This is a genomic window from Kitasatospora sp. NPDC057904, from assembly GCF_042887925.1.
In the GTDB taxonomy this organism is placed as follows: Bacteria; Actinomycetota; Actinomycetes; order Streptomycetales; family Streptomycetaceae; genus Kitasatospora.
Genome location: NZ_JBHVOL010000005.1, coordinates 56,982 through 108,171, shown reverse-complemented (window position 1 = coordinate 108,171; position 51,190 = coordinate 56,982). Strand labels below are relative to the sequence as shown.

Annotated in this window: 49 protein-coding genes and 4 tRNA genes; 26 read left to right on the top strand and 27 right to left on the bottom strand. The window is 73.8% G+C overall.

Going from position 1 to position 51,190, the window contains the following annotated elements; translation table 11 throughout:
* Positions 1–84 precede the first annotated feature (84 nt).
* The 3 genes from ACFVSN_RS14935 to ACFVSN_RS14925 form a co-directional block, all read right to left on the bottom strand.
* Positions 85–1,905 (bottom strand): NHL domain-containing thioredoxin family protein, encoded by a 1,821-nt coding sequence (locus ACFVSN_RS14935; RefSeq protein WP_387955357.1) that lies wholly within the window; start codon positions 1,903–1,905, stop codon positions 85–87.
* Between the two features lie 68 nt (positions 1,906–1,973).
* Positions 1,974–2,486 carry a GNAT family N-acetyltransferase gene (locus ACFVSN_RS14930; RefSeq protein WP_387955355.1) on the bottom strand — a complete coding sequence of 171 codons (513 nt, stop codon included), beginning with the start codon at positions 2,484–2,486 and terminating at the stop codon, positions 1,974–1,976.
* 18 nt (positions 2,487–2,504) lie between these two features.
* The gene (locus tag ACFVSN_RS14925) at positions 2,505–2,852 is read right to left on the bottom strand and encodes a winged helix-turn-helix transcriptional regulator (RefSeq protein WP_387955353.1); all 348 of its coding nucleotides are present in this window, start codon (positions 2,850–2,852) and stop codon (positions 2,505–2,507) included.
* 152 nt (positions 2,853–3,004) lie between these two features.
* Between ACFVSN_RS14925 and ACFVSN_RS14920 the strand changes: the two genes are divergently transcribed.
* Positions 3,005–3,835 carry an NAD(P)-binding domain-containing protein gene (locus ACFVSN_RS14920; RefSeq protein ID WP_387955592.1) on the top strand — a complete coding sequence of 277 codons (831 nt, stop codon included), beginning with the start codon at positions 3,005–3,007 and terminating at the stop codon, positions 3,833–3,835.
* Positions 3,836–3,858: 23 nt separating this feature from the next.
* Positions 3,859–4,431 (top strand): GNAT family N-acetyltransferase, encoded by a 573-nt coding sequence (locus tag ACFVSN_RS14915; protein ID WP_387955351.1) that lies wholly within the window; start codon positions 3,859–3,861, stop codon positions 4,429–4,431.
* A gap of 45 nt (positions 4,432–4,476) precedes the next feature.
* Here ACFVSN_RS14915 and ACFVSN_RS14910 read toward each other — a convergent pair whose 3' ends face one another.
* Entirely contained in the window at positions 4,477–5,532 is a 1,056-nt protein-coding gene (locus tag ACFVSN_RS14910; protein ID WP_380440706.1) for an aldo/keto reductase, read from the bottom strand.
* Positions 5,533–5,710: 178 nt separating this feature from the next.
* On the opposite strand from ACFVSN_RS14910, the gene ACFVSN_RS14905 reads away from it, so the two are divergent.
* From ACFVSN_RS14905 to cutA, 3 genes are all read left to right on the top strand, one after another.
* Positions 5,711–6,655: a hypothetical protein gene (locus ACFVSN_RS14905; protein WP_380440704.1), complete on the top strand. Its 945-nt coding sequence runs from the start codon at positions 5,711–5,713 to the stop codon at positions 6,653–6,655.
* A gap of 215 nt (positions 6,656–6,870) precedes the next feature.
* The gene (locus ACFVSN_RS14900) at positions 6,871–7,770 is read left to right on the top strand and encodes a class I SAM-dependent methyltransferase (protein WP_387955349.1); all 900 of its coding nucleotides are present in this window, start codon (positions 6,871–6,873) and stop codon (positions 7,768–7,770) included.
* An 82-nt stretch (positions 7,771–7,852) separates the two neighbouring features.
* Entirely contained in the window at positions 7,853–8,257 is a 405-nt protein-coding gene (gene cutA / locus ACFVSN_RS14895) for a divalent-cation tolerance protein CutA (RefSeq protein ID WP_380440700.1), read from the top strand.
* Between the two features lie 35 nt (positions 8,258–8,292).
* Here cutA and metG read toward each other — a convergent pair whose 3' ends face one another.
* The 3 genes from metG to ACFVSN_RS14880 all read right to left on the bottom strand — a co-directional run bounded on the left by metG (position 8,293) and on the right by ACFVSN_RS14880 (position 11,224).
* On the bottom strand, positions 8,293–10,020 hold the full coding sequence (gene metG / locus ACFVSN_RS14890) for a methionine--tRNA ligase (protein ID WP_380440698.1): 1,728 nt from the start codon (positions 10,018–10,020) through the stop codon (positions 8,293–8,295).
* Between the two features lie 134 nt (positions 10,021–10,154).
* The gene (locus ACFVSN_RS14885) at positions 10,155–10,373 is read right to left on the bottom strand and encodes a DUF397 domain-containing protein (RefSeq protein ID WP_380440696.1); all 219 of its coding nucleotides are present in this window, start codon (positions 10,371–10,373) and stop codon (positions 10,155–10,157) included.
* A complete protein-coding gene (locus tag ACFVSN_RS14880; protein WP_380440694.1) occupies positions 10,370–11,224 on the bottom strand; it encodes a helix-turn-helix domain-containing protein in 855 nt (284 codons plus the stop codon). Before ACFVSN_RS14880 ends, ACFVSN_RS14885 begins: the two co-directional genes overlap by 4 nt.
* Positions 11,225–11,532: 308 nt before the next feature.
* Here ACFVSN_RS14880 and ACFVSN_RS14875 point away from each other — a divergent pair, with 308 nt between their 5' ends.
* Complete coding sequence (locus tag ACFVSN_RS14875) at positions 11,533–11,688, top strand: hypothetical protein (RefSeq protein WP_380440693.1); 156 nt, start codon at positions 11,533–11,535, stop codon at positions 11,686–11,688.
* A 61-nt stretch (positions 11,689–11,749) separates the two neighbouring features.
* On the opposite strand, the gene ACFVSN_RS14870 is transcribed toward ACFVSN_RS14875, so the two are convergent.
* The 3 genes from ACFVSN_RS14870 to ACFVSN_RS14860 form a co-directional block, all read right to left on the bottom strand.
* Entirely contained in the window at positions 11,750–11,944 is a 195-nt protein-coding gene (locus tag ACFVSN_RS14870) for a DUF397 domain-containing protein (RefSeq protein WP_380440691.1), read from the bottom strand.
* 93 nt (positions 11,945–12,037) lie between these two features.
* The gene (locus ACFVSN_RS14865) at positions 12,038–12,640 is read right to left on the bottom strand and encodes a GNAT family N-acetyltransferase (RefSeq protein WP_387955348.1); all 603 of its coding nucleotides are present in this window, start codon (positions 12,638–12,640) and stop codon (positions 12,038–12,040) included.
* A gap of 143 nt (positions 12,641–12,783) precedes the next feature.
* Positions 12,784–14,067, bottom strand: coding sequence for an adenylosuccinate synthase (locus ACFVSN_RS14860; protein WP_380440687.1), 1,284 nt, complete (start codon positions 14,065–14,067; stop codon positions 12,784–12,786).
* 126 nt (positions 14,068–14,193) lie between these two features.
* Here ACFVSN_RS14860 and ACFVSN_RS14855 point away from each other — a divergent pair, with 126 nt between their 5' ends.
* From ACFVSN_RS14855 to purM, 3 genes are all read left to right on the top strand, one after another.
* Complete coding sequence (locus ACFVSN_RS14855) at positions 14,194–15,039, top strand: diacylglycerol kinase (RefSeq protein WP_387955347.1); 846 nt, start codon at positions 14,194–14,196, stop codon at positions 15,037–15,039.
* Positions 15,040–15,294: 255 nt separating this feature from the next.
* A complete protein-coding gene (gene purF, locus ACFVSN_RS14850) occupies positions 15,295–16,875 on the top strand; it encodes an amidophosphoribosyltransferase (RefSeq protein WP_380440683.1) in 1,581 nt (526 codons plus the stop codon).
* 147 nt (positions 16,876–17,022) lie between these two features.
* Positions 17,023–18,108 (top strand): phosphoribosylformylglycinamidine cyclo-ligase, encoded by a 1,086-nt coding sequence (purM, locus tag ACFVSN_RS14845; RefSeq protein ID WP_380440681.1) that lies wholly within the window; start codon positions 17,023–17,025, stop codon positions 18,106–18,108.
* A gap of 180 nt (positions 18,109–18,288) precedes the next feature.
* Here purM and ACFVSN_RS14840 read toward each other — a convergent pair whose 3' ends face one another.
* Positions 18,289–18,546: a DUF3073 domain-containing protein gene (locus ACFVSN_RS14840; RefSeq protein WP_280674041.1), complete on the bottom strand. Its 258-nt coding sequence runs from the start codon at positions 18,544–18,546 to the stop codon at positions 18,289–18,291.
* 395 nt (positions 18,547–18,941) lie between these two features.
* The gene (locus tag ACFVSN_RS14835) at positions 18,942–20,099 is read right to left on the bottom strand and encodes a Glu/Leu/Phe/Val dehydrogenase dimerization domain-containing protein (protein ID WP_387955346.1); all 1,158 of its coding nucleotides are present in this window, start codon (positions 20,097–20,099) and stop codon (positions 18,942–18,944) included.
* A 198-nt stretch (positions 20,100–20,297) separates the two neighbouring features.
* Here ACFVSN_RS14835 and ACFVSN_RS14830 point away from each other — a divergent pair, with 198 nt between their 5' ends.
* Positions 20,298–21,206: a hypothetical protein gene (locus ACFVSN_RS14830; RefSeq protein ID WP_380440677.1), complete on the top strand. Its 909-nt coding sequence runs from the start codon at positions 20,298–20,300 to the stop codon at positions 21,204–21,206.
* A gap of 497 nt (positions 21,207–21,703) precedes the next feature.
* Positions 21,704–21,910 (top strand): developmental transcriptional regulator BldC, encoded by a 207-nt coding sequence (gene bldC / locus ACFVSN_RS14825; RefSeq protein ID WP_014137253.1) that lies wholly within the window; start codon positions 21,704–21,706, stop codon positions 21,908–21,910.
* A gap of 349 nt (positions 21,911–22,259) precedes the next feature.
* Here bldC and ACFVSN_RS14820 read toward each other — a convergent pair.
* Together ACFVSN_RS14820 and hrpA are read right to left on the bottom strand one after the other, a co-directional pair.
* Positions 22,260–22,333 (bottom strand) — tRNA-Asp (locus tag ACFVSN_RS14820).
* 120 nt (positions 22,334–22,453) lie between these two features.
* On the bottom strand, positions 22,454–26,437 hold the full coding sequence (hrpA, locus tag ACFVSN_RS14815) for an ATP-dependent RNA helicase HrpA (protein ID WP_380440675.1): 3,984 nt from the start codon (positions 26,435–26,437) through the stop codon (positions 22,454–22,456).
* A gap of 199 nt (positions 26,438–26,636) precedes the next feature.
* On the opposite strand from hrpA, the gene ACFVSN_RS14810 reads away from it, so the two are divergent.
* The 3 genes from ACFVSN_RS14810 to ACFVSN_RS14800 all read left to right on the top strand — a co-directional run bounded on the left by ACFVSN_RS14810 (position 26,637) and on the right by ACFVSN_RS14800 (position 29,391).
* Positions 26,637–27,158, top strand: coding sequence for a SigE family RNA polymerase sigma factor (locus tag ACFVSN_RS14810; protein WP_380440673.1), 522 nt, complete (start codon positions 26,637–26,639; stop codon positions 27,156–27,158).
* On the top strand, positions 27,155–28,090 hold the full coding sequence (locus ACFVSN_RS14805; protein WP_387955343.1) for a hypothetical protein: 936 nt from the start codon (positions 27,155–27,157) through the stop codon (positions 28,088–28,090). The genes ACFVSN_RS14810 and ACFVSN_RS14805 overlap by 4 nt, the downstream gene beginning before the upstream one ends.
* A gap of 113 nt (positions 28,091–28,203) precedes the next feature.
* Positions 28,204–29,391, top strand: coding sequence for a serine hydrolase domain-containing protein (locus ACFVSN_RS14800; RefSeq protein WP_387955341.1), 1,188 nt, complete (start codon positions 28,204–28,206; stop codon positions 29,389–29,391).
* 15 nt (positions 29,392–29,406) lie between these two features.
* Here ACFVSN_RS14800 and ACFVSN_RS14795 read toward each other — a convergent pair whose 3' ends face one another.
* A complete protein-coding gene (locus tag ACFVSN_RS14795) occupies positions 29,407–30,384 on the bottom strand; it encodes a LysR family transcriptional regulator (protein ID WP_387955339.1) in 978 nt (325 codons plus the stop codon).
* Positions 30,385–30,548: 164 nt separating this feature from the next.
* Here ACFVSN_RS14795 and ACFVSN_RS14790 point away from each other — a divergent pair, with 164 nt between their 5' ends.
* Positions 30,549–31,469 (top strand): zinc-binding dehydrogenase, encoded by a 921-nt coding sequence (locus ACFVSN_RS14790; RefSeq protein WP_380440666.1) that lies wholly within the window; start codon positions 30,549–30,551, stop codon positions 31,467–31,469.
* A gap of 23 nt (positions 31,470–31,492) precedes the next feature.
* A complete protein-coding gene (locus ACFVSN_RS14785) occupies positions 31,493–32,557 on the top strand; it encodes an alpha/beta hydrolase family protein (protein ID WP_387955337.1) in 1,065 nt (354 codons plus the stop codon).
* A gap of 24 nt (positions 32,558–32,581) precedes the next feature.
* On the opposite strand, the gene mpaP is transcribed toward ACFVSN_RS14785, so the two are convergent.
* The 7 genes from mpaP to ACFVSN_RS14750 form a co-directional block, all read right to left on the bottom strand.
* Positions 32,582–34,219 carry a daptide biosynthesis intramembrane metalloprotease gene (gene mpaP, locus ACFVSN_RS14780; protein ID WP_387955336.1) on the bottom strand — a complete coding sequence of 546 codons (1,638 nt, stop codon included), beginning with the start codon at positions 34,217–34,219 and terminating at the stop codon, positions 32,582–32,584.
* A gap of 1 nt (position 34,220) precedes the next feature.
* On the bottom strand, positions 34,221–34,973 hold the full coding sequence (locus ACFVSN_RS14775) for an ABC transporter permease (RefSeq protein ID WP_387955334.1): 753 nt from the start codon (positions 34,971–34,973) through the stop codon (positions 34,221–34,223).
* Positions 34,970–35,701, bottom strand: coding sequence for an ABC transporter ATP-binding protein (locus tag ACFVSN_RS14770; protein ID WP_387955333.1), 732 nt, complete (start codon positions 35,699–35,701; stop codon positions 34,970–34,972). The genes ACFVSN_RS14775 and ACFVSN_RS14770 overlap by 4 nt, the downstream gene beginning before the upstream one ends.
* A gap of 28 nt (positions 35,702–35,729) precedes the next feature.
* Entirely contained in the window at positions 35,730–35,888 is a 159-nt protein-coding gene (locus tag ACFVSN_RS14765) for a hypothetical protein (protein ID WP_380440656.1), read from the bottom strand.
* 149 nt (positions 35,889–36,037) lie between these two features.
* Complete coding sequence (locus ACFVSN_RS14760) at positions 36,038–36,196, bottom strand: hypothetical protein (RefSeq protein WP_380440654.1); 159 nt, start codon at positions 36,194–36,196, stop codon at positions 36,038–36,040.
* Between the two features lie 67 nt (positions 36,197–36,263).
* On the bottom strand, positions 36,264–36,431 hold the full coding sequence (locus ACFVSN_RS14755; protein ID WP_380440652.1) for a hypothetical protein: 168 nt from the start codon (positions 36,429–36,431) through the stop codon (positions 36,264–36,266).
* 82 nt (positions 36,432–36,513) lie between these two features.
* Positions 36,514–36,663: a hypothetical protein gene (locus ACFVSN_RS14750; RefSeq protein WP_380440650.1), complete on the bottom strand. Its 150-nt coding sequence runs from the start codon at positions 36,661–36,663 to the stop codon at positions 36,514–36,516.
* Positions 36,664–36,920: 257 nt separating this feature from the next.
* On the opposite strand from ACFVSN_RS14750, the gene mpaB reads away from it, so the two are divergent.
* The 5 genes from mpaB to ACFVSN_RS14725 are packed head-to-tail and all read left to right on the top strand — an operon-like array spanning position 36,921 to position 42,487.
* Positions 36,921–37,961, top strand: a complete 1,041-nt coding sequence (mpaB, locus tag ACFVSN_RS14745; protein ID WP_387955332.1) for a daptide biosynthesis RiPP recognition protein — start codon at positions 36,921–36,923, stop codon at positions 37,959–37,961.
* Positions 37,958–38,761 carry a daptide-type RiPP biosynthesis methyltransferase gene (gene mpaM / locus ACFVSN_RS14740; RefSeq protein ID WP_387955331.1) on the top strand — a complete coding sequence of 268 codons (804 nt, stop codon included), beginning with the start codon at positions 37,958–37,960 and terminating at the stop codon, positions 38,759–38,761. The genes mpaB and mpaM overlap by 4 nt, the downstream gene beginning before the upstream one ends.
* The gene (gene mpaD / locus ACFVSN_RS14735) at positions 38,758–40,026 is read left to right on the top strand and encodes a daptide-type RiPP biosynthesis aminotransferase (protein ID WP_380440644.1); all 1,269 of its coding nucleotides are present in this window, start codon (positions 38,758–38,760) and stop codon (positions 40,024–40,026) included. Before mpaM ends, mpaD begins: the two co-directional genes overlap by 4 nt.
* Positions 40,023–41,189 carry an iron-containing alcohol dehydrogenase gene (locus ACFVSN_RS14730; protein ID WP_387589764.1) on the top strand — a complete coding sequence of 389 codons (1,167 nt, stop codon included), beginning with the start codon at positions 40,023–40,025 and terminating at the stop codon, positions 41,187–41,189. The genes mpaD and ACFVSN_RS14730 overlap by 4 nt, the downstream gene beginning before the upstream one ends.
* Positions 41,186–42,487: a YcaO-like family protein gene (locus ACFVSN_RS14725; protein WP_380440640.1), complete on the top strand. Its 1,302-nt coding sequence runs from the start codon at positions 41,186–41,188 to the stop codon at positions 42,485–42,487. Before ACFVSN_RS14730 ends, ACFVSN_RS14725 begins: the two co-directional genes overlap by 4 nt.
* Positions 42,488–42,526: 39 nt before the next feature.
* On the opposite strand, the gene ACFVSN_RS14720 is transcribed toward ACFVSN_RS14725, so the two are convergent.
* The 5 genes from ACFVSN_RS14720 to ACFVSN_RS14700 form a co-directional block, all read right to left on the bottom strand.
* Positions 42,527–45,334 carry a helix-turn-helix transcriptional regulator gene (locus tag ACFVSN_RS14720; RefSeq protein WP_387589767.1) on the bottom strand — a complete coding sequence of 936 codons (2,808 nt, stop codon included), beginning with the start codon at positions 45,332–45,334 and terminating at the stop codon, positions 42,527–42,529.
* A 704-nt stretch (positions 45,335–46,038) separates the two neighbouring features.
* Positions 46,039–46,112, bottom strand: a tRNA-Phe gene (locus ACFVSN_RS14715).
* 27 nt (positions 46,113–46,139) lie between these two features.
* Positions 46,140–46,213: transfer RNA gene (locus ACFVSN_RS14710), tRNA-Asp, on the bottom strand.
* A 66-nt stretch (positions 46,214–46,279) separates the two neighbouring features.
* Positions 46,280–46,352 (bottom strand) — tRNA-Glu (locus ACFVSN_RS14705).
* Positions 46,353–46,490: 138 nt separating this feature from the next.
* On the bottom strand, positions 46,491–46,832 hold the full coding sequence (locus tag ACFVSN_RS14700) for a metallopeptidase family protein (RefSeq protein ID WP_380440755.1): 342 nt from the start codon (positions 46,830–46,832) through the stop codon (positions 46,491–46,493).
* Positions 46,833–46,902: 70 nt separating this feature from the next.
* Here ACFVSN_RS14700 and crcB (ACFVSN_RS14695) point away from each other — a divergent pair, with 70 nt between their 5' ends.
* The 5 genes from crcB (ACFVSN_RS14695) to ACFVSN_RS14675 all read left to right on the top strand — a co-directional run.
* Complete coding sequence (gene crcB, locus ACFVSN_RS14695) at positions 46,903–47,403, top strand: fluoride efflux transporter CrcB (protein WP_380504227.1); 501 nt, start codon at positions 46,903–46,905, stop codon at positions 47,401–47,403.
* 83 nt (positions 47,404–47,486) lie between these two features.
* Positions 47,487–47,891, top strand: a complete 405-nt coding sequence (locus ACFVSN_RS14690) for a DUF190 domain-containing protein (RefSeq protein WP_387589769.1) — start codon at positions 47,487–47,489, stop codon at positions 47,889–47,891.
* Positions 47,888–48,262 carry a fluoride efflux transporter CrcB gene (gene crcB / locus ACFVSN_RS14685; RefSeq protein ID WP_387589772.1) on the top strand — a complete coding sequence of 125 codons (375 nt, stop codon included), beginning with the start codon at positions 47,888–47,890 and terminating at the stop codon, positions 48,260–48,262. The genes ACFVSN_RS14690 and crcB (ACFVSN_RS14685) overlap by 4 nt, the downstream gene beginning before the upstream one ends.
* Before the next feature lie 283 nt (positions 48,263–48,545).
* Positions 48,546–49,253, top strand: a complete 708-nt coding sequence (locus ACFVSN_RS14680; RefSeq protein WP_380440630.1) for a hypothetical protein — start codon at positions 48,546–48,548, stop codon at positions 49,251–49,253.
* A 195-nt stretch (positions 49,254–49,448) separates the two neighbouring features.
* A partial coding sequence (locus ACFVSN_RS14675) for a DEAD/DEAH box helicase (RefSeq protein ID WP_387955330.1) occupies positions 49,449–51,190 on the top strand: 1,742 nt, incomplete at its 3' end.

Genomic DNA, 51,190 nt, shown 5'->3' with positions numbered 1-51,190 from the left:
CGCGCGCGCGCCCCGCCCGGCCCTGCCGCGGCCTTCGGCCCCCCCGGTCCCCCCCCGCCGGCCCCCCCCCCCACGTCCTGCGGGCTACTCCATGCCCGCGAGCACCAGCGGCAGGCGGCGGGCGCCGTCGGCGACCAGCTTCACCGGCACGCCCCAGTCCTGCTGGTGCACGTGGCAGGCCGGGTACTCGATCTCCGGGTCGTCGTCGCAGGAGGCGGCCATCGCCGACACGTGCAGCACGCCCTCGGCGACCTCGCCGGAGAGGACCAGCTCGCGCGAGAGGTCGGAGTCCGCGCCCGCGCCCGAGACCAGCAGCTCCGGCGGCGTGGAGCTGACCAGCAGCCGGGTGGACGGGCCGTAGCGCTCGTCCAGCTTCTGGCCGCTCGGCGCGGAGAAGACCACGTCCACCCGGAACGGGCCCGGCGCGACCTCGGTGGCCGCGCGCTGGGTGCGGTGCGCGACCGACTCGACCCGCACCGCCTCCTCGGGCAGCCGCAGCCTGGTCAGCCGGTGCCGGGCCGACTCGACCACGACGATGTCCTCGTCCACCAGGACGGCCCCGGACGGCTCGCGCAGGTCGGTGGCCAGCGTGCTCACCTCGCCGGTCGCCGGGTCGAAGCGGCGCAGCGCGTGGTTGTAGGTGTCGGCGACGGCCACCGAGCCGTCCGGCAGGACGGTGACGCCCAGCGGGTGCTGGAACAGGGCCTGGTCGGCGGCGCCGTCGCGGTGGCCGAAGTCGAACAGGCCGGTGCCGACGGCCGTCTCGACCGTCTTGGTTTCACGTGAAACCCAGCGGAGCGCCGAGGTCTCGGAGTCGGCGACCCAGAGCTTCTCGCCGTCCGCGGAGACCGCGAGGCCGGACGGCTGGGCGAACCAGGCCTCGTCGGCGGGCCCGTCCACCAGGCCCTCGTTGGTCGTGCCGGCCGCGACGGCGACCGTCCCGGCCGCCGGGTCGTAGGCCCACAGCTGGTGCACGCCGGCCATGGCGATCCACACCCGGCCGTCGAACCAGGCGACGTCCCACGGCGAGGAGAGGTCCACCTCGCGGGCCGGGCCCTCGGTGGCCGAGCCCTGCCACCACTGGCGGCCGGTGCCGGCCAGCGTGGTGACGTGGCCGTCGGCCAGCCGGACGCCGCGCAGGGCGTGGTTGACGGTGTCGGCGACGATCACGTCGTAGTCGTACGGGTGGCCCTCGGGCAGCAGCACGAGGCCCTGCGGCTCGCTGAACCGCGGGTCGGTGCCGTCCACCAGGCCGCGCTGCCCGTCGCCGATCCGGCGCACCACCGTCTCGCCGTCCTCGGCCAGCTCGACCAGCGAGTGGTGGCCGGAGTCGGCTACCAGGAAGTGGCCGTCGCCCAGGCGGACCGCCTTGCCCGGGAACTTGAGGTCCCCGGCGGTCGGCTCCGGCGCCACGTACGGGCCGTCGCCGCGGCGGAGCGTGCCCTTGGCGGCGTGCTCCTCCTCCAGCTCCTCCACCAGCCGCGCGATCGCGTGCGCGTGGCCCTCGCCGGCGTGCTGGGCGACGACGTACCCCTCGGGGTCGATCACCACGAGCGTCGGCCAGGCGCGCACCGCGTACTGCTTCCAGGTGACGAGCGCCGGGTCGTCCAGGACCGGGTGGTGCACCTCGTACCGGGCGACGGCGTCGACGACGGCCTGGTGGTCGGCCTCGTGCACGAATTTGGGCGAGTGCACGCCGACGATCACGACGGTGTCGCGGTGCTTCTCCTCCAGCTCGCGCAGTTCGTCGAGGACGTGGAGGCAGTTGATGCAGCAGAAGGTCCAGAAGTCCAGGACGGTGATCTTGCCCCGGAAGTCGGCGAGGGTGAGCTCCTTGCCGCCGGTGTTCAGCCAACCGCCTGCGCCGACCAGCTCGGGGGCGCGTACTCGTGCACGTGATGCCATGGCTGTATCCAACCCCATCGGGTGGGGGTGGCATTCCGGGGAGGGTGGGGCAGGGGGTGGCGGTGGGGTCAGGCGGCCGGGCCGACGCGTGCCTGCCAGCGGGTCTCGCCGTCCTGCTGCTCGGCGGTCGGGGTGAGGCCGAGGGCGCGGGCCACGGCGGCGGAGGCGTGGTGGTCGGGGTGGATGTGGGCCGTCACGGTGGTGATGCCGGCGGCGGTCAGATGGGCGAGCAGGGTGCGGGCGGCCTCGGCGGCGAGGCCGCGGCCCTGCCAGGGCGTGCCGACCACCCAGGCGAGCTCGGCGCCGTCCCCGTGGACCGTGGCCTGGACGTAGCCCGCGAGGCGGCCGTCGGCGCGCAGGCGCAGCGCCCAGTTGCCCCAGGTCTCGGCGGGGTCGGAGGAGCCGGCGGCGAGCCGGGCGTAGCGGGTGCGCAGGGCGTCGGCGCCGTCCGGGGTGCCGCCGGTGAAGGCGTGCAGGGCCGGGTCGGCGAGGGCGGCGGCCATCTCCTCGGCGTGTTCGGGCCGCAGCGGGACGAGGTCGAGGCGTTCGCCGTGCAGGGTGGCGGTGGTGTCGGGGTGCATGGGTCCGTTCGGGGCCTTTCAGTGCGGGTGCGGGTTCGTGCCGAGGACGTGGTCCCGTCCCCACGCGCCGAGTGGCGCCAGTGCCGCGTTGAGGCGCGTGCCGGCGTCGGTCAGCGTGTACTCGACCCGGGGCGGGACCTCGTCGTGCGCCTCGCGGTGCACGATGCCGTCCGCCTCCAGTTCGCGCAGGTGGGCGGCGAGCACCTTCTCGGTGATGCCCGGCACCAGGCGGCGCAGCTCGCCGAAGCGGCAGCCGGGGCGGGCGTCCAGCGCCCAGAGGATCAGCACCTTCCACTTGCCGCCGATCACGTCCATCGCGGCGTCGGTTCCGCAGACGTACGCCCCCGGCCTCGGCACGGTCGCCATGCCCCACCCCTTCCGACCTCGTCGCTCACCCCAGGGTAACCACCCACTTCCACGTGCGTACTTGATCGTCAACGGTGCCGCGAAGAGGCTGATTCCCATGGGAAGCACCGAAGTTGAGAAGACCCCCCGTCACCCTGCTCGGGCTCGGCGCCATGGGCACCGCCCTGGCCCGTGCCTGGCTCGCCGCCGGGCACCCGCTGACCGTCTGGAACCGCGGCCCGGCCAGGGCCGGGGTGCTCGCCGCCGAGGGCGCGGTCGTCGCCGCGAGTGCCGCGGAGGCCGTCGCGGCCAACCGGCTGGTGGTCGTGTGCCTGCTCGACGACGCCTCCGTGGCGGAGGCGCTGGACGACGCGGACCTCGCCGGGAAGGACGTGGTCAACCTGGTCACCGGCACCCCCGCCCAGGCCCGGGCCCGCGCCGGGTGGGCCGCCGGGCGCGGCGCGCGCTACCTGGACGGCGGGATCATGGCCGTCCCGCCGATGATCGGCGTCCCGGCGGCCGGGCCGTACGTGTTCTACAGCGGTTCGTCCGCGCTGTTCGAGGAGCACGCGGAGGTGCTCGCCGTGCCGGCCGGCCCGCGGTACGTCGGGGCGGACCCGGGGCACGCGGCGCTGCACGACGTGGCGCTGCTCAGCGCGATGTACGGGATGTTCGCCGGGGTCGCGCACGCGTTCGCGCTGGTCAGGGCGGAGGGCGCGGTCACGCCCGGCGACCTCGCGCCGCTGCTGGCCGGGTGGCTGACGGCGATGACCGGGTCGATCGCCAGGACGGCGGACCAGTTGGAGAGCGGCGACTACGCCAAGGACGTGGTCTCGAACCTGGCGATGCAGGTGGCCGGGCGCCGGACGCTGCTGGGCACGGCCGAGGAGCAGGGCGTGAGCGACGAACTCCTGGCGCCGTACTTCCGGTTGATGGAGCGCAGGCTCGCGCTCGGCGGCGGTGAGGAGGACCTGGCGGGGGTGGTCGACCTGCTGCGGGGCTGAGGCCCGGCCGGTAACGTACCGGCATGGCTGACCTTGAAGAACGCGCCAACGTCGTCGCGTCCGGTGCCCGGCAGACCGGGGCGGGGGTGCCGGTCCGCCGGCGCCGCGTCCCGGACCTCGCCGAATGCGTCCGGCTGCTGGGCGACGTCCACGCCACCGACGGCTACCCGTCCGACTGGCCCGACCGCCCCGCCGCCTGGCTCACCCCCGAGGGGCTCCTCGCCGCCTGGGTGGCCGAGGCGGACGGCCGCATCCTCGGGCACGTCGCCCTCTCCCGCAGCGCCCCGGGGGACGCCGCCCCGGTGCTCTGGAGCCGCCGCACCGGCGCCCGGCCCGAGCTCACCGCCGTGGTGAACCGGCTGTACGTCGCCCCCGCCGCGCGCGGGCGGGGCGTCGGGGCGCGCCTGCTGGCGAACGCGCTGACCCACGCGCGGGCGCTCGGACTGCACCCGGTCCTCGACGTCCTCGCCACCGACGCGGCGGCGGTGGCCTGCTACCGGCGTCTCGGCTGGACCTGGCTGGGCAGCGCCGACCAGCAGTGGGGCGGCGGACGGACCGTCGTCGTGCACTGTTTCGCGGCGCCCCGGGAGCTGTGAGGGCGGCGGGGGAGCCGGCGTCACCGGCTCCCCCGCGGGGGCCCGTCAGTCCGCGGAGCGGTCCGCGGCGGGGCGGCGGCGCAGCGCGGGGGTGGTGAGTGCGGGCGGCTGCCAGACGCCGTCCGCCCGGTAGAGGTCGGTGCCGGGCGGGACGATCGCGTCGATGCGGTCGAGGGTGGCGTCGTCGAGGACGAGGTCGGCGCCCTTGAGCGCGGATTCGAGCTGCTCCATCGTGCGCGGGCCGAGGATCACCGAGGTGACGGCCGGGTGCGCGAGCGGGAAGGCGACGGCCAGCTCGGGGAGCGTGCGGCCGAGGTCCTCGGCGAGGGCGGTGAAGGCCTCGACGGCGTCCAGCTTGGCCTGGGTGAGCGGCAGTTCCGGGTCGAAGCGGCCCGGGTGGAGGGCGGCGCGGCCCTGCGTGAGGTCGATCGCCCGGCCCTTGCGGTAGCGCCCGGTGAGGAAGCCGCCGGCCAGCGGTCCCCAGGTCAGCGCGCCCATGCCGAGCTGCTGGACGGTGGGCAGCACGTTCGCCTCGATGCCGCGGGCGAGCAGCGAGTACGGCGGCTGCTCGGTGCGGAAGCGCGGCAGGCCGCGGCGCTCGGCGACGTGGTGGGCGTCGACGATCTGCTCGGCGGGGAAGGTCGAGCAGCCGAAGGCGCGGATCTTGCCGGCCCGGACGAGGTCGCCGAGCGCGGAGAGGGTCTCCTCCACGTCGGTGGTGTGGTCCGGCCGGTGCACCTGGTAGAGGTCGATCCGGTCGGTGCGCAGCCGCCGCAGGCTCTCCTCGACCTCCCGGACGATCCAGCGCCGGGAGTTGCCGCCCCGGTTGCGGCCCTCGCCCATCGGGAAGTGCACCTTGGTGGCGAGCACGATGTCGTCCCGGTCGCCGCGGGCGGCCAGCGCCTTGCCGACGATCTCCTCGGACTCGCCCGCCGAGTACATGTCGGCGGTGTCGACGAAGTTGATGCCGCGGTCGAGCGCGGTGTGGATGATCCGGACGCAGTCGTCGTGGTCGGGGTTGCCGATCGCGCCGAACATCATGGTGCCGAGGCAGTAGGCGCTGACTTCGATGCCGGTGCCGCCGAGGACGCGGTAGCGCATGGTGGTTCTCCCCCGAAGGTCTTGGGTGTCCCGTTCGTTGCGTCAGAGGCTAGGAGTTGGAGTGCACTCCAACGCAAGCGTCCGTCCGCGGCCCGGCGCGCGGGATCCCCCGGCGGGGGGAGCGGGTTCGTCGGGGCGGAGGAGGCCGGGGCGGGGCCGCGCGGGCGAGCGTGGGGGCATGACGAGGAACGCGTGGGGTGTGATCGGCTGGGGTGTCGCCTGTGCCGGGTTCGGGACGGGCTGCGCGCTGAGCGGGACGGAGCTGTTCGGGGCCGTCTGGCCGGGCTGGGCGGTCGCCGGGGCGGGGGTGGTCGCGGTGCCGGCCGGGGTGGCGGCCGGGGTGGCGTCGGCCCGGGGGAGGCCGGGGCCGGGGCTGCGGGCGGTGCTGTGGGGGCTGGCCGGGCCGGCGGCGGTGGCGGCCTGGGGGCTGCTGATGGACGTGCTGATGCTGCTGACCGGGGAGGCCGTGGACAGCGGACCGGGGGCGGTGCTGCACGCGCTGTCGGCGGTCGGCGTCGTGCTCCTGGTGGGTGCCACGCGCGTGCGGCCGCCCGCCGGGCACCGGGCTCCGGCGCCGGCTCCGTCGGAGGCCCCGGCGGCCGTTCAACTCGCCGCATGGGCAGGCACGTTGGCCTTCGTCCCGTACGTCGTGATGAAGCTCGACTGGGCCTTCGGCGGCAGCTTCGCGGGGATCGACGGTGCCCGGATGCGGGTGACCAACGAGCGCAACGGAGCCTCCGGGCTCTGGCTCACCCTGGAGGACTGGGGGATCGACGCCACCGCGCTGATGGCCGCGCTCGGGGTGTTCCTGCTGTGGGGCCTGGTCCGGCCGTGGGGGCAGGTCTTCCCGCGGTGGACCCTGGTGCTGAGCGGCCGCCGGGTGCCGCGCTGGCTGCCGCTCACCCCCGCGCTGATCGGGGCCGGCACGCTGGCGCCGTACGGGCTGCTGGGGGTCGGCTACCTGTCGCTGTGCACGGTCGGCGTGACGACGATCCGGACGGGCGACCTGCCGACGCCGGACGACGCGCTGATGGTGGGCTGGGTCGGGATGAGCGCGTTCGCCGTGTACGGGGTGGCGCTGGCGGTCGCGGTCCGCTCGTACTGGCGGCGCACGGGCGGCTGAGCGCGGGGCCGCGGCTGGGCCCGATTTGCGGGAACGGCAACAAAGCTTGCCGATTCGGCGGCGACGGCCGCAGCCTGGCGGTGGAACGGCCGCAGCCTGGCGGTGGAGGTGACCGCGCACCGCGCGTCCGCCGCCGCGCCGACGGCCCGAGCGGGGAGGCTCCCTCCCGCACGCCGCACCACCGCACCGACGACCACGACGATCGGAGACCCCGGATGTCCGGCCACCACCATCACCGCCCCACCAAGGGCCAGGGCCACGAGCACGGCCACGACCACGTCCCCGCCGCCGACTTCGACTGGGACGCGCTCGCCGCCCACCTGGAGCGCGAGGCCGAGCTGAAGGCCCCCGCCGTCACCGCGGCCGCCCACTGGCTGCGCGGGCTGACCGGCGGCGAGGTCCGCCGGGTGCTCGACGTCGGCAGCGGCCCGGGCGTGCTCGCCGGGCTGCTCGCCGAGGCCTTCCCGGCCGCCGAGGTGGTCGCGGTCGACCAGTCGGCGGCGCTGCTGGAGCGCGCCCGGAACCGCTCCGGCGGCCGGCTGAAGACCCGGCAGGCCGATCTGCCCGAGGAGTTCGGCAAGCTCGGCGAGGCCGACCTGATCTGGTCCGCGAACGCGATCCACCACCTCGGCGACCAGCAGACCGCGCTCACCGGCCTGGCCGGGCTGCTGCGCCCCGGCGGGCTGCTGGCCGTCGCCGAGCGCGGGCTGCCGCTGCGCTACCTGCCGCGCGACTTCGGCCTCGGCAGGGCCGGCTTCCAGGCCCGGCTGGACGCGGCCCACGAGGCGGGCTTCAGCACGATGCGCGCCGAACTGCCGGGCGCCACCGAGGAGATCGAGGACTGGCCGGCCATGCTCGGCCGGGCCGGCCTGACCCCGACCGGCACCCGGACCTTCCTGATCGACCACCCGGCCCCGCTCGCCGCCCCCGCCCGCGAGCACCTGCGCGCCCAGCTCGCCCGCCTGCACGACCAGCTCGCCGACCACCTGGACCCGCAGGACGCGGCGACGCTGGCGGCCCTGCTGGACGAGGACGCCCCGACCGGGATCCTGCACCGGACGGACGCCTTCTACCTGTCCGCGATGACGGTCCACACCGCCCGCGCGGCCCGGTAGCCCCGGAGCCCCCCGGGGGTGGCGCCGGGACGCCGGTGCCGCCCCGGGGACCAACGCGTCCGGGGACCGGTACCGTCGCCCCATGACCGCCGACGAGCACGAGAACGAGCACGAGAACGAGCCCGGAACCGGTCTCGGAACCGAGCACGCGGACGACCCGGGAACCGCGCCCGGCTTCGTCGTCGTGACGACCACCCACGAGACCGAGGACCTGGCCCGGGCCCTGGCGTCCGCCGCCGTCCGCGAGCGGCTGGCCGCGTGCGCGCAGGTGTACCCGGTCCGGTCCGTCTACTGGTGGGAGGGCGAGGTGCAGGACGCCGAGGAGTGGCGGATCGACCTCAAGACGAGGGCCGGACTCGCCGACCGGCTGAGTGCGTTCCTCACCGCGCGCCACGCGTACGAGACGCCCGAGGTGATCGCCGTCCCGGTGGTCGCGGGCAGCCCCGGCTACCTCGCGTGGGTCACCGCCGAGACGGCCGCTCCCTGACGCCCCGCGCTCCCCGGGAGTCCGCCCGCGAGCCCCTACTCGCCGCCGAAGCGCGTCGTCCACGCCGCCAGGTCGTCGTCGGTGATCTTGGCGAACAGCACCGGCGGCACGGTGAACCCCGTCCCGGCCGGCACCAGGTCGAGCGACCGCGCCTCCTCCGGGGCGACCCAGCGCCGGGACGCCGCCGGGGAGTCGTCGGCCACGGCGAACGCGCCGCGCATCGCCGCCGCGGTGGCCGGGACGAACGGCTCCGACACCACCGCGTACAGGTGGATCAGGTTCATCGCCGTGCGCAGCGTCAGCGCCGCCGCCTCCGGATCGGTCTTCACCTGGAGCCACGGCGCCTTCTCGTCCAGGTACGCGTTGCCGGCGCTCCACAGGGCGCGCAGGGCCTGCGCCGCCTTGCGGAAGTTGAGCGCGTCGAGCTGCGCCTCGTACTCGGCGAGGAGGCCGGCGATCTGCGCGCCGAGCCGCTCCTCCGCCTCGCCGGCGGCGTGCCCGCCGGGGACGTCGTCGCCGAAGCGCTTGCGGCTGAAGGTCAGCACCCGGTTGACGAAGTTGCCGAGGGTGTCGGCGAGGTCCTTGTTGACGACGGCGGCGAAGAGGTCCCAGGTGAAGCTGGAGTCGTCCGACTCGGGCGCGTGCGCCATCAGGAAGTAGCGCCAGTAGTCGGCCGGCAGCAGCTCCAGGGCGACGTCGGTGAAGATGCCGCGCTTCTGGCTGGTGGAGAACTTCCCGCCGTAGTACGTCAGCCAGTTGAAGGCCTTGACCTGGTCGACCTTCTTCCACGGGCGGCGCGAGCCGAGGATCGTCGCCGGGAACATCACGGTGTGGAACGGGACGTTGTCCTTGGCCATGAACTCGGTGTAGCGGACGGCGTCGTCGGCCTCGTACCACCAGGACTTCCAGTCCCGCAGCTGCCCGGCCGGGGCCGCGTCCGCCCACTCCTTGGTGGCGCCGATGTACTCGATCGGGGCGTCGAACCAGACGTAGAACACCTTGCCCTCGGCGGCCAGCTCCGGCCACACGTCGGCCGGCACCGGGACGCCCCACTCCAGGTCACGGGTGATCGAGCGGTCCTGCAGGCCCTCGGTGAGCCACTTGCGGGCGATCGACGAGGCGAGCACCGGCCAGTCGTCGGCGTGGGCCGAGATCCACTCCTCGACCTCCTCGGTCAGCTTCGACTGGAGCAGGAACAGGTGCCTGGTCTCCCGCACCTCCAGGTCGGCGCTGCCGCTGATGGCCGAGCGCGGCTCCAGCAGGTCGGTCGGGTCCAGCACGCGCGTGCAGTTCTCGCACTGGTCGCCGCGGGCCTTGTCGTAGCCGCAGTGCGGGCAGGTGCCGACGATGTAGCGGTCCGGCAGGAAGCGGCCGTCGGCGTTGGAGTACACCTGGCGGATCGCGCGCTCCTCGATGAAGCCGTTGCGCTGGAGCTCGCGGGCGATCTCCTGGGTGATCTCCCGGTTCTGCGGCGAGGAGCTGCGGCCGAAGTGGTCGAAGGAGAGGCCGAAGCCGTCGTACACCGCGCGCTGCGCGTCGTGCGCCCGTGCGCAGAACTCGGCGACCGGCAGTCCGGCCTCCTGCGCGGCGAGTTCGGCGGGCGTGCCGTGCTCGTCCGTCGCGCAGATGTACAGCACCTCGTGGCCGCGCTGGCGCAGGTAGCGGGAGTAGACGTCCGCCGGGAGCATGGACCCGACCATGTTGCCCAGGTGCTTGATCCCGTTGATGTACGGAAGGGCGCTGGTGATCAGGTGCCGAGCCATCCTGGGATGCTCCGATTTCTCCCGCACGCGCACCCCGCCCGGGGTGCCGTGCCAGGCGCAGGGTTCCACTGTGGGTGCCAAAGCCTACCGTCGCGGGTGCGGCCGGACCGTGGATTAACGGCGCGCCCCGGCGGTCAGGGCGCGCCCGGCGCCTGGAACCCGCCGAAGTCGCCGTGGCGGTCGAACTCCCCGGCCTTCACCCCCCGCACGAAGGCCGCCCACTTGCGCGGGGTGGTGCGCACGACGACCTCGGCGCTCTCCGACTCGCGGATCTCCACCAGCCCGTCGGCGGTGCGGATCTCGACGCACTCGTTGGCCTCGGCGCTCGCCGAGGACTTCTGCCAGCTGTTCATGAGGACGCTGTCTTCAGTATGGTCCGGATGAACTCCCGTGAGTCGTCGGCGCCGAGGGCGATCGCGTCGGTCTCCGTCCTGATCTCGCGGTAGGCCCGCAGGTCGGCCTCGGTGTGCACGAACTTCGGCCCCTGCGAGAGGTCGATCTGGACGGTGTCGAGCTCCGGAACGGGCCCGCGGGCGAGGTACATGCTCTCCCCGGAGCCGGGGAACGTGTCCACGCTGAACGGGATCGCGCGGATCTCCACGCCGGGGCGCTCGGAGTCCTCCAGCAGGCTGAGCAGTTGGTCGCGCAGCACGACCGGGCCGCCGAACTGCATGCGCAGCGCGGACTCGTGGACGAAGGCGGTGTACGGCTTCGGCCGTTCGACCAGGACGCGCTGGCGCTGGATCCGGAACGCGGTGCGCACGTCGGTCTCCTGCCGGGGCAGCGGCGGGCGCAGGCGCGCGAACACGGCGTTGGCGTAGGCGGAGGTCTGCAGGAGCCCGGGGATGAAACTGGTGTGCAGGATGGTGAGCGACTCGGCGTGGTGCTCCATCTCCGCGATGTCGATGATCCCGCTCGGGATGCGCCCGCGGTAGCCGTCCCACCAGTACTTGCGGCGGTCCTGGGTCATCGTGAGCAGCGCGTCGAGGTAGCGGCCACCGGTGAGGCCGCAGGTGCGCGCCCAGGCCCGGAGCCGGTCGGCGCTGATGCCGGACTTCCCGTTCTCCATCTGGGAGATCTTGGGCAGGTCGGTGCCCAGGGCGGCGGCCAGGGTCTTGGGCGTCACGCCCACGCGTTCGCGCATCTTGCGCAGCTCGATGCCAAGGCGCTGCTGGCGCACGGTCGGCGACAAGCGGGGTGGCATGACTCTCTTCTCCGGGTCGCGGGGTCCGTCGATGCTTCCGGTGAAGTGTGCCGTGCAAACCGGACCCTAGCTACCGAAACGGGGGATACCCCACGATGGAGTGAACGTCCACTCTCTCGGTAGCAAGTCTTGTACTTCGACCCTAGGGTCGAAGCCGAGTCACTCGCCGACCGGTTGTCGCCCACGGCCCATCAAGCGGCCCTGAATCCCGACCAGATGAACGGCCGGCAGGCTCGCCATCCCCGACCGGAGACACCCATGCCGCTTCCGTCGCCCCTCCGTCGTTCCCGACGCGTCCCGGTGAGCCGGTGAACGCACTGATCGTCGCCGGCCTCTCCCTCCTGCTGCTCGCCGTGCTGTTCGTCGGCTGGCTGGTCTGGCTGGTCAACGTCCAGCCCAGGGAGCCCCGTTCGGCGAAGCCGGAGTTCGCCGCCCGGCACTCCCGCTCCGCCGACGAGAACTAGACGAGAACCAGCGGCCGGCGCCCGCGGGGCGCCGGCCACCCGACCGGCCGTCGTCGTACCGTCAGACGTCGGCCACGAAGTGGTCGAACTCCCCGGCCTGGACGCCGAGGAGGAAGGCCTCCCACTTCTCCGGAGTGGTGCGGACGACGACGCCGCTCCCGTCCGACTCGCGGATCTCGACGACGCCGTCGACGAACCGCACCTCAAGGCACTCGCCGGACGGGTCGCCGGTGGAAGGCCGCTGCCAGTCGCTCATGGTGGCTCCTCGGTGAAGGCTCGGGTCTGCGCCCCAGCTTGCCACCGCGGGCCGTGCGGCCGACGGCCCCGCGGCCCGGCGGCCGCGGGGCCGTCAGCCGCGGGCGAGCCGTTCGACCAGCCGGGCCTCGGCGGCGGGCCACTCGTCGGCGAGCATCGAGAAGTAGGCGCTGTCCCGCCAGACCCCGTCGGCACGCAGGCGGTCGCGGCGGAAGGTGCCCTCGTACTGGGCGCCGAGCCGCAGGATCGCGTTGCGGGAGCGGTCGTTGAGCGCGTCGGTCTTCCACATGACCCGGCCCATGCCCAGCTCGCCGAAGGCGTAGCGCAGGAGCAGCAGCTTCGACTCGGAGTTCACGGCCGAGCGCCACGCCGAGCGGGCGTACCAGGTGCCGCCGATCTCGACGAGCTCGTGCGTCGCGCTGAAGTCGTAGAAGCCGGTGATGCCGACGGCCCTGCCGCTCGCCAGGTCGATCACGGCGAACTTCACCGCCGTGCCGGCCGCCACCTCCCCGATCCGGTGCTCGATGATCCCGCCCAGTTCCTCCTCGCTCTGCGGCGGGAGGAAGGGGATCCAGCGCCAGACGTCCGGGTCGGGGCCGACGGCGGCCCAGAGCTCGGGGACGTGGTGGCGCCCGAGGGGCTCCAGGCGGACGTGGCGGCCGGTCAGGGTGACGGGCTCGGGCAGCTTCGCGGTCATGACCCGAACGTACTGCCGAACTGTACTAGATGCAATGGAATTATGTCCTAGTGCAAAATCCCGGGGCAAACGGAAGGGGCCCTGTGGGATCGCTCCCGCAGGGCCCCTCGGGCCGGTGGTCCGGACGGCGGTCCGGAGCCGGATCAGATGAACGAGTTGATCTGGATCGTCTCGTCACGGCCCGGGCCGACGCCGATGGCGGAGATCGGCGCGCCCGACATCTCCTCCAGCGCCTTCACGTAGGCCTGCGCGTTCTTCGGCAGCTCGGCGAAGGTCTTCGCCTTGCTGATGTCCTCGGTCCAGCCCGGCAGCGTCTCGTAGATCGGCTTGGCGTGGTGGAAGTCCGACTGGTTGTAGGGGAGCTCCTCGACCCGGCGGCCGTCGATCTCGTACGCGACGCAGACCGGGATCTGCTCCCAGCCGGTCAGGACGTCGAGCTTGGTGAGGAAGAAGTCGGTGAGGCCGTTGACCCGGGTCGCGTAGCGCGCGATCACGGCGTCGAACCAGCCGCAGCGGCGGTCGCGGCCGGTGGTCACGCCGCGCTCGCCGCCGATGCGGCGCAGCGCCTCGCCGTCCGCGTCGAGCAGCTCGGTCGGGAACGGGCCGGAGCCGACGCGGGTCGTGTACGCCTTGAGGATGCCGATGACCCGGTCGATCTTGGTGGGGCCGATGCCGGCGCCGGTGCAGGCGCCGCCCGAGGTCGGGTTCGACGAGGTCACGAAGGGGTACGTGCCGTGGTCGACGTCGAGCAGGGTGCCCTGGCCGCCCTCCAGCAGGACGACCTTGTTCGCCTTGAGGGCCTGGTCCAGGACGAGGGTGGTGTCGGCGAGGAAGGGCTTGATCTTGTCCGCGTAGCCCAGGTACTCCTCGACGACCAGCTCGGCCGGGACGGCGCGGCGGTTGTAGAGCTTGACCAGGATCTGGTTCTTGTCGTGCAGCGCCGCCTCGATCTTCTGGCGCAGGATCGACTCGTCGAACAGGTCCTGGACCCGGATGCCGACGCGGTTGATCTTGTCCGCGTAGGTCGGGCCGATGCCGCGGCCGGTGGTGCCGATCCGGCGCTTGCCGAGGAAGCGCTCGGTGACCTTGTCCAGGGTGCGGTGGTACGGCGTGATCAGGTGGGCGTTGCCCGAGATCAGCAGCTTCGAGGTGTCGATGCCGCGCTCGTTGAGGCCGGCCAGCTCGGAGAGCAGCACGCCCGGGTCGATCACGACGCCGTTGCCGATCACCGGCGTCACGTTCGGGCTGAGGATGCCGGAGGGGAGCAGGTGCAGGGCATACTTCTGGTCGCCGATGACCACCGTGTGACCGGCGTTGTTGCCGCCCTGGTAGCGGACGACGTAGTCGACGGAGCCGCCGAGGAGGTCGGTCGCCTTCCCCTTGCCCTCGTCCCCCCACTGAGCGCCAACGAGCACGAGTGCCGGCACAGGCGTACACCCCTTCCGGTTGGGGCATCCTGCGTAGGCCGCAGTCTGCCCCGAGATAGACGAAGCCCCTGGCGCAGTAGCGCAAGGGGCTCTTGCACCGAGAGATTACCTGAGGAAGGACCGGTCGTGTCGTCCCTGTCCACGCCTGCAACCGGCGGCTCCGAGCCGCTCCTGCTGCTCCTCGACCCGGTGGCCCGGCAGACCGACGGGGAGTCGGTGCGGATCGCGAAGGACGTGCTCTGCGGAGGTGCGGACGTCAAGGTGGCGTACCCGGAGAGCCCTTCCGAACTCGATCGGGTGCTTTCGCACCGGGGTCGGCGGCGACCGGTGGTGATCGGTTCCGATCTCGCCCTGCAGCGGGTGCTCCAGGCCCTGCACCGGCACCGTGAGCTGGGCACGGATCCGGTGGGCATGGTTCCGGTCGGCCGCTCGGAGGAACTGGTGGCGGCCCGCGCGCTCGGGGTCCCGGGCGAGCCGGTGCCGGCCGCGCGGGCGGTGCTGTCGGGGACGCCGCGCAAGCTCGACCTGCTGGTCGACGACGGCGGCGGGGTCGCGCTGGGCGGAGTGCGGATCGCGGGTGCGGGAGCCCGGCGGCTGATCGGCCGTCCGGGCGGCTGGCGTTCGCTATGGGCGAAACTGGCTGCGGCCGAGCAGGGGAACGCACTCACCGTCGAGGCCGCCGAGCAGAGCTCCCGGATCCGGGTCGAGGCCGACGGCCGGCTCCTCGCGGACGTCCACCGGCCGGTCCGGCTGGTGCAGGTCTCCCTCCCCTTCGGCGCGTCGGACGGTTCGGGCGTCATGGAGGTCGTCGTCCGCGCGCCCGGCGCCCTGGTGCGCGCCCGCGCCGCGAGCGTCTCGGTGGCCGGCCGCGGCTTCGGCTACGAGGTCGACGGCCGCCCGGTCGGCCCGGTCCGCGCCCGCACCTGGACGGTCCACCCGGGTGCGTGGGGCCTGCTGCTGCCGGCGGCGTGAGGGTGCCCGGTGACGCCTTCGTGAACTCCGGGTGAGCAGGCTCACGTTCGCCCCGGTCCCGAGGGCCGGCTCTTCGCACCCGGAATGCCCCAACAGGCGCGAACCACAAGGCCATCCCCGGCCCGCGGAAATTCCCCCGGGTCGAAATACCCACCCGGTAAGGGGTTTTGTCTACGCGCGTTGCCGAACGATCGCCCAACAATCCCGGCATCCCGGGTTCCGGAAGCCTGTGCCAACTGCCCTAGACTCGAAGGCGTGCCACGTGGTGACGGAAGACTCAACCACGATCTTCTTCCCGGCGAGAAAGGCCCCCAGGACGCTTGCGGCGTCTTCGGTGTCTGGGCTCCCGGCGAGGAGGTCGCCAAGCTCACGTTCTTCGGCCTTTACGCCCTGCAGCACCGCGGTCAGGAATCCGCGGGCATCGCAGTGAGCAACGGCTCCCAGATTCTCGTCTTCAAGGACATGGGACTCGTCTCCCAGGTCTTCGACGAGGCCTCCCTGGGGTCGTTGCACGGGCATATCGCCGTCGGACACGCCCGCTACTCGACCACCGGTTCCTCGGTCTGGGAGAACGCCCAGCCGACCTTCCGCGCGACCGTCCACGGTTCGCTGGCCCTCGGGCACAACGGAAACCTGGTGAACACCGCCGAACTGGCGGCCATGGTCGCCGAACTGCCGGGCGAGGAGCACGTCTCCCGCTCCGGCCGGACCGCCGCGACCAACGACACCGACCTGGTGACCGCGCTGCTCGCCGGCCACCCGGACCTCTCCATCGAGGAGACGGCCAAGGTCGTGCTGCCGAAGGTCAAGGGCGCGTTCTCGCTCGTCTTCATGGACGAGCACACCCTCTACGCCGCCCGCGACCCGCAGGGCATCCGCCCGCTGGTGCTCGGCCGGCTGGAGCGCGGCTGGGTGGTCGCCTCCGAGACCGCGGCGCTGGACATCTGCGGCGCCTCGTTCATCCGCGAGGTCGAGCCCGGCGAGCTCATCGCCATCGACGAGAACGGCATGCGCAGCTCCCGCTTCGCCGAGGCGAAGCCCAAGGGCTGCGTGTTCGAGTACGTCTACCTGGCCCGCCCGGACACCAGCATCGCCGGCCGCAACGTCCACCTCTCCCGCGTGGAGATGGGCCGCCGGCTGGCGAAGGAGGCGCCGGTCGAGGCCGACCTGGTGATAGCGACGCCCGAGTCCGGCACCCCCGCCGCGATCGGCTACGCCGAGGCCAGCGGCATCCCGTACGGCTCCGGCCTGGTGAAGAACGCCTACGTCGGCCGCACCTTCATCCAGCCCAGCCAGACCATCCGCCAGCTCGGCATCCGGCTCAAGCTGAACCCGCTGCGCGAGGTCATCCAGGGCAAGCGCCTGGTGGTCGTGGACGACTCGATCGTCCGCGGCAACACCCAGCGCGCGCTGGTGAAGATGCTGCGCGAGGCCGGCGCCGCCGAGGTCCACATCCGGATCTCCTCGCCGCCGGTGAAGTGGCCCTGCTTCTTCGGCATCGACTTCGCCACCCGCGCGGAGCTGATCGCCAACGGCATGACCATCGAGGAGATCGGGCGCACGCTCGGCGCGGACTCGCTCTCCTACATCTCGATCGACGGCATGATCGAGGCCACCAAGCAGCCCAAGGACAAGCTCTGCCGGGCCTGCTTCGACGGCGAGTACCCGATGGAGCTGCCCGACCCTGCGCTGCTCGGCAAGCTCCTGCTGGAGGCCGAGATCAAGGGCGGCCAGCAGCCGCCCGCCGTCCGCGGCAAGCCGACCGGCAGCGACCTGGACGGCGTCCAGTCCCTGCTCGGCGGAGCGGGCGCGGCCGACGCGCTGCGCCGCCCGTAGCGAAACCATGGTGGGGTCCCGCGAGCCGGGGCCCCACCGTCGTTCCGACCCCCTTCCGCCGTACCGAACCACCCCCACCAGACCCGAGAGGGCCGCACCGCAGTGACCTCCCACCCGTCGCCCACCGCCACCCCCAACGGAGACGCCATGCGTCACACCTCTGACGGCGCCACCTACGCCGCCGCCGGCGTCGACATCGAGGCGGGTGACCGCGCCGTCGAGCTCATGAAGCAGTGGGTGAAGAAGGCCAACCGCCCCGAGGTGGTCGGCGGTCTCGGCGGCTTCGCCGGCCTCTTCGACGCGTCCGCCTTCAAGAACTACGAGCGGCCGCTGCTGGCCTCGGCCACCGACGGCGTGGGGACCAAGGTGGCCATCGCCGCCGCCATGGACAAGCACGACACCATCGGCCACGACCTCGTCGGCATGGTCGTCGACGACCTCGTCGTGTGCGGCGCCGAGCCGCTGTTCATGACCGACTACATCTGCGTCGGCAAGGTCGTCCCGGAGCGCGTCGCCGCGATCGTCAAGGGCATCGCCGAGGGCTGCGCGCTGGCCGGCTGCGCCCTGGTGGGCGGCGAGACCGCCGAGCACCCGGGCCTGCTCGGCCCGGACGAGTACGACGTCGCGGGCGCCGGCACCGGCGTCGTCGAGGCGGACGCGCTGCTCGGCGCCGAGCGCGTGCGGGCCGGCGACGTGGTGATCGCGATGGCCGCCTCCGGCCTGCACTCCAACGGCTACTCGCTGGTCCGCCACGTCCTGCTGAACCAGGCCGGCTGGCAGCTGGACCGCAAGGTCGAGGAGTTCGGCCGCACCCTCGGCGAGGAGCTGCTGGAGCCGACCCGGATCTACTCGCTGGACTGCCTGGCGCTCACCCGCGCCACCGAGGTCCACGCCTTCTCGCACGTCACCGGCGGCGGTCTGGCGGCCAACCTGGCCCGGGTCATCCCGGCCGGCCTGCACGCCCGCCTGGACCGCGGCACCTGGACCCCGCTGCCGGTCTTCCAGACCGTCGCCGAGGTCGGCAAGGTGAGCACCCTGGAGATCGAGAAGACGCTCAACATGGGCGTCGGCATGGTCGCGGTCGTCCCGCCGCACTCGGTGGACGTCGTGCTGTCGATCCTGGAGGACCGCGGCGTCGAGGCCTGGCTGCTGGGCGACATCGTCGACCGCACCGACGAGCACGACGGCGGCGCGGCCCTCTACAACGCCTACGAGGGCTTCACGGCGGGCTGAGACCGGCTCACCGCGCCCCCGGCGCGCCAGGTGTGTCAGATGTGACGAGAGGGCCCCTCCGGTGCGCCGGAGGGGCCCTCTCGCGTCCCCGGGCCGCCGGCGGCCGACGGCCCGTCAGGGGGAACGCCGAAGACCGGCCCGGCGCCCTGGGGCGCCCGGACCGGTCCGGCGGTACGGCGGTTACGAGCGGCGGGAGGCCTGCGACGGCCCGGTGCCCGGCTCGGTGTCGTCCTCGTCGTCGAGGTCGGCGTAGCGGGCGGCGTACTCCGCGTACGGGTCGTCGTCCTCTTCCTCCTCGATCGGCTCGGGGTCGATCGAAGCGGTGGACGGCGATACGCCCAGCTCGTTGGACAGACGGTTAGCGTCGAACCCGCCGCTGTTGTACTTCAGCTCGCGGGCGACCTTCGTCTGCTTGGCCTTGGCCCGGCCGCGCCCCATGGGTCGACCCCCTCAACGATGGGGCTCACGGCCCCGAGTCTGACACGTGTTCATGATCAGGACCGGCCTGCCCGAATGGGGAGGACCGTCCCTTGGAGCATTAACGGTACCTGTTTCCGCCGCTGGACGGTACGTCGTCGGTGTGACGTGGCGCGCACCGACCGCACCCGCGACCAGGTCTTCCCAGGTCAAGGGAGGTTTTGCGGCGGTTTGCGCGCTGTCCGGAGGTGTCTGAGGTCCGTCGTTCCGGGATCGATTATCCCCCCAAGGGGGACCTCGGATCACCCGTTCGGGCGCAGAAGTGAGAATCCGGTTCCACATCGTGATGCGCGGGGGACGGAGGAGGACCGTCCCCCGCGCACGGAGTGACCGGATCGGCTCCGGACGGGGCCGGATCAGGCGCGGCGGGCGCCCGGGAGCAGGACCGTGCGCAGCGCGCTGATCTCGCGCATCCGCTTCTCGGCCAGGCGGTCGGCGGCGACCGCCGGCGGGACGCCGTCGGCGGCGGCCCGGGTGAAGATCTCCAGGGTGGTGTCGAAGATCTTCGTGGCCTTGTTCTTGGCCCGCTCGAAGTTGAAGCCGTCGATCTCGTCGGCGACCTGGATGACGCCGCCGGAGTTCACCAGGTAGTCCGGGGCGTAGAGGATCCCGCGGTCGGCGAGGTCCTTCTCGACGCCCGCGTGGGACAGCTGGTTGTTGGCCGCGCCGCAGACGATCGAGGTGCCGGACTCGCCGAGCGCGGCGACGACGTCGTCGGTCAGGGCGCCGCCGAGCGCGCAGGGGGCGTAGACGTCCAGCTTCGCCTGGAGCAGGGCGGTGGTGTCGGCGACGACCTCCACCTCCGGGTGGGCGGCGCGGACGCGGTTGACCGCGGCCTCGAACGGGTCGGTGACGACCACGGTGGCGCCGTCCGCGACGAGGTGGCCGACCAGGTAGTGGCCGACCTTGCCGACGCCCGCGACGCCGACCCGCTTGCCGCGCAGGGTCGGCTGGCCCCAGCGGGCCTGGGCGCTGGCGCGCATGCCCTGGAAGACGCCGAAGGCGGTCAGGATGGAGGAGTCGCCGGCGCCGCCGTGCTCGGGCGAGCTGCCCGTCACGAAGCCGGTCTCGCGGGCGATGACGTCCATGTCCTGCACGTAGGTGCCCACGTCGCAGGCGGTGATGTAGCGGCCGCGCAGGGACTCGACGAAGCGGCCGTAGGCCCGGAGCATCGCCTCGTTCTTGTCCTTGTTCGGGTCGCCGATGATGACGGCCTTGCCGCCGCCGAGGTCGAGCCCGGCGAGCGCGTTCTTGTAGGACATCCCGCGGGACAGGTTCAGCGCGTCCTCCAGGGCCGCCTCCTCGGAGGCGTACGGGAAGAAGCGGGTGCCGCCGAGGGCGGGGCCCAGCGCGGTGGAGTGGATGGCGATGATCGCCTTGAGCCCGGAGCTGCGGTCGTGGCAGAGGACGACCTGCTCGTGGCCGTCGCCGGGGGCGCCGTCCTGCTCGGTACGGAAGATCCTGCTGAGCACGCCGGGTGCGGGGTGCGTGGCGGATGTCTGTACGTCGGTCACTGTGGTGACTCCAGTATCGAAGGCCCGCTGCTGTGGTGCGGGCGCCTAAGGCGAAGCGTAGTCGCGTGCCCGTCGACGATCGGCCCTCTTGTCCGAGCTTGTGCCGGTTGTCCGAGGGGTGAGACGGGAGGGCCCCCGGAGTGCGGGCGCGAACCGTTCGGGGGCGCGCCCTCCCGGCGCCGCGCCCCGCGTGCGACCATGCAGGACGTGACCGTCGTCCGTACTTCCGTACAGCCGCCGTACGCCGCCCACCTGCGGGTCTACGAGCCGCTGGCCGCCTATCCGGAGCCCGAGCGGGCGCGTTGGCAGGCGTACGCGGCGCAGCACGGTCCGGACGCCGCGGAGGCCGCCCGGCCGGTGGCCGAGGCGGTGCTGGCGGAGCAGCGCGAGGCGCTCGCCGGGCTGGTCGGGCGCACGCCCCGGGCACTGCCCGAGCGCGAGAGCGAGCGGGCCTTCGTGCGGCTGGTGGACGGCGTCCTCTACGTCTGCCCGTGGGCGACCAGGCTGCGCAGCTGGCAGGCGCTGGAGGAGCTGCGGGCGGGGACTCCGGTGGCGCTGCTGGACACCGCGCTGCCGCCGGTGGCGCGGGCCGCCGCGGAGGCGGACCGGGAGCGCTGGCGGGCCGAGCACCCGGACGCCCGGCCGTGGATCCTCACCAGCCGGTGGGAGGTGCCGGTGCGGTGGTTCCTGCCGTTCGGGGAGGAGGACCGCTGCTTCGTTCCGGCGGAAGCGGGGGATAAGGGGGAGGGGGCGGGGCACCGGGCGCCGGCGCTGTTCTACTTGACGCCGATGTCGCAGGCGCGCCGACGGGTGGCCCGGGCCTACCGGGCGTTGCGCGAGGCGGTTCCGGAGGGGGAGCTGGTGCGGGGGGCCGAGCAGGTCGGGCGGTGGCTGGAGGAGTTCCATCCGCGTTCGCTGGTGGAGCTGGACTACGGGGGGCTGGTGCATCTGCTGGGACCGGAGCGGTTGTTGGCGGACCGTTCGGCGGGGGAGCTGGAGGACGGCCTGCGGGCGCTGCGGGCGGGGGACGACGCGGAGGCGCTGCGGGTGTACGGGGAGCTGACGGTGCGCTGGCGGCGCGTCCTGGCGCTGCGGTACGCGAACTAGCGGGCGAACTGGCGTCCGAGCGCCCGTGTATGACTGGAAGGGTCCTTCGGCCCGAGCCGCATGACGAAGGTCCCGGTTCGGGTCAATACCTGTCGAACGTGACACTACTCACCGTTGACGCGAACTTACCCCTATGTGCAAAAATGGGACAACCAGCCCAACTCCACGCGAGCGTGCCCACTTTTGGGTGGTTCTGGAGTCGATGCGCGCTTTGCGGGGAAACGGAGGGTCTGGTCCCCTCGTAACCGGATGTCACTGGCGTGTGACTGTCCGTTATGGGGTGGTCCATCGCCATCCGTCGGCCTTGAACCCGTGAGGGGTCAATTTTGGCGGTTTGGTCGATAGGGCTGGACGGATGGTGTAGTTGTAGACACCAGGACAAGCCGTTCGTCCTATAACCGACTCGGCCCGTCTATGCCATTTCGGGCATCGCGGGCCAAGGTGCAGAATTTGAAGGATAGAACCGCCCTGGTTCGGTTCTCCCGAGGAGGCCGCTCATGACCGCTCGTACCCCTGATGCTGAGCCGCTGCTGACGCCGGCAGAGGTTGCCACCATGTTCCGCGTGGACCCGAAGACGGTCACCCGCTGGGCCAAGGCGGGCAAGCTGACGTCGATTCGCACGCTCGGCGGTCACCGCCGTTACCGCGAGGCGGAGGTGCGCGCACTGCTGGCCGGGATTCCCGCCCAGCGCACCGAGGCCTGATAGGCCGAAGGCTCTTTAAAGGGGCTGCTTACCGGACTCCGCCGGGTCCGGTAAGCAGCCCCTTTGCCATGCCCGGGGCCGGTCGCCGATCTGTCGGAATGTTGAACTCCGGATAACGATTTGATGCCCATGGGGCGGGGGGGATTTACAGTGAATAACTGTACAATTTTACATATTAAATTAGTGGCTTCCGAGCGAGGTCGTGCCGCGCCGGTTGTGGGGAAAACGTAAGTGACGACCGTCACGCGCTCCGTCACTTGTGGTCCAGACCAAGTGCGGGGTAAGGGGGCGTGCGCCCAAAACGCGAGAGGCCCGGAACCTGAACGGTTCCGGGCCTCTCGCACTGCGGCGATCCCGACGGGACTTGAACCCGCGACCTCCACCTTGACAGGGTGGCGAGCTAACCAACTGCTCCACGGGACCAGAGTTTTCTGATCTCGTTCACTCGCTTGCCGCGCTGCGAACAAGACAGATCGTAGCCCATGGTGGGCCCCCAGGTCGAACTGGCTCCTGAGGGCCCCACCCCCGGCCACCGGCGGGAACTCAGAGCGCGGCCCGCGCCGCCTCCATCGCCTTCATGATCCGCTTCTCCGACACCGGGGTCGGCGTGCCCAGCGACTGCGCGAAGAAGCTGACCCGCAGCTCCTCGATCATCCAGCGGATGGCCCGGACCTCCGCGGACGGCTGCCGCCCGGCCGGGACGGCCGCCAGCAGCTCCCCGTAGGCCTGCTGCACCTGCTGGACCTTCAGCAGCTGCTGGGCGTCCCGCTGCGGGTGGTTGGGCAGCGCCTCCAGCCGGCGGTCCACCGCCAGCAGGTAGCGCTTGAGGTCCGGCAGGCGCTGCCAGCCGGTGTCCGTCACGAAGCCCGGGTGGACGAGCGAGGCCAGGTGCAGCCGGACGTCGTTCACCGCGTTCAGCAGCACCGGGCTGCCGACCGTCCGCAGCCGGGTCGAGGCCTTGTGGAAGGCGATCAGCGCGGTGGCCGTCTTCAGCGTGGCGTCCGCGGACAGGTCGTACAGGTCCGCGCGCACCTTGTCGTGCAGCTTGCCGAAGGCCGCCTCGTCCCAGGCCGGGCCGCCGCCCAGGGTCATCAGGCGGTCCGTCGCGCAGGCCACCACGTCCTCGAACAGGGCGGTGATCGAGCCGTGCGGGCTGTGCGAGAGCGCCAGCTTGGCCTGGTTGCCCAGGCGGCCCTGGATCGACTTGGCCGGCGAGTTGGTGGTCAGCATCAGCAGCCGCCTGGTGCCGTCCCACATCGCCCGCTCCTGGGCCTCCGGGGTGTCGAACAGCTTCACACCGACCGACTGCCCCTCGTCCACCAGCGCCGGGTAGGCGCGCAGCGAGTGGCCGCGCGAGCGCTGCTCGAACGTGCGCTGGAGCACCGGCAGGCCGGCCGGCCAGGCGGTCAGCCCGCCCTGCTCGATGCCCTGGCCGGAGGCCGCCGAGGACAGCGTCTCCTTGAGCTTCGGCTTGAGCCGCAGCCGCAGTTCCTCCAGGTCCTTGGACTCGGCGAGCTTGCGGCGGCCGTCCACGACCCGGAAGGTGACCTTGAGGTGGTCCGGCACCCGGTCGTCGTCCCAGGCCTCCGGCGGGACGGTCACGGCCGTCAGGCGCTTGAGCGCGTGCTCCAGGGACGGGAGCAACGGCTCCTGGCGGTCCTTCACCGCGCGCAGCGCGGCCTTGGCGAAGTCCGGCGCGGGCACGAAGTTGCGCCGGACCGCCTTCGGCAGCGACTTGATCCACGCGGTGACGAGCTCCTCGCGCAGGCCCGGGATCTGCCAGTCGAAGCCCTCCGCGGTGACCTGGTTGAGCACCGGCAGCGGGATGTGGACGGTCACGCCGTCCGCGTCGCTGCCCGGTTCGAACTGGTAGGTCAGCGTGAAGCGGAGCTTGCCCTGCTGCCAGTGGTCCGGGTAGTCGGCCTCGGTGACGCCGTCCGCGGCGTCGTTGATCAGCATCGACTTCTCGAAGCTGAGCAGGTCCGGCTGCTCGTGCCGGGCCTTCTTCCACCACGCGTCGAAGTGCCGGGTGGAGACGACGTCCTCGGGCAGCCGGGCGTCGTAGAAGTCGAAGAGGGTCTGGTCGTCGACCAGGATGTCGCGCCGGCGGGCCCGGTTCTCCAGCTCCTCGACCTCGCCGAGCAGCCTGCGGTTCTCCGCGAAGAACTTGTGGTGGGTCTCCCAGTCGCCCTCCACCAGCGCGTTGCGGATGAACAGCTCGCGGCACAGCTCCGGGTCGATCTTCCCGTAGTTGATCTTGCGCTGGGCGACGATCGGCATCCCGTAGAGCGTCACCCGCTCGTAGCCGAGGACGGCGCCGGCCTTCTTCTCCCAGTGCGGCTCGCTGTAGCTGCGCTTGAGCAGGTGGCCGGCCAGCGGCTCGACCCACTCCGGCTCGATCTTCGCGTTGATCCTGGCCCACAGCCGGGACGTCTCGACCAGCTCGGCCGACATCACCCAGCGCGGCGGCTTCTTGAACAGGCCGGAGCCCGGGAAGACCGCGAACCGGGCGCCGCGCGCGCCGCCGTACTCGCGCTTCTCCACGTCGAACAGGCCGATGTGGGAGAGCAGCCCGGCGAGCAGCGACTGGTGGATCCGGTCCGCGTCCGGCTCGGCGTCCGGATGCGGCTCCTCGATCGTCACCCCCAACTGCTTCGCCACCGTGCGCAGCTGGGTGTAGATGTCCTGCCACTCCCGTATGCGCAGGTAGTTGAGGAACTCCGCCTTGCACATGCGGCGGAAGGCCGAGGACGAGAGCTCCTTCTGCTGCTCCCGGACGTAGCGCCACATCGCCAGGTAGGAGAGGAAGTCGGAGGTCTCCGAGGTGAACCGGCGGTGCCGGTCGTCGGCGGCCTGGCGCTTCTCGGTGGGGCGCTCGCGCGGGTCCTGGATGGACAGCGCGGCGGCGATCACCATGACGTCGCGCACGCAGCCGTTCTTGTCCGCCTCCAGCACCATGCGGGCCATCCGCGGGTCCACCGGGAGCTGCGCCAGCTTGCGGCCGAGCGCGGTGAGGCGCTTGCGCGGGTCCTTCTCGTCCGGGTCCAGGGCGCCGAGCTCGTGCAGCAGGTGCACGCCGTCCTTGATGTTGCGCGAGTCCGGCGGGTCCAGGAACGGGAACGCGGCGATGTCGCCGAGGCCGGCGGCCGTCATCTGCAGGATGACCGAGGCCAGGTTGGTGCGCAGGATCTCGGCGTCGGTGAACTCCGGCCGGGAGAGGAAGTCCTCCTCCGAGTACAGCCGGATGCAGATGCCGTCCGAGGTGCGCCCGCAGCGGCCCTTGCGCTGGTTGGCGCTGGCCTGGCTGACCGCCTCGATCGGCAGCCGCTGCACCTTGGTGCGGTGGCTGTAGCGGGAGATGCGGGCGGTGCCCGGGTCGATCACGTACTTGATGCCGGGGACGGTCAGCGAGGTCTCGGCGACGTTGGTGGCCAGCACGATCCGGCGGCTGCCGGAGCGCTGGAACACCCGGTGCTGCTCGGCCGAGCTCAGCCGGGCGTACAGCGGCAGGATCTCGGTGGACTTCAGCTTCAGGCGGGTGAGCGCGTCGGCGGTGTCGCGGATCTCGCGCTCGCCGGAGAGGAAGACCAGGATGTCGCCCGGCCCCTCGGCCTGGAGCTCCTGGGCGGCCTCGCAGATCGCCTGGATCTGGTCCCGGTCGCGGTCGGCGTCGGTGGAGTCGTCCTCGGCGTCCTCGTCGAGGATCGGGCGGTAGCGGACCTCCACGGGGTAGGTCCGGCCGGAGACCTCGATGATCGGGGCGTCGTTGAAGTGCCGGGCGAAGCGCTCGGGGTCGATGGTCGCGGAGGTGATCACGACCTTGAGGTCCGGGCGGCGCGGCAGCAGCTGCTTGACGTAGCCGAGGATGAAGTCGATGTTGAGGCTGCGTTCGTGCGCCTCGTCGATGATCAGGGTGTCGTACTGGTGCAGGTCCCGGTCGGTCTGGATCTCGGCGAGCAGGATGCCGTCCGTCATCAGCTTGACCAGGGTGTCCTGGCCGACCTGGTCGGTGAAGCGGACCTTCCAGCCGACGGCCTCGCCGAGCGGGCTGCGCAGCTCCTCCGCGACGCGCTCGGCCACCGTGCGGGCCGCGATCCGGCGGGGCTGGGTGTGGCCCACCAGGCCGCGCACGCCCCGGCCGAGCTCCAGGCAGATCTTCGGGATCTGGGTGGTCTTGCCGGAGCCGGTCTCGCCCGCGACGATCACCACCTGGTGGTCCCGGATCGCCGCCAGGATCTCGTCCTTCTTCTGGCTGACCGGGAGCTCGGCGGGATAGGTGATCTTCGGGACGGCGCCCCGGCGCTGCTCGACCAGCAGCTCGGCGCGTTCGATGTCGGCGGCGATCTCGGTGGCGATCTTCTGCCGGGCCTCGGGTTTGCGGACCCGGCGGGCCCCCTCCAGCCGGCGTCCGATCCGCACCTCGTCGCGCAGGGTCAGCTCGGGCAGGCGGGCGGCCAGCTCGCCGATACCGGGGCCCTCCGCGGGAGCGGCGGCGGACTGGACTGCGGGAGAACTCACTGCGGGCATCCCTCTAGGTTCGCAAGGAGGCACGGCGGCGCGCACCTCGGTTTTCGAGCCCCTCCAGTGTCACAGTCGCCGGTGGCGATCCGCGAACGGCGGGTGGCCGGGTCGGTGCGGAAACGCCACGGCGGGCCCGGAGGATTCCGGGCGGGTGCGGGCAACGGTTTCCGGGCGCTCCGGACTCAGGTGGGGTGAGGAGGTGCTCATGGGAGCCCACAAGGCCGCGCGGGACGACGAGTTCCGCGCGTTCACCGGCAGCGCGTGGACGCGGCTGCTGCGCACGGCGTACTTGCTGGCGGGGGACCGGCACGGCGCCGAGGACCTGGTCCAGCAGGCGCTGGAGCGCGCGTACGTGCACTGGAACAAGGTCCGCGCGGCGGACGACCCGAACGCGTACGTGCGCCGGATCCTGGTCAACGAGCACGCCCGGCGGTGGCGGCGGCGCAGACCGGCCGAGTACCTGGTCGAGGCCCCGCCCGACCGGCCCGCCCCGGCCGGGGCCGACCCGGACGACCGGGCCGTGCTGCTCGCCGCGCTCGCCGCCCTGCCGCCGCGCCAGCGCGAGGCGGTGGTGCTGCGGTACTGGGAGGACCTCAGCGAGTCCCAGACCGCGGCGGCGATGGACTGCTCGGTCGGGAACGTGAAGAGCCAGGCGGCCAGGGGGCTGGCCAAGCTCCGGGAGTCCTCCTCGCTGGACGGACTGACCACCATCGGAGGTAGCAGATGAGCACGGAGTCCATGCCCGGGAACGAGCACGCGCCGACGGCGGCGGAGGAGGCCGCCGCCTCGTGGGCGCTGGGTGACCTGGCCGGGAGCATCGAGGCCGACGCGGTGCCGTACGACCGGCTGGTCGCCGGCGGGAGGCGTCGGCTGCGGTGCCGTCGGCTGTTGGCCGGGGCGGCGGCCGCGGCGGCGGTCGTCGCGGTGGCCGGGGTCGCCTCGGCGTTCGGCGGCCACGGGCCGGGGACGGGCGGCGCCGCGGTGGCGGCGGCTCCTTCCACGGCTGCCGCTGCCTCCGCCTCCCCGGCTTCGTCGGGTACGCCGTCCGCCCCGGGCAGCCCGGCCGGGGCCGCGCGGGACCCGTTCACCCCGATCCGCGTCAAGATCGGCGAGGGCAGCGCGAACGGCCACACCTGGCAGGCCTGGGTCGCCGAGTGGCCCGGCCCGGCCACCGAGCAGGACGCCCTCCGGCAGATCGAGACGATGCGGAAGGAACGGACCGCCGCCGACCCGGACCCGCGCTCGCTGCTCCCGCAGGACGCGGCCGGCAACTGGGCCCCGCACAACGACCTGGCGAACCTCTACTACACCGTGGACGGCAAGCGGCAGCCGGACGACTCCGTCCACGTGGTCAACGAGCCGGGCGGACCGTACAAGGGAGGAGTCGCCGGCGTGAGCACGTCGCTGGGCCTCAAGGACGCGGCGGAGTCCGGCCTCCCGCCGGTGGTGGCCGGCGGCGTCGGGCCCGAGGTGGCGAAGGTCGTGATCACCTGGGCGACCGGCGGCTCCACCGAGGCGGTGCCGGTCGCGGCCGGGGACTCCACGCTGCGCTGGTTCGGCCTCATGGCGAAGCCGGGCTCCGGCGTCAAGACCTTCACCACCTACGCCGCGGACGGTTCGGTGCTGCGGACCACCGACCACTGGCTCCGCACCAACTGAGCCGCGGCAGCCCCTTCCCGCCCCGTTCCGCCCCGATCGTCGCCGCCGTGCGCCATCGTGGTGCCGGACGAGTCGATCGACGGACCGTCAGCGGTCCGGAAGGGCGGTGGACGATGAGCGGGTTGTCGAAGGAACGGCTGGAGCGCCTGCACCGGGTGCTGGCCGGGCACGTCGAACGCGGTGCCGTGCCCGGCCTGGTGGCGGCCGTCGCCCGGGACGGCGACGAGCACGTCGAGGTCCTCGGCAGCCACACGGCCGGGGGCGGCGCGCCGGTGCGGCGCGACACGATCTTCCGCATCGCGTCCATGAGCAAGCCCGTCACCGCCGTGGCCGCGCTCACCCTGGTCGAGGAGCGCGTCCTGCGCCTCGACGACCCGCTCGACGACCTGCTGCCCGAACTCGCCGGCCGGCGCGTGCTGCGCCGGCCGGACGGCCCGCTCGACGACACCGAGCCCGCCGCCCGCCCGATCAGCCTGCGCGACCTGCTCACCTTCCGGCTCGGCTACGGACTCACCACGCCGAGCGGCGCCCCGATCGCCGCCGCCATGGCCGAACGCGGCGTCAACGTCCTGCCGCCGCGCGCCGACTACCCAGCGCCGGACGAATTCCTGCGCCGGCTCGGCGAGTTGCCCCTGCTGCACCAGCCCGGGGCCGGCTGGCACTACCACACCGGCTCGGTTGTCCTCGGCATCCTGCTCGCCCGCGCCTGCGGCAAGCCCCTCGGCGACGTGCTGCGCGAGCGCGTCCTCGGCCCCCTCGGCATGCGGGACACCGGCTTCACCGTCCCGGCCGACCGGTTGCACCGGCTCCCCGTCGAGTACTGGCACGACCCCGCCCGCGGCCTCGTCGTCTACGACGACCCCGCCGACAGCGCCTGGTCCCGGCCCGCGGCCCTCGACGACGGCGGCGCCGACCTCGTCTCGACCGTCGACGACTACCTCGCCTTCGCCCGGATGCTCCTCGCCGGCGGCACCCACGGAGACGTCCGGATCCTCTCCCGCCCCACCGTCGAGCTGATGACCACCAACCAGCTCACCCCCGCCCAACTCACCGCCTCCGCACCGCTGCTGGGCCGCGACGAGCTCACCGGCTGGGGCTTCGGCGTCTCCGTCGCCACCACCCGCGACGGCCTGCCCACCCCCGGCCGCTACGGCTGGGACGGCGGCCTCGGCACCACCTGGTTCAACGACCCGAAGGAGCGGCTGACGGGCATCCTGCTCACCCAGCGCATGTTCGACGGCCCCACCCCGCCCGCGGTCGCACGGGACTTCGAGGTGCTCGCGTACCAGGCGGTGGCGTGACGGGGCCAGGGGGTCCTACGGGATGAGCGCGGCCTCGTCCGGGTCCGGCAGCCAGTCGCGGGCCGGGTCGTACTCCAGCCACCTGCTGCGCCGCGCCTCCTCGGCGAACGCCCGCAGCAGCGGCTGGAGCCGGGGGTGCTGGTCGGCGGCCGCGCCGTCACCCGGGCCGCCCTCGGCGCGCCAAAGCAGCGACCACGCGTACAGCGGCGTCGGCTCGACCAGCGGGACGGTCCGCACACCCAGACGGTCCGGGAGCGGGACGTCGGCGGGGACGAGGGAGAAGCAGTCCGGGGCGGCGCGGACCTGCTCGACGAAGTGCTCCAGCCCCAGGTTGGTCGAGCCGGCCCGCCGCTCGATGCCGAACCGGTCCGCGAACCTGGTCAGGAAGTCCAGCCGGTCCACCGCCGCCGGGTAGCGCAGCACGCTGCCGCGCAGGTCGGCCGGGCGCAGCACGTCCCGGCCGGCCAGCGGGTGGCCGGCCGACAGCAGCACGTCCACCGGCTCCAGCCGCACCAGCCGGTGCGTCAGCCCCGCGTCCCGGCCCTCCGGCAGCGGGTGCACCCGGCCGAAGCCCGCGTCCGACTCCCCGCGCAGCAGCGCCGCCGCGACCGACGGCAGGTCCCGGCCGGGCACCGGCTCCACCTCCAGCCCCGGCGCGCCGTCCAGCGCCTGCGCGACGGTGCGCATCGGCGCGAACAGGTGCCCCCAGACGTCGATCCGCAGCGGCCGGGCGGCGCACGTCACCGCCGCCACCGCCCGGTCCCCCTGGTCGAGCACCCGCCGGGCCGGCTCCAGGAACCGCCGGCCCTCCTCGGTGAGGCCCACGCCCCGGGCGTCCCGGTCCAGCAGCCGCACCCCGAGGGCGCCCTCCAGCCGGGCCACCCGCTTCGACAGCGCCTGCTGGCTGACCCCGAGCCGCCCCGCCGCCCGCCCGAAGTGCGCCTCCTCGGCGGCGGCCACGAACGCCCGCACCTGCGCGAGATCAAGATCCATGAGGCGTCAGCTTAGGGCGTGTCTCTCGGCTCAGGCCGGGTGCCGCCGTTCCCCGGACGACAACCGCCCGTTGTCGGCGGCGCCCGGCGGTTGTTGGACCGGCTCCGGGCCGCCGCGGTGTGCTGGGCCGGTCAACGGGACGCACGCCGAGAGGGGCGAACGGGATGAAGGCGCTGGTACCGACCGGCCGGGCGGACGCACCGGTCGGGTTCGCGGAGGTCGCGCAGCCGGAGCCGGGACCGGGGGAGGCCCTGGTCAAGGTCGAGGCGTTCTCGGTCAACCGGGGTGAGACCTTCAAGCTGGAGGCCCCCGAGCCGGGCTGGCGGCCGGGCAAGGACGTCGCGGGCCTGGTCGTCCAGGCCGCCGCCGACGGCTCCGGGCCGGGCGTGTGCCGCCGCGTGGTCGGCCACCCGCCCGCGGGCGGCTGGGCCGAGTACGTGCGCGTGCCCACGAGCTCGCTCGCCGAGCTCCCCGACTCCATCGACGCCGTCCGCGCCGCCGCCCTGCCGCTGGCCGGCCTCACCGCGCTGCGCCTGCTCCGCACGGCGGGCGCGCTGGCCGGCCGCCGGGTGCTGCTGACCGGTGCCTCCGGCGGCGTCGGGCACTACTTCACCGAGTTGGCCTCCGCCGCCGGGGCCGAACTGACCGTCGTCGCCGCCTCCCCCGAGCGCGGCCGGCGGCTCGCCGAGCTCGGCGCGGCCGAGGTGGTCCACGAGGTCGGCGCGGCGCGCGGCCCGTACGACCTGGTGCTGGAGTCCACCGGCGGCGACGCCCTGCCGCTCGCCCTCGCCCGGCTGGCCCGGCGCGGCACGCTGATCTGGTTCGGCCAGGCCTCCCGGCGGCCCGCCACGCTCGACTTCTTCGACTTCTTCACCGGCCCGGAGTCCGCGACCCTGCGGCACTTCCACTACGCCGACTCCGACGTGCCCGACGGCCGCGACCTCGCCACCCTGGTCCGCCTGGTCGCGGAGGGCCGCCTGACCCCCGAGCTCGGCCGGGTCGCGCCCTGGACCGAGACCGCCGCCACCCTCACCGACCTGCGCGACCGCCGCATCCGCGGCAAGGCCGTCCTGACCGTCAACTGATCCGCGCCGAAAGGGAACCGACGATGTCCGACGACTCCTTCTTCTCCTTCCTCGACGACCCCGGCTTCCTCGCCGCCTTCGTCGAGGTCAGCCGCCCCCGCGCCCACGGCGCCGGCCTCGACCCGTACGACTACGACCGGGTGACCGCCCCGCTGGCCTCCGCGCACGACTGGCCCGCCGCGTGCGCCGCCGCCGGGCAGCGCCACGCGGAGGCCGCCGGGCGCGCCGCCGCCGAGGGCCGGGGCGTCACCGCCGGCGAGGCGTACCGGACGGCCGCCCGCTGGCACCACGTCGCCGGGTGGCTCCCGCACCCCGACCGCGAGGCCGCCGCCCGGACCGCCGCCGACGCGGACGAGGCCATGCGGCGGGCGCTGGCCCACCTCGACCCGGCGGCGGAACGGGTCGAGGGCGACGGCTTCGCGGGCTGGCTGCGCCGCCCGTCCGGCGGCCCGGCGGCACCCCGGCCGGTCGTGCTGGTCGTGCCGGGGATGGACTCCGGCAAGGAGGAGTTCCACGCCGTCGTCGAGGCCCTGCTGGCCCGCGGCTCGGCCGTCCTCGCGATCGACGGCCCCGGCCAGGGCGTCCTCGCCGCCGGCAGCGCCCCCGAACCGGACTACCACCGCGTCGTCGGCCGCGCGATCGACGCCCTCGCCGGCCGCGACGGCCTGGACCCCGACCGGATCGCGGTCGTCGGCCTGAGCCTCGGCGGCTACTACGCGGCCACGGCCGCCGCCCACGAGCCGCGCGTACGGGCCGCCGCACTGGTCAGCGGCCCGTACCGGCTGGCGTGGGACGAGCTCCCCCCGTTCGTCCGCGCGACCCTCGTCCAGCGCTGCGGCGGCCCCGAGGCCGCCCGCGCGTTCGCCGCCCGGCTGGACGTGACGGGCCTGGTGCCCGCGCTGACCGTGCCGGTCCTCGTCGTCGAGGGCGGCGAGGACGTGATCCCGGGCGTCACCAACGCGACCCCCCTCGCCGCCGAGGCCCCCGCCGCCGAGCTCCTCCTCGTCCCGCACGGCAACCACCTGCTGGGCACCGCCCTCCCCGACTGGCTCCCCACCACGGCCGACTGGCTCACGGGCCGCCTGTAGGGCGGGGATTCCCCGAAGGCGACGTCAGCCGCCGACCACGAGTCGCCACGGGTCGAGCACGGCCGCCCTGGCCAGGTGGGTCAGGAGGTCCGTGCTCCCGGTCGCAACGACCGCCATGCCCTGGTCCCCCGGTTCGGCGCCGGTGGGGCGGGAGAGCGTGTACACCTTCGTCGACAGCGAGCCGGGGATCCCCGTGACCGGGAGGAAGGGCTCCGCCGGGACGGTCTCCGTGCCCATGGAGGTTCCGGTGACCGCGGTGCCGACGGGCTGTCGCCCGAGGATCCCCAGGTGCGTGAGGGAGACCTCGCCACCCGGCTGGGGGGCGCGGACTCCCGGTGCGTCCGGGAGCAGCAGACGGACGCCGTCGCCGGTGACGGTGTAGGCGCCGTACTCGGTCTCGGTGTACGGGCGGGCGTGTGCGAGGCCGGCGAGGACCGCCGCGCCCGCGCCCAGGGCGAGCAGACCGCGCAAGGGGGTGCGGGCGCCGCTCGCACGGTAGGCGTGGAACAGCCGGACCGCGACGTGGAGGGCCAGCGCGGCGAGGAGGCACAGCCAGGACAGCGCCCCCATCGGCCCGAAGCCGATCAGGGCCGCCCGCCCGGCGATGAGCAGGTTGCCGAGCAGCAACCAGGGGAAGAGCAGGCAGACGGCCCCGTACACGGCCCAGCCGTCGGCCAGGGTGCGGGCGGGCCGGGGTCCGCCGAAGGCCACCCAGCCGGCGAGGGCACGGACGTCGGCCATGCTCTTCTCCCGCAGGTTCGGGATGTCCACCCACGCCATGAGGGCGATGTAGCCGTCGAGTTTGATGAACGGCAGCAGGTTGAACAGCCCCGCGAACGTGGTCATCGTCGCGCACACGCCGAGCAGGTCGCAGGCGGCGCCGGCGGTGACGGCCGAGCCCAGCGCGAGCACGCCCGCGCAGCCGAGCTGGCAGGTGACCCCGGCCAGCGCGACCATGACCCGCTGGCGGCGGTCGCGCAGCCGCCACACGTCGGTGACGTCGCAGAACATCGCCGGCGTCAGGTACAGCAGCATGACGCCGATCCGGCGGGCGTGCCCGCCGTACCGGGCGAGGCAGGCGCCGTGGGCGAGTTCGTGCAGGCCGTTGACCGCGATCACGACGCCCATGGCGATCGCCCAGTACTGCCAGGGCTGGGGCCGCCAGGCGGCCTCGGAGATCCGGACGGCGCCGGAGAGGACCACCGCCAGCCCGGCGAACACGGCGGCACCGCACAGCGCGGTGCTCACCCGGTTGGCCATCAGCCGGGGCAGCGGGCGGCCCGGAGCGAGGAAGCCCGGGCGCCGGAACACCGTGAACTGCAGGGCGGCCGGGCGGCGGTACTGGAAGCGGCCGTTGCCCGGGCCCTCGGGGGCGGTGCCGGTCAGCAGCCCGAGGTCGGTGAAGCGGCGCAGCGCGGTGTCGAGGACCTCCGCCGGGACGGACGGGGCCAGGTCGGCCCGGAGCCGGTCCAGGTCACGGCTGCCGTCGAGGCCCTGGAGGAGGGTGGCGGCGCCGGCGCCGAGGCGGGTGAACCGGCCCGAGTCGTGGTCGGCGGCCGTCCAGGCCCGCTCGCCGTTCTCCGGTGCGATGAGCTCGATCCCGGGCCGCACCTGCGGCCTGGCGGGGACGTCTGGGACGGGTGCGGCAGTGGCGGTCCCCATGTCAGTTCGGCTCCGCCGTGCGCTCCCGGAGCACCGCACCGAGGAGGGCCGCCGCGATGTAGCCGAGGAGCAGGGCCAGCGCGGCCCAGCCGGGCAGCGGCGCGGTCAGCTCGGGGTCGTGCAGCAGGGACAGCTGGGTGCCGCCGGGCAGGAAGCGCCCGAAGTCGGGGAGCGCGACGATCACGACGGCCTCGATGCCGCTGGTGTACGCGACGACGGCGAGCACGGTGGCGACCTGGTTGCGGATCAGGTAGCCGAGGGCCACCCCCCAGGGGCCGGCGAGGGTGCTGACCAGCACGATCGTCAGCAGCAGCCGCCACACCTCCCAGGTGTTGACGGGGGCGTGGCCGAAGCCGGCCGCGATGGCGGTGCTCACGAGCGCGGACAGCGCGCCGACCGGGAGGCCGACGGCCACCGAGGCCGCCGCCTTGGCGGCGAGCACCCGCGTCCGGTCCGGAGTGACCAGGTAGGTGCGGGTCCAGGTGCGGTGCCGGTACTCCCCGGTGACCAGGAGCGAGCCGGTGATGGTGGCGAACAGCAGCCCTGCGAAACCCTGGCGGATGACGGCCAGTGCCGCCTCCTCGGCCGGCATGGCCGCCTCGGTGGCGTGCCGGGCCGAGCCGATGGCGGCCAGGGCGATCAGGGCGAGGCCGGTGCCGACGGTGTAGAGCAGGCCGCGGCCGGCGCGCAGCTTGCGCAGCTCGGTGCGCAGGACGGTGGTGAACCGGGCGGGGTGGGTGGGTCCGGCGTTCACGCGGCGGCCCCCTCGGTGTCGCGGGTGCCGTCCAGGAGGTGGTGGAACGCGTCGTCCAGGCTGGTGTGGGCGTCGTCGAGCAGGCCGTCCAGCGGGCCCGCGTACCGGACCGTCCGGTCGAGCACGACCACGTGGTCCGCGGTGCGCTGGACCTCGTCCAGGCTGTGGCTGGAGACGAGCACGGCGCCGCCCCCTTCGGCGAAGGAGCGCAGGAAGCCGCGCAGCCAGCGGATCCCGTCCGGGTCCAGGCCGTTGGCGGGCTCGTCCAGGACCAGGATCCGGGGCGAGCCCACCAGGGCGCAGCCGAGCGAGAGCCGCTGGCGCATGCCGAGGGACAGCACGTCGATCCGGCGGTACTCGGCTTCCTCCAGGTCGATCGTCCGCAGGACCTCGTCGACGGCCCCGGGCGGGGCGCCGACGGCTTCGGCGACCAGGCTCAGCTGGGCCCGCACGGTGAGCGCGGGATGTCCGGGGACGTCGGTGACCGCCGCGCCCACGACCCTTGCGGGGCAAGGGAGTTCGCGGTACGGGACCCCGTCGATCAGCGCGCTGCCGGAGGTGGGGGCGGTCAGCCCGAGCAGCATCCGGAGCGTGGTGGACTTGCCGCACCCGTTGCGCCCGAGGAGGGCGGTGACGCTGCCGGCGGTGACCTCGAAGGAGACCCGGTCCACGGCGCGGAATCCGCCGTATTCCTTGGTCAGATCTGTGCAGACGATCAGAGGCTTCAAAATGTGGCTCCAGATGGAGCCCGGGCGGTCAGTTCCTGCGGGCCATGACGGCCAACGCGGCCACGCACTCGACGCCGACGAGCACCCAGAGGCCGGTCTGAAGCGGGCCGTCGGTGTGCCGGGCGAGAAGGCTGGTGAGGAGTATGGCCAGGCTGACGATGCCCAGGCTTACGTAAAAGCTTCGCATGGTCGGTCGGAGGTGCGCCGCCATGGTTGGAACCGGAGCACCCCCAGCTCCTTTCGGACATGAGGTGGCGGTGCATCGGTCTCGCAGCGCCTGCTGTGGCGGCGGGCGCGGGGTCGCCCCCATCGCCCGCCCCCACAGCCTACGGTGGATCAGGTGATGCTCAGGCCAATGACGAAGGCCGCGCCACCGAGGGCGGTGATCTGCGTGACGTCATGGGCGGTGTCCAGCCAGCCCGGGGCGGCGAGGGTGTCGAGCTCCTCGACCGCGAAGTCCGCGGCCTCCGGCTGGGCGGTGATGTCCTGGTTCACTGGTTCTCCTTGACTGGTCGACCGGTCGACCGGTCGATCGGTGGGATTTCTCGGGTGTCGACCGCGGTCAGGTCAGGGCGATGACGCCGGCCGCCTCGAGGATGGCGGCGCCGCCGCCGACGATGGTGATGCCGGTCCCGAGGCCGTCCATGAAGCCGGGGGCGTCCAGCTCCTCCAGGGGCTCGACCGCGAAGTCGGGGCGGGTGGCCGGATCCTGGTCCTGGTTCTGCTGCATGTGATTCTCCAATTGGCAGTCGTTTATCGGGCGTGGTCTATCGGGCGTGGTCCATCAGATGTGGTCCATCGGGTGTCGCTCGTCAGGTCGCGAGGATTCCCGCGCTGATGCCGGCGCCGACCGCGAAGCCGGCCCAGGTCTCCTTGTCCCAGCCGAGGAAACCCGGCGCGTCGAGCATTTCCAGCTCTTCGACGTCGAATTCCGGCAGGTTCTCAAACTCGACAGCGGGCATTCCGTGCCTCCAGTCCGGTTGCGGTGTTGCTCCCAATCCTGGCCCCCGGCGCGGCCGGTGGGAACACCTTGCGGTTTTTGCTTCGGGGATCGCTACGTGTCCGACGGCTCTTCGCTGCGGAGGCGCGGACAAATACCTGTGGTCGACTCCAGGGTCGTTCAACGGTGTTCCCGATGGGCTTTCCGGCCGTACGTTCGTCCTGATCGGGCGCACCGGGAAAAGGCGGCGCCGGCGGCAATCGGAGAGGGAGAACAGCGGTGGAGGAAAAGCTCCGCGAGGGCGTGGACCGGCTCTGTGAATGGTTCGCCGGCGACACGGCGCCGGACCGGCGGAATCCGGGCGGCGTGCTGGTCGAGCCGGGCGGCGACGTGGACCCGGTGCTCGCCGCCGGCCTGGTCGCTCCCGGGGCCTGGCTGTTCGCGGAGGACGCCGACGGCGGTGGCACCGGGGTGCCCGGGATCTCCGTCGGGGGCGGCCTGGCGCACCCGGGTGACGAGCTGTCGGTGGCCGACGAGGTCTACGTGCAGACCTTCGACTACTGCTCGCTGCCGTACCTGTCGATCGCGGGCCCGACGGTCGTGCGGATCACCGGCGAGGCGGACCACGCGGCGTTCCTCGCCGACGCGGACCGGGCGGCGCACGGCGGCGTCTGGGCCGCCGCGCTCGGCCACTCCTCCGTCCACCCGGCCGACATCGGCGCCCTGGCGGCGCCCGCCCGCCGGCCGGGTACCGGGCGGCTGTACGTCACGACGGACGGAACGGTCCGCACCGGGATCGGCGGCAGCGACCTGGCCCGGGTGGAGGACGGCGCGGAGGCGGTGGCCATGGCCCTGGCCGCGCACGGCGGCGATCCCACGCTCGACGGCGTGCTGGAGCGGTCCGTCCTGCTGGCCGGCGCGGCCTCCCGGCCCTGGCTCGGCCGCTACCTCCGGGCGCTCGACGTCCGCCGGCGGCTGGCCGGCCGGTTCGGCGGCGAGCCGACGGTGTCCGGGTTCGGCGTGCGCCTCACCCCCGGGCTGCCGACGGCGCCGGTCGAGGCCGTGGACGCGCCGCTGATCACCGAACACGACGGCACCTGCTACGCCGGGCCGGCCGACGGCTCCCGGCTGTTCCGGCTCGGACGGGACTCCGCCCGGCTGCTGGAGGTCTTCGCGGTGCTGGACGAGGCGGAGCAGGCCGCGGCCGAAGCCGCCCGGCTGTTCCAGGTGACCCCGTCCCGGGCGGCGGAACTGCACGCCGACCTGACCGCCCGCCTCGGCGGCAGCGGCTCGCTGGCCCGTGCGGAGGGCGACCGATGAGCACCGGCACCATCGAACCGGCGGCGCTGCCCGGCCTGGCCGGCCGGATCGCCGCCGCCCTCGGCACCTCGCTCACCGTCACCGACATGTACGGACCCCTGGGCGGGCCGGTGTACCACCGGCTCACCGTCCACGACACCAGCGAGATCCCCGATCTGCTTACCCGGCTGCGCGGCGTGTCCGGCCCGGTCCTCGAACTCGCCTGCGGCTCCGGCCGGCTGACCATCCCGATGCTCGCCGCAGGGCACCGGGTCACCGCGCTGGACCTGTCCGCCTCCCTGCTCGCCGAGCTGACCCGGCGCCTCGCCGACCCCGCCGCCCGGCACCTGGCGCAGCGGCTGGAGACCGTCGAGGCCGACATGTTCGAGCTGGACCTGGGCCGGACCTTCCGGACCGCGGTCCTCGGCACCACCACCATCGGACTGGTGCCGCCCGAGGTACGACCGGCGTTCCTGCGCCGCGTCCACGACCACCTGGAGCCCGGGGGCGAGTTCGTCCTCAGCCTCCACCCCCCGGCGGCCGCGGCCACCGAGACCGTGCACCCCATGACCACCGCCGACGCCGTGGACTTCCTCGTCGAGTACCAGGAACCGCACCTGCAGCGCCGCCGGGTGGCCGTCCTGCACCTCGGGCGCGAGGGCCGGCCCCTGCTGCTGACCTCCACCGTCCACACGCCCGACCTGGACACGCTCCGGCAGGAGCTGTCCGACGCCGGGTTCCCGGCCGTCGAAGTCCACCCCGTGCGCCGGATGGCCGAGGGCTCGCCCCTGTTCGTGCTGACCGCCAGGAGGCCCGCGTGACCACCGTGAACACCTATCCGCTCTGGGAGTTCCTGCTCCCGCCCAGCGAGTTCGGCCGGGTCGACCGCCGGGCCACCGGCGCCCGCGGCACCCGGCTGCGCTTCGCCGACGGCACCGAGGTGCTGGACGCCACCAGCGGCCTGTGGAACGTCAACCTCGGCTACGGCAACGACGCGATCGGCGACGCGATCGCCGCCACCGGCCGGGACGCCTCCTACCTCAGCCTGTTCCGCTACTCGCACGACTACGCGGTCAGGGCCGCCGAGGACCTGGTGGCCGCCGCCGGAACGGCCTACCGGCGCGCCGTGTTCTCCACCTCCGGCGGGGCGGCGAACGACCTCGCGATGAAGCTTGCCCGCCAGTACGCGGTGCTCCGGGGCCAGCCGGAGCGCAAGCTCGTCGTCGGCCTGCGCGGCAGCTACCACGGGCTGACGTACGGGGCCCACTCCCTCACCGGGGAGGCGCTCGACCAGCAGCTGTACGGCGTCGACCTGCGCAACGTCCGGCACGTCGACCCGGCGGACCCGGAGGAACTCGAGCGGTTCATGGCCCGCCACGGCTCCCGCGTCGCCTCGCTGGTGTGCGAGCCGGTCCTCGGGTCCGGGGCGCACCCGCTGTCCGACGCCTTCGTCGAGGCCATGATCAGGCTGCGGCGCGAGCACGGGTTCCTGCTGGTCGCGGACGAGGTGGCGACCGGCTTCGGCCGGACCGGCCCGCTGTTCGCCAGCTCGCGCTGGGCCGAGGCACCGGACCTGCTCCTCACCTCCAAGGGCCTGACCAACGGCAGCTGCGCCGCCTCGGCCGTGCTCGTCTCGCACGCCGTCGCCGAGGGGTTCGAGCGGCGGGACGCGATCCTGGTCCACGCCGAGACCCAGGCCGGCAGCCCCGCCAGCTGCGCCGCGGTCTCGGCCACGCTCCGGCAGTTCGACGAGCTCGACGCCCTGGCCGCCGGCGCACGGACCGCCGCCGCCCTGGACGCGCTCCTCGCCGAACTGACCGACCGGCTGCCGCTGGTGGCCAGGACCACCGGCGTCGGCTGCTTCCGCGCCCTGCACCTGCGCGACGCCGACGGCGACCCGCTGGACGGCCGGGCCGTCCAGGGCGCGATCGCGGCGATCCGCTCGCACGGCGCCCTGGTCTACCCCGGCCCCGGCGCCGTCCAGCTCATCCCGGTCCTCACCAGCACGGAGCAGGACCACGCCGACCTGGCCGAGGCGGTGGCCGAGGGCCTCGCCGAGACCTCCCGACGGGTGGGGCACCGGTGACCGGCTGGACCGACCGCCCCGGGCCGCCGGCGGTCTGGCGCCAGCGCACGCAGATCCACTTCGGCGAGGGCGCGCTGGCCGAGGTGTGGCGGCGGGTCCGCTCCCACCGGACGGTCCTCGTCGTGGACGCCGACCAGCCCGGTCTCGCCGAATCGCTCCCCCACGACGGGGAGGTGATCCGCGTCGACCCCCTGGCCGGCGACCTGGACAGCGCCGTCGTCCTCGCCGGGCAACTGCGCGAGTTCGAGCGCGTGGTCGTGGTCGGCGGCGGCGCAGTGCTGGACCAGGCCGCACTGGCCCGGCTGTTCACCGCCGCCCCCGGCACGCCGACGCGGATCCGCCTCGGCGGCTCCCGTCCCGGGCTGGTGCACGGCGGCCCGGCCGAACCGCTCGCCGGACCGTACCCGGAGCTCGTCGCGGTCCCGACCACCGTCGGCACCGCCGCCGAGGTGAGCTGCGCCGCCACGGTGCTGGTCGAGGGCCGCCGCAAGCTCGTCATGCATCCGCTGCTGTCCGCCGACACGGCGGTGCTGGACCCGGTCGCGACCGCCTCCCTCCCGGGCCCCCTCCTGCGGGAGGGGACGCTGGAGGCGATGATGCGCATGGCCAACGCCTACCTGACGATTCCCGGAAGGCGCTGCCCGGCGGCGGCCGAGACCGAGGCCCGCGACCTGCTGCGGGAACTCGCGGCAGCCGGGAGCACCGGACGGCCGGCGGCCGAGGTCGCCGTGCTGAGCGCGCGGACCGTCCTCGGACTGAGCATGGTCGGCCGCGACCCCTTCGCCGCGAAGACCTGGTTCCTGGCCAACGAGCTGTCCGCGAGCGCGGGCGTGCGCAAGATGGCCGCCACCGCCGCCGTCCTGCCCGTGGTGTGGCGCCGGATCATGGCCGGCGACGCCAGGCTCGGCGACCGGGAACGGCTCCGGCAGGCCTGGGACGCCGTCAGGGCCGGAGCGCCCGGGCTGGCGGACGACCCCGTCCACGGCATCAGGACGCTGGCGGCCGACTGGGGCGTCGACGCGTTCGCCGGCCCCGCGCCCGCGCCCGCCGACCTGGCCAGGGCGGCCGCCCGCGCCTGGGGCGGCGGCCTGCCCATGCTGGCCGGCTTCACCGTCCACGAGCTCACCGAACTGTACGCCGAGGTCCTCGAGGCAGCCCCGTGATCGACTTCATCGCCACGCTCGACCCGCACAACGGCCTGGCCGCGGCCGGCGCGCTCCGCCCGCCCCGCTTGCCGGACGAGCCGCTCTGGCAGGGCCTGGTGGAACTGCACCCGGCGCGCACCGGGGCCGCCTCCCGCGAAGGGAGCACGCTCGCCCGCGAGGTGGTCGGCGCGTACGGCGCTTCGCGCGGCGACACCCTGGTGCGTGCCGCGGGCGAGGCGGTGGAGCGCTTCGCCCTGTACCCGGCGGGCGACCCGGTGACGGTCGCCTCGGCGGCCGAACTGGCGGGCTCCGCCCTGGACTTCACCCGGGAGGGCGCCGAGCTGGCGGACCCGGCCGCGGCCCGCCGGGAACTGCGCTGGTACCCGGGCCGGTCGCTCGTCGACGGCGGCGGGGTGCACGTCCCGGCGGGCCTGGTCGACTACCCGGCCCACCCGGACGACGCGGCGGGCTTCGACCCGTCCCCGTCGGGAGCCGCCTCCGGAGCGACCCCCGAGCAGGCCCTGCTGTCGGCCCTGCTGGAGGTGATCGAGCGGGACGCGCTCATCACCGCCTGGCAGTGCCGGCTGCCGCTGCCCGTGGCCGACCCGGAGGCCGTCCTGCGGCAGAGCCCGGCGACCCCCGGCCGGCAGCGGCTCCGGCTCGCCCACCGGGCGGCGTCGGCCGCCGGACTGCGACCGGTGCTGGCCTGGATCCCCACCGGCCTGCCCGGCGTCCACTGCGCCACCGCCGTGATCGTCGACACGGACGGCCCCGGGCGGCTCGCGGCCGTCGGCGCCTGCGCGTCCGGGGACGCCTGCACCGCTCTGGGCAAGGCCCTGCAGGAAGCCATGCAGATCCGTTCCGCGCTCCGCCTGGTCAACCGCAACGACCCCGCGGACGCGCCGACCGCGCAGCCGCGCACCGAGCTCGAACGCGCGCAGTACTTCGCCTCCGAGCACGGCGCGGCGGCGGTGGCGTCCTGGGCCGCCGGGTTCGTCCCGGAGGAGGCGCGGCTCCTCGCCGACGCCGGAGCGGGTGCCGCACCGGACGGGCTCACCGTCGACGGGCTGGTGCGGGCACTCGCGGAGCAGGGCGTGCGGCCGGTGGCGGTCGACCTCACCCACCGGCTGCCCGAGGCGCTCGTCCGCATGGGCTGGCACGCGGTCAAGATCGTGCCCGAGGGCCTGCAACCCCTGCGGCTGGACGAGTCCTGCGCCTTCAACTGGCACCGCGGCCGGCTCGCGTCCGCAGGCGCCAGGACCGGCCTCACACCCCTCGCACCCGAGGGCCGCCGGGAGCCGCATCCGCTGATCTAGCGCCTTGGCCGGCCCGGGGAGCCCCGGGCCGGCCAGCGCCTAGGCCGCCTCCCCGAACAGCGCGGCGCGCAGGCCGACCCGTCCGTCGATGCACAACTTCCGGTACGCGTGCGTCAGATGGAACTCCACCGTGCGCCGGGTGATGTAGAGCCGGGCCGCGATGTCCTCGTTGCTCAGCCCCTCGGCGGCCAGTCGGGCGATCCGCTGCTGACTCGGGGTCAGCGACTCCGGCCCGACCTGCGGGAGCCGCCGCGGGCGGGCGCCGGTGGCCAGCAGCTCGTTGTGCACGCGGCCCGCCAGCGCGGTGGCCCCGGCGGCCTGGGTGAGCGCGAGGGCCTGGCGCAACCGGGCCCGTCCGGCGTCCGTGTGCCCGGTGGCGGCGAGCAGGGTGCCGAGCGCCGTCACCGATCGGGCGAGCTCCAGCGGATCGGACGCGTTCTCCAGCAGCGCCACCGAGTCCTCCAGGCCCGTCCGGGCCAGCGCCCTGGGACCGACCAGCGCGGCCACCCGCAGGGCCCGGGCCAGCACCACCGGGGCACCCCAGGCCTGCGCCTGCTCCACCTCCTGGGCGGCGAACTCCTGGGCCGCCTCCGGGCGGTTCAGCCGGTGCTCGATGACCGCCGCCCGGGAGCGCCAGGCGATCCGGCCCGGATTGTCCCCCCAGAGCTCCTCCATGAGCCGTCCGCACTCCATGAGGTCCCGCAGCGCCGCCGCGGCCTGGCCCTGGGCCATGCGCACGCGCGCGCGGGCCTCCAGGAAGTACGGCCACGTCCAGCCGGCGTGGCCGGCGGCCCCGGTGACGCGTTCGACGAGCTCCGCCGCGGCCTCGACCCGGTCGGTCTCCAGCAGGACCTGCACGGCGGCCGCGACGACGTGCGGCAGGTACGGGTGCGGCTCGTCCGACAGGGCCAGGGCGTGCTCGGCCTCGTCCAGGGCCGCGGCCAGCTCACCGGTCCGGTGGCGCAGCCGTGCCCGGACCGCGGCCGTCACCGCCCGCGCGGCCGGCGGCCAGTGCGCGAGGTCGGCCGCCCGGATCTCCGAGGCCCCGCGACGGGCGGTCTCGATCCGGTCGGCGTCGAGCAGGGCGGTCACGGCCAGCACGGCGGTCTGGGCCTGGTCCTGCGCCGGGTGGAACCCGCGCAGGGCGTTCCCGGCGAGTTCTCCGGCACGGTCGGCGCCGTCCAGGGCGATCACGGACCGCATCGCGAGCGCCGCCAGCAGCCCGCGCTCGTCCGGCGTCCGGCCGGTGGGCTCCGCCCGCGGCCCGCGGGTGGTCAGGGAACCCCAGCAGGCGGGCCGTCCCCCGTCGGGAATGACGGCGCGCAGGCTCAGGATCGGCAGCAGCAGCCGGTTCGTGTCGGAGAGTTCCGCCGCCGTGCGGTCGAGCAGGTCGATCGCCGGGCGGGGCAGCCCCGACTGGACCAGGGCGCGGGCGAGCAACGGCACGAACTCCGCCCGCTGCTCGGGATCGGTGCTCAGGGTCTCGGCCTCGCCGAGGTGCCGCACGCAGTCGTTCAGGTCGCTGTGGGCCTCGGCGGTGCCCAGCTCCACCAGGAGCCGGTGCCGGACCTCCGTCGAGGCGGTCTCGGTGAGCGCGTGCCGGAGGAAGCGGACGGCCGCGGCCGTGTCGCCCCGCTCGCCCGCGGACCGTGCGGCCCGGCGCAGCACCTCCACCCGCCACGGCTCGCCGGTGCTCGCGCCGGCCACCACGTGGGCCGCGATCCGTTCCGCGGCCGCCCGGGCCCGGAACAGCGCCCGCGCGGTGTCGGCGTGCGCGATGGCCCGGTCGGTGGCCGCGAGCAGGCCGGCGAGCGACTCCGAGACCTGCGGGTGGCAGAACCGCCCGGCCGGACCGGCGGCGAGCAGCCCGCTGCCCTCCAGGGCGGTCACCGCATGGTCGAGCAGCGGCTGTTCCAGCCCGGTGACGGTCCGCAGGACGTCGGTCCCGGTGTCGACGCCCAGTTCGGCCAGCAGACCGGCCACCCGCAGCACCACGGGCGGCTCCCGGCGGAGCAGGGCCCGCAACGCGGTCGGCAGCACCCGCTCACCGACCGCGCCGGGGCGAACGAGCCCGGTGGTCTCCGGCAGCCCGCCCGTCCTGCCCAGCTCGCGGACCAGGGCGGCGACCAGGGCGGGGTTGCCCCCGGTCATCGCGTGGAACTCCGGGCCGAACGCCTCGGCGGCCCCGGGACCGACGCCCTCGGCGACGACCCGGGCCGCGCCCTCCACGGTCAGCAGCCCGGGCTGGACCACCCGGCACGCCGGGTGCTGCATCAGCTCGTGGACCAGCTCACCGCCGGCGTTCGGCAGCGAGCCCCGGGAAACGACGGCGAGCTGCACCGGGACGTCGTCCAGTCGGCGCGCCAGGAACGCCAGCCACTGGGACGAGTACTCGTCGGCCCAGCAGACGTCGTCCACCGCCAGGACCACCGGCCGCTCCTCGGCCAGTTGCAGGACGGGCGCGCACAGCGACGCCAGCCGGTCGAAGTCGGCGGCCGCCGAACCGGGCTCGGGCATCCGGTAGGGCATCCCCTCCAGCACCGCCTCCGCCTTCTGCGCGGCGGCCGGGCGCCGCGCGGCCGGAGCGCCGAGCACGGGAGCGAGGAGCTGGCGGACGGCGCCGAAGTGGAAGTCGCGCTCGACGATGCTGCAGCGGGCCCTCAACACCGTCATCTCCTGGTCCCGCGCCTCCCGGCCCAGGGCGTCGAGGAGAGCGGTCTTCCCCAGCCCCGAGGGGCCGTCGACCACGGTGACGGCCGCGCGCCCGGACCGGACCTCGGAGAGCGCGTCGAGCAGTTCCCGGAACTCATTGTCCCGGTCGGCGAGAAAGGTCCTTGATTGCGCCAATGCATTCCCCCGAAATTGCATTCATGGCTGCGCCGCCGCGGCGCGATGCGATGGGGATCGCGACCTCGGCGTAGCCGTTCCACGGTGTTCCTGGGAGATCCCCGCACCGATGTCGGCCGCGCTGTGAATTCAGTGGAACCGTAGCCCGTTCCACTGACAACCGCGCGCATCCCCCCAGATGAGCGGAACTATACCGCACCAGGTCACAGGGGTGACCGGGCGTCAGGGCGGCTGCACATGACATTCAAATCCGCCGGGTCTGCATATTTATGCGACGCTCTGGAAAATTCGAAATCAGGGCCGCATTATTCACCGGATGCGGACGTATAAACGGCCTTTGAAAACGGTGCTGCGCGCACGGTCCGGAGGCCGCATATCCCGGCGTCGGACGAAGGGCGGGCCGTTGGTGGTCGATGTGGCCGGCCGTCGGCGCTCGAAGGGCCGGCCAGGCGTCCCACCGGTGTGCTCCGGGGGTTGGGGGCCCTGGCGGGTCCTCTGGCGCCGCCTGGTGCCCCCGGGCGTCCTCCGGCTCGAAGGGCCCGCTCGGCCCGCTCCGGGGGCCGTGGTGGCGGGTGTGGCGGGTGCGGTGGATGGGGTGCGGCGGAAGGCGGAGATCATGATCCGCGTCACACGGCCCGCCTGCTGATGGCACGCGCAAACGGCGAAGGCCCCGGAGAGTGATCTCTCCGGGGCCTTCCTGGCGGTGGCCAGGGCCGGGGTCGAACCGGCGACCTTCCGCTTTTCAGGCGGACGCTCGTACCAACTGAGCTACCTGGCCGTACTGCACCGTCTCTTGCGAGACGAGCGATCCCGACGGGACTTGAACCCGCGACCTCCACCTTGACAGGGTGGCGAGCTAACCAACTGCTCCACGGGACCTTAGGTGGCTGGTGGGCCACCAGGTCTTGCGGCACTGCACTTTACTACGGGTACTGCGGTACTGCGTGCCCCCAACGGGATTCGAACCCGTGCTACCGCCTTGAAAGGGCGGCGTCCTGGGCCACTAGACGATGAGGGCTTGCGGCCTGTCCCGCTGTGTTCCAGCGTTCGGGGACGTCGAGAAGCATATGGGATGTCGGGCGGATCGCCAAAACGGGTTCCGGCCGGGTGGAGCGGCGGCCGGTCGGGCCGGGTGCCGGCGGCCCTCCGGGAGGGGTCAGGACCAGCCGAGGTCGTGGAGCTCGTGGTCGTCGAAGCCGAAGTGGTGGGCGACCTCGTGGATCACGGTGATGCGGACCTCCTCGACGACCTCCTCGCGGGTCTCGCAGTGCCGGAGGGTGGGACCGCGGTAGATGATGATCCGGTCCGGGAGGACCCCGGCGTACCACTCGCCGCGCTCGGTGAGCGGGGTGCCCTCGTAGAGGCCGAGGAGCTCGGGGTCGGCGGGGTCCGGCTCGTCCTCGACGAACACCGCGACGTTGTCCATCATGGCCGCGAGCTGCGGGGGAATCAGGTCGAGCGCGTCGCCGACCAGCGTCTCGAACTCTTCCCGGGTCATCTCCACCGGATCATTGTCGGTTCTGGGACGGGGGCGTGCCAGGTGGTGGGAGCCGGTGTTTCATGGCCCTATGACGACCTCGGACGGGACGGTGGACGACGTGGCACGGACGGTGCCGCCGGTCGCGGCGGTGGCGCGGCCGCGCCCGCCGGTGCTGCGCGGGCAGGGGCCGGCCGTCGCGGTGATCGCGCTGGGCGGGGCGGTCGGCGCGGTGGCCAGGTACGCGGCCGGGCTGGCGTGGACGGACGGGCCGAGCGCGTTCCCGTGGACGACGCTGCTGATCAACGTGGTCGGCTGCGCGGTGATCGGGGTCTTCCTGGTGGCGATCACCGAGGGCCGCCCGGCGCACCCGCTGCTGCGGCCGTTCTTCGGGACGGGCGTGCTGGGCGGGTTCACCACGTTCTCGACGTACGCGGTGGACATCCGGCGCCTGATCGAGGCGGACCGGCTCGGCCCCGGCCTGGCGTACCTCGGGCTGACGCTCGCGGGGGCGCTCCTCGCGGTCTGGACGGCGGCCGTGGTGACGCGGCGTCTGATCCACCGCGGCGCTCGGGAAGGCGGTGGGGCATGAGTGACGTGAGCGAGCGGAGCGAGCGAACAGACCAAGAGGTGCGCGTTTCGCGAAGCGACCGCCGAGCGCAGCGAGGCGGGCGCATGAGCGGCCCGGCGCTGCGGCTGACGGTGCTGGTCGGGGAGAACGACCGCTGGCACCACCGGCCGCTGTACAGCGAGATCGTGCACCGGGCGCGCGCCGCCGGGCTGGCCGGGGCGAGCGTCTTCCGGGGGATCGAGGGGTTCGGGGCGTCGTCGCTGGTGCACACGACGCGGCTGCTGTCGCTGAGCGAGGACCTGCCGGTGGCGGTGGTGATCGTGGACGAGGAGCAGCGGGTGCGGGGCTTCCTGCCGCAACTGGACGAGTTGGTCGCTGAGGGGCTGGTGGTGCTCGACCCGTGCGAGGTCGTGCGGTACGTCGGGCGGACGGGTTCGGCGGGCGCGGCCGGTGCGGCCGGTGCGGCCGGTGCGGCCGGAGCGCCCGGGGCCGGGGAGGACGGGAAGTGAACTGGCTGTTGGTGGTGGCGGGGGCCGTGGTCGGGGCGCCGATGCGGTACCTGACGGACCGGGCGGTGCAGTCCCGGCACGACTCGGTGTTCCCGTGGGGGACGTTCGTGGTGAACGCCGTCGGCTGCGCGGTGCTGGGCCTGGTGACCGGTGCGGTCGCGGCGGGGGCCGCGTCCCCGCACGTCCAGTTGCTGGTCGGGACGGGGTTCTGCGGGGCGCTGACGACGTATTCGACGTTCTCGTACGAGACGCTGCGGCTGGTGGAGACCGGGGCCGGGCGGTACGCGGTGGCGAACGTGGCCGGCAGTCTGGTGGCCGGCCTGGCGGCGGTCTACGCGGGGGCGGAGCTGGCCTCGGCGCTCTGGGGGTGACGCTCTGGGGGTGACTTGATGGGGTGGTGCTCTGGGCTGACGCTCTCGGGAGTGACGGGCCGCCGTTCTGCGCTCCCCCGCAGGGGTGAATTCCAACCGACACGCGTTTGAACCAACGGCGTTGGGCCGGGTGGTTGGCGGCCAGCGGCTTCCTCGTGCGCCGCCCGTGTCCCGCCGGGCCCGGCGCGCGTTGGGCACCGGGAGCGGCCGCGCGCATGGGGCGGCCAGGGTGGGGCGGTAGAGAGGGAGCTCGGTGGCTTCGGTGCGGGCGGTTCGGACGGCGGTGCGTACGGTTTCGGCGCGGGCGCAGGCGGCGGAGCAGGCGCGGGGCGCGCACCTGCGGACCGGTGTGGTGCGGGCGGCGGCGTTGCTGGCGGTGGCCGGGCTGGGGTTGACGGGGTGCATGTCGGTCGGCCCGGCGGCGGAGGAGAAGCCCGGCGGCGTCGCGCCGGTGGGCCAGGCCGGTCCGGCGGCCAAGCCGGGGGCGACGGGCGGCCCCTCGGCCCCGGCGGGCGGCGGGCACCTCGGGGGTGCGTCCGGGCGCTCGGAGCGGCAGGGGGGCTCGCAGACGGAGAACGCGCCTGCCGGGGGCACGTCACAGGCTCCGGGCGAGCCGGCGCCCGGCGCGAACGCGGCCACGGCGGGCGTGATCCCGGTACCGGGCGCCCCCGCGGCGGAGGGATCGCCGGGCGCGAACGGCGCGGCCGGGGGCGTGAGCGCCAGCCCCGCACCCAAGCCGGGCGGCGGCTCGTCGGCGGGCGGCGGAACGGCGGGCACGGGCGGCTCGGCGGGCTCCGGCGCCGGTGGCACCGGCGAGGGCCGGTCCGGCGGCGGCACTTCGGGCGCCCCTTCGGCCACGCCCAGCGCTCACCCGTCCACGACCCCCGAGCCCGAGCACTCCTCGCCCGCCGCGACCGTCCCGCCGGCCCCGGAACCGTCCTCCGGCAGCTCCGGTTCCTCGGCCCCGAGCCCCCGCCCGGCCCCGCATTAGGGGGATGGCCAGGGCATTTGCCTCCGATCCCGAGGATCCTCTATGGTGGTAGATCGTTCGTTTGATTCATTTGTCTGGCGCCCTACTCCCATCTGGCGCCCTTGGCGCGTACCGGCGATCCGTGGCTGACCGCATAGAGGCGGTTGTGAAACAGAACCCCGGACTTTGGCGCGTGCCACTTCCGGAAGGTTTTGCATGTCTCTCGTTGACGACGCCCGCTTCGCCATGCCCGCGAGCGAGTCCGCCGCCGATGTCACCACCACCCCCGAGTCCGACGCCGTCGAGGCCGTCGAGACCACCGAGACCGAGGTCGTCGAGGTCGTCGAGACCGACGCCGTCGAGTCCGCCGAGCCCACCATCACCTTCGGCGACCTGGGCCTGCACGACGACGTCGTGCGCGCCCTCGCCAAGCGCGGCGTGACCACCCCGTTCCCGATCCAGGCCGCGACCATCCCGGACGCCCTGGCCGGCAAGGACGTGCTCGGCCGCGGCCGCACCGGCTCCGGCAAGACCCTCAGCTTCGGTCTGCCGCTGCTCACCCGCCTCGCCGACGGCGAGCGCACCAAGCCCAAGCACCCGCGCGGCCTGATCCTCGTCCCGACCCGTGAGCTGGCCATGCAGGTGGCCGACGCGCTGGAGCCGTTCGGCTCGGTGCTCGGGCTCAAGCTCAAGGTCGTCTGCGGCGGCACCTCGATGTCGAACCAGATCTACGCGCTGGAGCGCGGCGTCGACATCCTGGTCGCCACCCCCGGCCGTCTGCGCGACCTGCTGAACCGCGGCAGCGCCAAGCTGGCCGACGTCCGCACCGTCGTGCTCGACGAGGCCGACCAGATGGCCGACATGGGCTTCCTGCCCGAGGTCACCGAGATCCTCGACCAGGTGCCGGCCGGCGGCCAGCGCCTGCTGTTCTCCGCCACCCTGGAGAACGAGATCGACACCCTGGTCAAGCGCTACCTGAAGAACCCGGTCACCCACGAGGTCGACCCGTCGGCCGGCGCCGTCACCACCATGACCCACCACATCCTCGTGGTGAAGCCCAAGGACAAGGCGCCGATCACCAACGCGATCGCCGCCCGCAAGGGCCGCACGATCATCTTCGTCCGCACCCAGATGGGCGCCGACCGCGTCGCCGAGCAGCTCATCGAGGCCGGCGTGAAGGCCGACGCGCTGCACGGCGGCATGACCCAGGGCGCCCGCACCCGCGTCCTCGGCGACTTCAAGGACGGCTACGTCAACGTCGTCGTCGCCACCGACGTCGCCGCCCGCGGCATCCACGTCGACGGCATCGACCTGGTCCTCAACGTGGACCCGGCCGGCGACCACAAGGACTACCTGCACCGCTCCGGCCGCACCGCGCGGGCCGGCCGCTCCGGCGCCGTCGTCACCCTGGTGCTGCCGCACCAGCGCCGCGGCGTCTTCCGCCTCATGGAGGACGCGGGCGTCGACGCCAGCCGCCACATCCTGGACCACGCGTTCGACGCCGAGGTCGCCAAGATCACCGGCGCCCGCTCGCTGACCGAGGTGCAGGCCGAGAGCGCCGCGAACATCGCCGGTGCCGCCGAGCGCGAGCTCGCCGACATGACCCGCCAGCTGGAGCGCGCGCAGCGCCGCGCCACCGAGCTGCGCGAGGAGGCCGACCGCCTCGCCGCCCGTGCGGCGCGCGAGCGGGCCGAGCTGGGCATCGAGGACGAGGCCCCGGCCGCGGAGGACGACACCGTCGCCGAGGGTGCCCCGGCCGCCGACGCCGCGGTCGCCGTGCCGGCGCAGTCCGGCCCGGCCGCCGAGGAGCGGACCCCGGCCTACCGCGAGGCCCGCAGCGAGCGTCCGGCCTTCGGCCGCGACCGTGACCGCGACGACCGTCGTTCGGGCGGTTTCGACCGTGACCGCGGTGGCTTCGGCGGCCGTGACCGTGACGACCGCGGCGCCCGCTCCGGTGG

Bases quoted from the DNA above. Each gene is read 5' to 3' on its own strand.
- metG (WP_380440698.1), bottom strand. From the start codon at position 10,020: ATGGCTCGGCACCTGATCACCAGCGCCCTTCCGTACATCAACGGGATC.
- ACFVSN_RS14700 (WP_380440755.1), bottom strand. From the start codon at position 46,832: ATGACCCGGGAAGAGTTCGAGACGCTGGTCGGCGACGCGCTCGACCTG.
- mpaP (WP_387955336.1), bottom strand. From the start codon at position 34,219: ATGGGGACCGCCACTGCCGCACCCGTCCCAGACGTCCCCGCCAGGCCG.
- ACFVSN_RS14830 (WP_380440677.1), top strand. From the start codon at position 20,298: ATGCAGGACGTGACCGTCGTCCGTACTTCCGTACAGCCGCCGTACGCC.
- ACFVSN_RS14900 (WP_387955349.1), top strand. From the start codon at position 6,871: ATGTCCGGCCACCACCATCACCGCCCCACCAAGGGCCAGGGCCACGAG.
- ACFVSN_RS14915 (WP_387955351.1), top strand. From the start codon at position 3,859: ATGGCTGACCTTGAAGAACGCGCCAACGTCGTCGCGTCCGGTGCCCGG.
- ACFVSN_RS14885 (WP_380440696.1), bottom strand. From the start codon at position 10,373: ATGAACAGCTGGCAGAAGTCCTCGGCGAGCGCCGAGGCCAACGAGTGC.
- ACFVSN_RS14840 (WP_280674041.1), bottom strand. From the start codon at position 18,546: ATGGGGCGCGGCCGGGCCAAGGCCAAGCAGACGAAGGTCGCCCGCGAG.
- ACFVSN_RS14880 (WP_380440694.1), bottom strand. From the start codon at position 11,224: ATGCCACCCCGCTTGTCGCCGACCGTGCGCCAGCAGCGCCTTGGCATC.
- ACFVSN_RS14790 (WP_380440666.1), top strand. From the start codon at position 30,549: ATGAAGGCGCTGGTACCGACCGGCCGGGCGGACGCACCGGTCGGGTTC.
- bldC (WP_014137253.1), top strand. From the start codon at position 21,704: ATGACCGCTCGTACCCCTGATGCTGAGCCGCTGCTGACGCCGGCAGAG.
- mpaM (WP_387955331.1), top strand. From the start codon at position 37,958: ATGAGCACCGGCACCATCGAACCGGCGGCGCTGCCCGGCCTGGCCGGC.
- ACFVSN_RS14920 (WP_387955592.1), top strand. From the start codon at position 3,005: ATGGGCACCGCCCTGGCCCGTGCCTGGCTCGCCGCCGGGCACCCGCTG.
- purM (WP_380440681.1), top strand. From the start codon at position 17,023: ATGCGTCACACCTCTGACGGCGCCACCTACGCCGCCGCCGGCGTCGAC.
- cutA (WP_380440700.1), top strand. From the start codon at position 7,853: ATGACCGCCGACGAGCACGAGAACGAGCACGAGAACGAGCCCGGAACC.
- ACFVSN_RS14785 (WP_387955337.1), top strand. From the start codon at position 31,493: ATGTCCGACGACTCCTTCTTCTCCTTCCTCGACGACCCCGGCTTCCTC.
- ACFVSN_RS14810 (WP_380440673.1), top strand. From the start codon at position 26,637: ATGGGAGCCCACAAGGCCGCGCGGGACGACGAGTTCCGCGCGTTCACC.
- ACFVSN_RS14930 (WP_387955355.1), bottom strand. From the start codon at position 2,486: ATGCACCCCGACACCACCGCCACCCTGCACGGCGAACGCCTCGACCTC.
- ACFVSN_RS14935 (WP_387955357.1), bottom strand. From the start codon at position 1,905: ATGGCATCACGTGCACGAGTACGCGCCCCCGAGCTGGTCGGCGCAGGC.
- ACFVSN_RS14765 (WP_380440656.1), bottom strand. From the start codon at position 35,888: ATGCGAAGCTTTTACGTAAGCCTGGGCATCGTCAGCCTGGCCATACTC.
- ACFVSN_RS14910 (WP_380440706.1), bottom strand. From the start codon at position 5,532: ATGCGCTACCGCGTCCTCGGCGGCACCGGCATCGAAGTCAGCGCCTAC.
- hrpA (WP_380440675.1), bottom strand. From the start codon at position 26,437: ATGCCCGCAGTGAGTTCTCCCGCAGTCCAGTCCGCCGCCGCTCCCGCG.
- ACFVSN_RS14690 (WP_387589769.1), top strand. From the start codon at position 47,487: ATGAGCGGCCCGGCGCTGCGGCTGACGGTGCTGGTCGGGGAGAACGAC.
- ACFVSN_RS14870 (WP_380440691.1), bottom strand. From the start codon at position 11,944: ATGAGCGACTGGCAGCGGCCTTCCACCGGCGACCCGTCCGGCGAGTGC.
- ACFVSN_RS14925 (WP_387955353.1), bottom strand. From the start codon at position 2,852: ATGGCGACCGTGCCGAGGCCGGGGGCGTACGTCTGCGGAACCGACGCC.
- crcB (WP_380504227.1), top strand. From the start codon at position 46,903: ATGACGACCTCGGACGGGACGGTGGACGACGTGGCACGGACGGTGCCG.
- ACFVSN_RS14800 (WP_387955341.1), top strand. From the start codon at position 28,204: ATGAGCGGGTTGTCGAAGGAACGGCTGGAGCGCCTGCACCGGGTGCTG.
- ACFVSN_RS14750 (WP_380440650.1), bottom strand. From the start codon at position 36,663: ATGCCCGCTGTCGAGTTTGAGAACCTGCCGGAATTCGACGTCGAAGAG.
- ACFVSN_RS14755 (WP_380440652.1), bottom strand. From the start codon at position 36,431: ATGCAGCAGAACCAGGACCAGGATCCGGCCACCCGCCCCGACTTCGCG.
- ACFVSN_RS14865 (WP_387955348.1), bottom strand. From the start codon at position 12,640: ATGACCGCGAAGCTGCCCGAGCCCGTCACCCTGACCGGCCGCCACGTC.
- ACFVSN_RS14795 (WP_387955339.1), bottom strand. From the start codon at position 30,384: ATGGATCTTGATCTCGCGCAGGTGCGGGCGTTCGTGGCCGCCGCCGAG.
- ACFVSN_RS14805 (WP_387955343.1), top strand. From the start codon at position 27,155: ATGAGCACGGAGTCCATGCCCGGGAACGAGCACGCGCCGACGGCGGCG.
- ACFVSN_RS14905 (WP_380440704.1), top strand. From the start codon at position 5,711: ATGACGAGGAACGCGTGGGGTGTGATCGGCTGGGGTGTCGCCTGTGCC.